The sequence below is a fragment of the Pseudomonas sp. F-14 TE3482 genome, from assembly GCF_053629455.1.
On the sequence record NZ_JBRJII010000001.1, the window covers coordinates 490,727 to 548,397 of the forward strand.

General features: G+C 59.5%; 38 protein-coding genes and 3 pseudogenes (2 of these 41 running past the window's edge). 26 read left to right on the forward strand and 15 right to left on the reverse strand.

Translation table 11 applies throughout. The annotated features are described in order from the left end of the window. Positions 1 to 206 carry the start of a hypothetical protein gene (locus AB7M26_RS02195; RefSeq protein ID WP_123500876.1) on the reverse strand. It extends 484 nt beyond the left edge of the window, so only the first 206 of its 690 coding nucleotides appear in the window; the start codon lies at positions 204 to 206; its stop codon lies beyond the left edge, outside the window. Between the two features lie 58 nt (positions 207 to 264). Continuing rightward, positions 265 to 1,050 carry a hypothetical protein gene (locus tag AB7M26_RS02200; RefSeq protein ID WP_123500874.1) on the reverse strand — a complete coding sequence of 262 codons (786 nt, stop codon included), beginning with the start codon at positions 1,048 to 1,050 and terminating at the stop codon, positions 265 to 267. A 233-nt stretch (positions 1,051 to 1,283) separates the two neighbouring features. On the opposite strand from AB7M26_RS02200, the gene AB7M26_RS02205 reads away from it, so the two are divergent. Continuing rightward, on the forward strand, positions 1,284 to 1,880 hold the full coding sequence (locus AB7M26_RS02205; RefSeq protein WP_123500872.1) for a MarC family protein: 597 nt from the start codon (positions 1,284 to 1,286) through the stop codon (positions 1,878 to 1,880). A gap of 74 nt (positions 1,881 to 1,954) precedes the next feature. Here AB7M26_RS02205 and AB7M26_RS02210 read toward each other — a convergent pair whose 3' ends face one another. The 7 genes and pseudogenes from AB7M26_RS02210 to AB7M26_RS02240 form a co-directional block, all read right to left on the reverse strand. Continuing rightward, the gene (locus AB7M26_RS02210) at positions 1,955 to 8,986 is read right to left on the reverse strand and encodes a TcdA/TcdB pore-forming domain-containing protein (protein ID WP_429387751.1); all 7,032 of its coding nucleotides are present in this window, start codon (positions 8,984 to 8,986) and stop codon (positions 1,955 to 1,957) included. A 131-nt stretch (positions 8,987 to 9,117) separates the two neighbouring features. Then, positions 9,118 to 16,181, reverse strand: a pseudogene (locus AB7M26_RS02215) (TcdA/TcdB pore-forming domain-containing protein). Positions 16,182 to 16,771: 590 nt separating this feature from the next. Further along, positions 16,772 to 18,484 carry a precorrin-3B C(17)-methyltransferase gene (gene cobJ, locus AB7M26_RS02220; RefSeq protein ID WP_123500866.1) on the reverse strand — a complete coding sequence of 571 codons (1,713 nt, stop codon included), beginning with the start codon at positions 18,482 to 18,484 and terminating at the stop codon, positions 16,772 to 16,774. Next, the gene (locus AB7M26_RS02225; protein WP_030128260.1) at positions 18,484 to 19,215 is read right to left on the reverse strand and encodes a precorrin-2 C(20)-methyltransferase; all 732 of its coding nucleotides are present in this window, start codon (positions 19,213 to 19,215) and stop codon (positions 18,484 to 18,486) included. Before AB7M26_RS02225 ends, cobJ begins: the two co-directional genes overlap by 1 nt. Beyond that, positions 19,215 to 19,841, reverse strand: coding sequence for a precorrin-8X methylmutase (locus tag AB7M26_RS02230; RefSeq protein WP_007907400.1), 627 nt, complete (start codon positions 19,839 to 19,841; stop codon positions 19,215 to 19,217). The genes AB7M26_RS02225 and AB7M26_RS02230 overlap by 1 nt, the downstream gene beginning before the upstream one ends. Beyond that, positions 19,834 to 21,135 (reverse strand): precorrin-3B synthase, encoded by a 1,302-nt coding sequence (gene cobG, locus AB7M26_RS02235; RefSeq protein WP_123500864.1) that lies wholly within the window; start codon positions 21,133 to 21,135, stop codon positions 19,834 to 19,836. The genes AB7M26_RS02230 and cobG overlap by 8 nt, the downstream gene beginning before the upstream one ends. Positions 21,136 to 21,280: 145 nt before the next feature. After that, positions 21,281 to 21,931, reverse strand: coding sequence for a hypothetical protein (locus AB7M26_RS02240; RefSeq protein WP_123500862.1), 651 nt, complete (start codon positions 21,929 to 21,931; stop codon positions 21,281 to 21,283). A gap of 235 nt (positions 21,932 to 22,166) precedes the next feature. Between AB7M26_RS02240 and cbiE the strand changes: the two genes are divergently transcribed. From cbiE to ureC, 23 genes and pseudogenes are all read left to right on the forward strand, one after another. Further along, complete coding sequence (cbiE, locus tag AB7M26_RS02245) at positions 22,167 to 23,378, forward strand: precorrin-6y C5,15-methyltransferase (decarboxylating) subunit CbiE (RefSeq protein WP_123499727.1); 1,212 nt, start codon at positions 22,167 to 22,169, stop codon at positions 23,376 to 23,378. Next, a complete protein-coding gene (locus AB7M26_RS02250; RefSeq protein ID WP_123499729.1) occupies positions 23,371 to 24,468 on the forward strand; it encodes a cobalt-precorrin-5B (C(1))-methyltransferase in 1,098 nt (365 codons plus the stop codon). The genes cbiE and AB7M26_RS02250 overlap by 8 nt, the downstream gene beginning before the upstream one ends. After that, the gene (locus AB7M26_RS02255) at positions 24,465 to 25,178 is read left to right on the forward strand and encodes a cobalt-precorrin-6A reductase (protein ID WP_123499731.1); all 714 of its coding nucleotides are present in this window, start codon (positions 24,465 to 24,467) and stop codon (positions 25,176 to 25,178) included. Before AB7M26_RS02250 ends, AB7M26_RS02255 begins: the two co-directional genes overlap by 4 nt. A gap of 292 nt (positions 25,179 to 25,470) precedes the next feature. After that, positions 25,471 to 25,869, forward strand: coding sequence for a DUF2946 domain-containing protein (locus AB7M26_RS02260; RefSeq protein ID WP_123499733.1), 399 nt, complete (start codon positions 25,471 to 25,473; stop codon positions 25,867 to 25,869). Positions 25,870 to 25,917: 48 nt separating this feature from the next. Then, entirely contained in the window at positions 25,918 to 26,397 is a 480-nt protein-coding gene (locus tag AB7M26_RS02265) for a copper chaperone PCu(A)C (RefSeq protein ID WP_123499735.1), read from the forward strand. A 22-nt stretch (positions 26,398 to 26,419) separates the two neighbouring features. Continuing rightward, positions 26,420 to 26,869: a DUF2946 domain-containing protein gene (locus tag AB7M26_RS02270; protein WP_123499737.1), complete on the forward strand. Its 450-nt coding sequence runs from the start codon at positions 26,420 to 26,422 to the stop codon at positions 26,867 to 26,869. A gap of 84 nt (positions 26,870 to 26,953) precedes the next feature. Next, positions 26,954 to 29,071 (forward strand): TonB-dependent copper receptor, encoded by a 2,118-nt coding sequence (locus AB7M26_RS02275; protein WP_123499740.1) that lies wholly within the window; start codon positions 26,954 to 26,956, stop codon positions 29,069 to 29,071. Positions 29,072 to 29,216: 145 nt separating this feature from the next. Continuing rightward, complete coding sequence (locus tag AB7M26_RS02280) at positions 29,217 to 30,593, forward strand: PepSY-associated TM helix domain-containing protein (protein WP_123499742.1); 1,377 nt, start codon at positions 29,217 to 29,219, stop codon at positions 30,591 to 30,593. 722 nt (positions 30,594 to 31,315) lie between these two features. Further along, on the forward strand, positions 31,316 to 32,104 hold the full coding sequence (locus AB7M26_RS02285; RefSeq protein WP_123499748.1) for an ABC transporter ATP-binding protein: 789 nt from the start codon (positions 31,316 to 31,318) through the stop codon (positions 32,102 to 32,104). After that, positions 32,101 to 33,049: pseudogene (locus AB7M26_RS02290) on the forward strand (ABC transporter substrate-binding protein). The gene AB7M26_RS02285 and the pseudogene AB7M26_RS02290 overlap by 4 nt, the downstream one beginning before the upstream one ends. After that, positions 33,046 to 34,056 (forward strand): FecCD family ABC transporter permease, encoded by a 1,011-nt coding sequence (locus AB7M26_RS02295; protein ID WP_123499752.1) that lies wholly within the window; start codon positions 33,046 to 33,048, stop codon positions 34,054 to 34,056. The pseudogene AB7M26_RS02290 and the gene AB7M26_RS02295 overlap by 4 nt, the downstream one beginning before the upstream one ends. 509 nt (positions 34,057 to 34,565) lie before the next feature. Beyond that, positions 34,566 to 34,814: pseudogene (locus AB7M26_RS02300) on the forward strand (DUF6124 family protein); the annotation flags it as partial. 402 nt (positions 34,815 to 35,216) lie between these two features. Next, positions 35,217 to 36,482, forward strand: coding sequence for an urea ABC transporter substrate-binding protein (gene urtA, locus AB7M26_RS02305; protein ID WP_007907378.1), 1,266 nt, complete (start codon positions 35,217 to 35,219; stop codon positions 36,480 to 36,482). A gap of 159 nt (positions 36,483 to 36,641) precedes the next feature. After that, on the forward strand, positions 36,642 to 38,144 hold the full coding sequence (urtB, locus tag AB7M26_RS02310; protein ID WP_123499756.1) for an urea ABC transporter permease subunit UrtB: 1,503 nt from the start codon (positions 36,642 to 36,644) through the stop codon (positions 38,142 to 38,144). Beyond that, positions 38,144 to 39,223, forward strand: a complete 1,080-nt coding sequence (gene urtC / locus AB7M26_RS02315) for an urea ABC transporter permease subunit UrtC (protein WP_123499758.1) — start codon at positions 38,144 to 38,146, stop codon at positions 39,221 to 39,223. Before urtB ends, urtC begins: the two co-directional genes overlap by 1 nt. Then, positions 39,220 to 40,089: an urea ABC transporter ATP-binding protein UrtD gene (gene urtD, locus AB7M26_RS02320; RefSeq protein ID WP_123499761.1), complete on the forward strand. Its 870-nt coding sequence runs from the start codon at positions 39,220 to 39,222 to the stop codon at positions 40,087 to 40,089. The genes urtC and urtD overlap by 4 nt, the downstream gene beginning before the upstream one ends. Before the next feature lie 139 nt (positions 40,090 to 40,228). Beyond that, on the forward strand, positions 40,229 to 40,927 hold the full coding sequence (urtE, locus tag AB7M26_RS02325) for an urea ABC transporter ATP-binding subunit UrtE (protein WP_123499763.1): 699 nt from the start codon (positions 40,229 to 40,231) through the stop codon (positions 40,925 to 40,927). A 30-nt stretch (positions 40,928 to 40,957) separates the two neighbouring features. Then, entirely contained in the window at positions 40,958 to 41,797 is an 840-nt protein-coding gene (locus AB7M26_RS02330) for an urease accessory protein UreD (RefSeq protein WP_123499765.1), read from the forward strand. A gap of 157 nt (positions 41,798 to 41,954) precedes the next feature. Next, positions 41,955 to 42,257, forward strand: coding sequence for an urease subunit gamma (ureA, locus tag AB7M26_RS02335; protein ID WP_007907366.1), 303 nt, complete (start codon positions 41,955 to 41,957; stop codon positions 42,255 to 42,257). Positions 42,258 to 42,266: 9 nt separating this feature from the next. Next, complete coding sequence (locus AB7M26_RS02340; RefSeq protein ID WP_123499767.1) at positions 42,267 to 42,800, forward strand: GNAT family N-acetyltransferase; 534 nt, start codon at positions 42,267 to 42,269, stop codon at positions 42,798 to 42,800. 5 nt (positions 42,801 to 42,805) lie between these two features. After that, the gene (locus AB7M26_RS02345; RefSeq protein ID WP_007907362.1) at positions 42,806 to 43,339 is read left to right on the forward strand and encodes a GNAT family N-acetyltransferase; all 534 of its coding nucleotides are present in this window, start codon (positions 42,806 to 42,808) and stop codon (positions 43,337 to 43,339) included. Further along, positions 43,339 to 43,647 (forward strand): urease subunit beta, encoded by a 309-nt coding sequence (locus AB7M26_RS02350; protein WP_008011171.1) that lies wholly within the window; start codon positions 43,339 to 43,341, stop codon positions 43,645 to 43,647. The genes AB7M26_RS02345 and AB7M26_RS02350 overlap by 1 nt, the downstream gene beginning before the upstream one ends. Before the next feature lie 164 nt (positions 43,648 to 43,811). Further along, positions 43,812 to 45,512 carry an urease subunit alpha gene (gene ureC, locus AB7M26_RS02355; RefSeq protein WP_123499769.1) on the forward strand — a complete coding sequence of 567 codons (1,701 nt, stop codon included), beginning with the start codon at positions 43,812 to 43,814 and terminating at the stop codon, positions 45,510 to 45,512. Between the two features lie 68 nt (positions 45,513 to 45,580). Here the strand turns inward: ureC and AB7M26_RS02360 are convergent, their stop codons facing one another. Continuing rightward, the gene (locus AB7M26_RS02360; protein WP_429387767.1) at positions 45,581 to 50,839 is read right to left on the reverse strand and encodes a dermonecrotic toxin domain-containing protein; all 5,259 of its coding nucleotides are present in this window, start codon (positions 50,837 to 50,839) and stop codon (positions 45,581 to 45,583) included. Positions 50,840 to 51,080: 241 nt separating this feature from the next. On the opposite strand from AB7M26_RS02360, the gene AB7M26_RS02365 reads away from it, so the two are divergent. Continuing rightward, positions 51,081 to 52,208: a sensor histidine kinase gene (locus tag AB7M26_RS02365; RefSeq protein ID WP_123499773.1), complete on the forward strand. Its 1,128-nt coding sequence runs from the start codon at positions 51,081 to 51,083 to the stop codon at positions 52,206 to 52,208. Between the two features lie 27 nt (positions 52,209 to 52,235). On the opposite strand, the gene AB7M26_RS02370 is transcribed toward AB7M26_RS02365, so the two are convergent. Both AB7M26_RS02370 and AB7M26_RS02375 read right to left on the reverse strand, forming a co-directional pair. After that, positions 52,236 to 52,541 (reverse strand): chaperone modulator CbpM, encoded by a 306-nt coding sequence (locus tag AB7M26_RS02370; RefSeq protein ID WP_123499775.1) that lies wholly within the window; start codon positions 52,539 to 52,541, stop codon positions 52,236 to 52,238. 24 nt (positions 52,542 to 52,565) lie between these two features. Further along, positions 52,566 to 53,513 carry a DnaJ C-terminal domain-containing protein gene (locus AB7M26_RS02375; protein ID WP_123499867.1) on the reverse strand — a complete coding sequence of 316 codons (948 nt, stop codon included), beginning with the start codon at positions 53,511 to 53,513 and terminating at the stop codon, positions 52,566 to 52,568. A gap of 297 nt (positions 53,514 to 53,810) precedes the next feature. On the opposite strand from AB7M26_RS02375, the gene AB7M26_RS02380 reads away from it, so the two are divergent. Further along, complete coding sequence (locus AB7M26_RS02380) at positions 53,811 to 55,085, forward strand: Hsp70 family protein (protein WP_123499778.1); 1,275 nt, start codon at positions 53,811 to 53,813, stop codon at positions 55,083 to 55,085. A gap of 160 nt (positions 55,086 to 55,245) precedes the next feature. Here AB7M26_RS02380 and AB7M26_RS02385 read toward each other — a convergent pair whose 3' ends face one another. From AB7M26_RS02385 to AB7M26_RS02395, 3 genes are all read right to left on the reverse strand, one after another. Beyond that, entirely contained in the window at positions 55,246 to 56,259 is a 1,014-nt protein-coding gene (locus tag AB7M26_RS02385; protein WP_063341719.1) for an AI-2E family transporter, read from the reverse strand. A gap of 238 nt (positions 56,260 to 56,497) precedes the next feature. Next, on the reverse strand, positions 56,498 to 56,803 hold the full coding sequence (locus AB7M26_RS02390; protein WP_123499780.1) for a PsiF family protein: 306 nt from the start codon (positions 56,801 to 56,803) through the stop codon (positions 56,498 to 56,500). Between the two features lie 193 nt (positions 56,804 to 56,996). Further along, positions 56,997 to 57,671, reverse strand: partial view of an esterase/lipase family protein gene (locus AB7M26_RS02395; RefSeq protein WP_123499782.1) — the 3' portion only. The gene runs 216 nt beyond the window's last position; the window shows 675 of its 891 coding nt (coding positions 217–891); its start codon lies beyond the right edge, outside the window; it ends in the stop codon at positions 56,997 to 56,999.

Below are 57,671 nucleotides of genomic sequence, written 5' to 3' on the forward strand. Positions count from 1 at the left end.
TTCAAGTTGCGGATCCAGAAGTCATCCAGCACCGCAACATAAGCGTCATACCAGCTTTCAACTTTCATGCTTTCGATTTTTTTGTTGGCAACCAATTGCGCCAGCAGACTTGAATTTACGACATCATCATAAGCCGATATCTTTTCAATATCCGACAAAGCAACAACGGCGTTACCCACCGTCAACAAGCTGTATAACTGAGCCATAGCAAACCCTCAATGAAAAAGGGCGGCCGAGAAGCGGCCGCCCTTTTAAAACATTCGATCAGATGTCGTAATCTTCGATCTTCGTTTGCGCATTCAAACCAAGTTTTGCACGAATCGTGTCGCGGGTTTGCTCGACGATATATGGCACTTTCCTGAAGACCGAGTCACCGCGATACAGTTTCACCTCGCGGGAGTCCCAATCCATGAACAGCACTTGCTTTGCGGTGTTCTTGCGGATGAAACGAACAGTACCCAATGCCATGGTGACTTCACCGTTGACTTCGGTGCAGGTGCCGGCCGCCATACCACCCACACCGTGCTCCAGCATATTGCGCTCATACAGGGTCAACGCGGTTTCACGTTTTTTCAATGCGGTGATTGCGTCGCCCGCCACCTTCAGCATCAGGACAGAGGCCGAGCCAGGCACGGCAAGCCCGGCAACCACACTGCCAAGGATTTCCAGCACCAATTGATCCATCCGTACGGTGTTACCGCTGATATTCATGTCGTTGTAGTACTTACTGGTCGGCAGCCAGCCTGCATGGGTCATGACTTCCAGGAACTGGTAATACCATTCCTTGCCCTGATACTCGTACGGGTACTTTTTGTTTGCGACCAGACTCGCGAATAGAAAAGCGTGTTGAACATCTTCCCGATTTTGCTCACTCAGGTTGCCGGTAAAGGACAAGATGCCCTCACCCACGATGGAACCTTTGCCGGGCTCATTGACAACCGGCACCGAAAAACTGCGAGAGCGCATAACTTCAGCGCCGTCCAGCTCATAACTTTCCAAACGATGAATACATTCAGCTACAGTGCAATCTTCGACTTCATGAACATTCATTACCAATTCCTTATTAATTAAAACAGGCTCCTCTTGAACCCGCAAAACAACAATAACCAAAGAAAGAAAAAACGACAAACAAGAACATGTAACTTGTTAATATCAACATTTCGCCAACTAACAAACTTCTACCTCAACAACTTACATTTACCCCGTTTCCTCACGCCATCCCCCCAAACATTAAACCGACTGATAGACTCCGCTCTGTCCATCTGCCGCTGCGAGCCGAAATCATGCTCCACGTGTTGTTCAGCGTTTACCTGAAGATGCTGGTGCTCTACAGCCCGTTCTTCGTGTTGTCCTGCTTCATCAGCCTGACCCGCGGTTATTCGCGCAAGGAGCAGCGACGCCTGGCCTGGAAAGTGGCGATTGCCACTCTAGTCTCCAGCGTGTTGCTGTACCTGTTCGGACGAGTGATTTTCGATGTATTCGGGATTACGGTGGATGCGTTTCGCATCGGCGCCGGCAGTGTGTTGTTCATCTCGGCACTGGGCATGGCCCAGGGCAAGTCGGCGGTGCAGACCGACAACGTGCAACAGGACGTGACCATCGTCCCACTGACCATTCCGCTGACGGTCGGTCCTGGCACCATCGGCGCCCTGCTGGTGATGGGCGTGAGCCAGCCGCACTGGGACGACAAGCTCACCGCCATCATGAGCATCGCTCTGGCCAGTTTCACCGTCGGCGTGGTGCTTTATCTGTCCAGCCGGATAGAACGGATTCTGGGCGATCAGGGTTTGCAGATTGTCAGCCGACTGATGGGATTGTTCGTCTGTGCGCTGGCGGCGCAGATCATTTTTACCGGGGTGAAGGGCTACCTGGTTCCCTGAGGCCGGAAAAAGGCTGCGGGGATCAAATCCCGCGGCCTCACTTGATACCGGAAGCAGATTGCCTGTTTCCGGGTCTACGCCTCGACTGCCGTCTTCAGCAGCTTCACCAGATCAAGACTGACACCCACCTCCAGGTCCAGTATCAGCTCCTCAAGGGTGACGAACAGCGGATCGCCGGAAACATTGATCAGCAGATTAAACGTGTCCCGCGATACCGCTCCGGCGGATTCGACGTTTCGAAAAATCAGGCTACGCCCATCATCGGGATCGGTCAGCAACAGATGCCCCTCGGCCAACATGATCTGCCAGTGATCCATAGGCGGCAGTTGCACGAGCAATTGGCGCTGTCGGGGCTCCGGCTGATGGAAGTCGATAATCAGGCAGTCGAGCCGTAGCCAGGCGGCTTCTGAGATCAGGCATGTCATCTGGCCTTTGAGTCCTAGCACCAGCGTGGTGACACCGTCCGGAATCAACATCAGCAAGTCCTCGATGTTGTCCCGGGTCCGGATCGTCATTACTTGGGCCGTTCGACTCATCGTGTCTGCATACATCCAGACATCATGGTCCGGCACCAGCCACGCACCGTTTCTGTTACTGAACACCCTGCGGGTGACGGTGTTGTGCAGTAACGCAATTTCGCCATCGCGCGCGCCCAGATAAGCAGGCCAATGCCCATTGGTCTGTACGGTCGAGTAGTACAGGCGATGGGTACCTGTGTCATACCAGGCAAAGAGATCATCGAATCTGCCTGCGGTCAAAACGGGCGCGCAAGAGCGGCCCGCAATCAATTGGAGCAGCTTGTTTTCCCGCGCCTGCCGAGTGCCAAGACCAAAGAAGAAATCGCTTTCTACACCGACAATACGAGGCGCGTCACCCTCAAACAGCTCGATCCACACATGCTCTCGAGTCAAGCCACGCAATCCCGCGCCTTCGGGTGCTATCCGGGTAAAAGCCCATTGCACAGCGACCCGCTGCATTGCCGGCAATCGATCCCGATGCAGCAAGCGTGTGCCATTGGCAAAGGCCGCCGCAAACGCTTCGGGCTCCATGAAGGGCTGACGATAGACCTGCCCCGAAGCCGAATCCCATAACCATGCAGCCTTTTTGTCTGGAGTCTGCGCCAATAGCTGTATGGATTGACTCTCACTTGTGTCGGCAATCAACATGCGTCGTTCCAGGCACCAGACACGCAGGAACGCATTGCCGGGGACATTCAGCACACCGGACACTTCAAAACCGTCGGTAGCCGTCTCTTCGGCAAGTGCCACAACGCTCGTGTGCCATTCAAAACCCTCACCGGCAGCCGATGCGGCCTGTGCCAGCCAATCCTTGTTCAGCGCAACCAGCTGCGACTCATCAGTCCTGCTCAGTTGATACAGCATCCCGTTCCGGGTGAGCGCAATGTGGCGCTGCTCCTGGAAAAACACCTCGACCACCTCGTGAGGCAGAATCTTTGCAGCAGGCGCGGATGGCTCGTCGTTCTGCGCCGTCACCCGCTGTCGGTAGAGACTGCGATGGAGCTGATCAAAGAACAGAAACGTATCGCCGTCGGCGTCCTGGGTGTTAAGTAAAATCAGATTGCCTGAGCCTGCTCCCACGTTCGGCCGGATCACGAGCCCGTCATCCCGTCGCAACCAGAGATTGACGGGATTGCGAGAATCGTCATGCCAATAGGTGATCGAAGTCAGCGGGGCGCATTGATAATCCACGACACTCACTGCCTCGAAAGGCGCGAGTTTCTCGTCGCGGACCATCAATTCGTAATCCCAGAAGAAATACGAAAGGGAGACGGTGCTCTTGCGTTGCAGTAATGCCTTCTGGCCCTCGGTCAGTGGGCCGATGACAGAAAACAGCGAGAGGTCATTTGCGCCGAGCAGGTAAGTCATCTTCATGTCACGACCGTTACGCAACACGACTTTCTGCACGATCCGCATCAACCCTCCCTCCAGTTCCTGGAAGGCCGAAATCCTTGAGCCCGGCACTGGATCCATCAACCGGTAAATCCGGTTGACCTGCCCGGTGGCCACATCCGTGCGCCAGATCAGAACTTCGTCAGGGACATAGTAATACGCGTACTTGTCGACAATGGCGCCCAGGCAAGCGGCTTTCTGATAGGCCGGACTCAGGCCACGGACAAACAGGAAACGGTCTTCGTTGCGGTCGTATTGGGCCGTGGTGTAAACCGGTTCGAGGGGATCGCTGTAGGGGACAGGAAAATTCCGGACAGTCGTGTAGCGACTGGCCAGACGCATGGAACGCGCATGCTCGCGGAGGGACGCCTGTGCAGAGGAAGCATTATCGCCCGAGCCGATCGAGATATCAGAGATGAGCAGCTCCCCCTGCTCCCAGTCCACCTGATACGACTGCTTGTCCAGTTGCACAAGCAAAGGCGACTTGTCAGGGACATGGACCTGGATCGCGCCCAACTGCACACAAGCCCCTTCAATTTTCACATCGCTCTCAGCCAGCCAGGTTGCACTCAATGCCCAGGACATCGACGGCGCATCATCGTACTTTATCAGCGTGATCGCCCGCACACCTTCGGCCAGCATCACCGAGCATTGCCCTCCCCGTCCCAGAATTTCGTAGGACAGGTAATTGTGCAGCTCTCTTGGCAATTTCGGCACGTGGAGCAAGCGGTTGCTGCGATCCACCACCACGTTGATCAATGTCTGCGAGTAGTTGGGTATCAGTTGATGCAGCACGTATTCAGTCGGGAACCTGTAGAAGCTGAACCAGAACTGGCGCTCACCGTCACTGTCGTACTCGAGTTTCAGCGCCGTTTCAAAATGCTCCCTGCGGGTGGTCGAAAACGGCAATGCCTTATAGTCGAATCCGAAGTAGCAATCCGGCATGCACGGGAGCACGACGACATCAAAATCTGCGGCATCGGGAATCGCACTTTCGTATGCATAGCCGAGTGATTCACGGATGCTGACAGACAATGACCGATCCGGATTGCCCTGCGGCGGATGCAATGCATGGGGAATGGCCGCGTAAATATTCAGTTTGCCGCCGTAATGCAGTAGCCGTGCGTCGAGGTCCAAATGTGTGACGACGACATAGGGGCTGATACACAGCGCCCCGTCAATCCGCGAAAACCCGCCGCTGCGATAACCCTGCTCAATCAGATTCAAATACTTGCCGACTTGATGAGCCCGCTCCAGTATTCCGCTGAAACCTTCGACCAGCGCGCCGATACCGACCGCAAGCCCCCCCAGGATGACACTCGCCCCACCCAGAAACGCAGCCGCGGTGCCGGCCCCGACCACGGATGCGCCAAGCCCGCCAAGCCCCGCCACCAGGCCTGCGGAATCGAACGCCAGTTGGGTTGCGAACTGGGCAATCTGAGTTTCATTCTCGGCATTGGCCAGCAGATAAATATCGAAGCCGACCGCAGCCAGTTGAAGAATATTGCCCACCCCCTCATTGGCCACATGACCCAGGGAATTGAGCACCACCGACGAGGTGGTTCTGGCGACCGATAGACTGTCGGTGAACGCGATACGCACCAGATTGATCAGTTCCACGCCATCCACCACGAGGCCATGGGTCAGTTGTGCATAGGACAAATAGCCATGCAGGCGCACCGCAGACGTCAATGCCGTCGTCCCACCTTCGGAGGACTCCCGATCCTTCAGAGCGAACAACAGGGCTTGAACGGCAAATCCGGCGTTGAGCGTATGAACGGCTCCCGCATCGGTCGGATCAACCACACCGGGGCGGGGCGCTTTAACCGACAGCGACTGATAAATGTCTGTCAGGTGAGATTTGATGGTGTCCAAAAGCAGGTCATCGGTCACGACTCTGCGGGTCTGAGCGGCATCCTTGGCATTGACCAGGGTAATTTCACGCTGGCCTGTCGCATCGGTCTTCAATGACTCAAAGACCGGCACAAAGTCACGACTCAACTGATGCTCTGCCTGCAAGCGAAGGGTCGCGCTTTCGATCTGCCGCGCCCAACCCTGGGCGTCCAGCCGAGCCAGGCTATCACCCAGCCGGGCATTTTCCGACAATGAACGGGCACGTAGTGCTGCGTGATGCTGCCAAGGCTCGATTGGCCGTCCGCCGGCCATCTGCTCGCGCCTCAATAAATCGCCGACGGTCACCCGCGAAGGCAAAGACTTCTCGGCAATACTCGAACCCTTGAGATCGATCACATCGAAAGCCGAGTTCGACATCTCACCGAGACCATAGAGCCTGGCAATCACTTCATCCTGCAAAAAGTTGTTGATGCCTTGCTGCAAATCTTCTGCCCGCCTGAAGGCATACAGGCCGAAATTGGGGTCGTAAAATCGATAGGATGTCTCACCCCGCTCCATGACCTTGCTTACCAGCATCGAGTGGTTGTCAGTGTTGAGCATCAAGCTGCCGGTGGAGGTTTTCGCTTCCAGTGCCCGCATGGCCGCGCTCAAATTTACAGCCACCGCTTTTTCGCCGAACTGCGACATGGGAATGCCACGCAACTCATCCAGAACATGAAGCAATGCATGGGTTTCAGCGGCGTCAGGCGAGAGGTTGGCAATCGCCAGTTTACCGATCAAGGCCCGCTCTGCCGTGTTGCCACTTTCAAGCGCAGCGGCCATGACCAGCGCCAGGGGATAACAACGCCGGCCCGGATCACCACTCCCGCGTACCAGCAGCTCCTGAGGCAACTGTTTGCCAGCGTCGGCCCCGGCCTGGAAAAACCGTTCACGGACTAAATGCCCTCTCTGCAGAATCGATGCCCGGTATTCGTTCCTGGTCGCGGTTTCGATCCTGTGGACGTGCTCTCCCCACTGCCGCACGCTCATCGGTTCGGCAAGGGCCTGGGCCTTCAGTACCCGCGAGTTTTCTGGCTCCTGCCCGGACAGGGATGACGCATGGCGCCCGGCTTCGAACATCGCCGGTCGCCGATTGAATAAGGTCTGCTCGATCAATTCGTAACGTGCGAAAAACCCGCGATCCTGAGTGCTTTCGGCGAGGGTGACCGTCTCCTTCCATGCAGGTGCGAACCCCTCCTGATCCAGAGTAAGTGCACCGAACAGGCCACCAAACACAACACGGTGCAGCGGGCTCAACTGCTGCGCAGGCAACTTGCCGCCAGCGATACGCGCCAATGCCTCGTTCATATTGCCAAGCGACTCGGCGCCTATTGATTCAGGAAGTTTGCTGGTAGGTTGCGCCAGGATTTGCTGTCGCGTCTCAAAGTCGAGGGCAATGCGATCGTTGAACGTGATGTCGCCACTCAACTTTTCATTCATCGCGCGCATGAAGGGTTCGCCCAGATCATCAAGCAGCTGTTGCAACACCGATGTCAGCAACACCGGTTTGCCTTCGATTACCGGCCAGCCTTGTTTGAAGGTCAGGGTCTGGCTGTGCAACAACTCATTAAGGTTGCCGGTGTAGCGGGCCTTGTATTTACCGTCACGCCAGTTTTGCTGTTCTTTCTCCAGCCACTGTTCAGGCTGTTTAACATTTTCCACCCAGCCACTGATCAATTCTTCTTCAGTCGCCCGGTTGTACCCGGTGTCCACTAATTGCAGGCGCTCCCTTACCTCGGCGATCTCGTCTGGAATGCAGTGGGCATTCACAAAGTCCTCCACGCCCCAAATAGCAGCGCCGGGACCGGACAAACTGATGGTGCCTTGCGCTTGTGGATCAATGCCGTCGCGATGGTAACCCGCTATAGCCGTTGCAAGACGGGAGACATATCCCACGTAATCTGTCGAGGCGTTTTGAGCGCGCTCATTATTTTTTTGAACAATGTCGCCAGCCACTTCTGTCGCGAAACTTACTTGCCATGGTTTCCCGGACTTTACCAATGCCTGTTCGACCTTGAGCAGCAAATCATAGTTATTCCGAATTCGCCGCATGATCGAATTGACCATTCCTGATTCCGGATGGGCCATGATGAAAGCGTTCATCTCCTGCTTGGGACCAGGAGCGCCCAGACGAATGCCCTGTTCGGGTACGGTTAGTCCCTTCGCGGCAGAAAAAACGTCCGACACCTTGAGCCCGGTCTCGGCAAACCTGGTCAACGCCTGTAGTTGCTCCGCGGGAATATCCTTAACGTAGTTCCTGTACCGACTTTTCTCACGACTCGGCATCAACGTCGGATTTTTATCCAGCAATAACTGCAACACACCCAACTTTTGTTCGAAGCTGAATGCCTTGATGTTTACTTCACCCATCTGTTCGACGAGTGGCGGCAGATAATCAAGATCGCTGTAAGTCCCGCCCTCCAGACTTGTCGCCTGAAGTCGCACCACATCGGAAGCAGCGGCCAGGTTCCCGCGAAAAGACACTTCACGCTCGTATACGTCCCATAGAAAATGCGAACCAAATGCCGCACGTGCATCGCGCACTCGAACCTGTTCGCCCGCTATCGCCAAGTGGCTCTCAAGGTATCGGGCTTTCGCCACGTCAAGCGCCGTCCGATCTTGCCCATAAGCTTTCACCAGCAAATCGATACGGGCATCGTCAGCCTTGATGCCTTGTTTTTGCGCTGCCTTGATGTGCTCGAACATCTGTTGGCGCAGCACCACCACACGCTTCTCGATCAAATCGACCAGTTTGGCTGCGCTGCTCAGCTCTGTCCCGCCCGACTCCATGGCATGCACCTTGGCGGCCTGAGTAATAATCCGGTTGGTATCAAAAGCCATCAGCGCGTCAGGGTCATACCAAAGATTCAAGGTATGTCCGTCTTTGCTCAGCACTTGTTTCCAGATATTGAAGTAGTCGCGCTGGTTATCCCCGAACAAAGCGCCGCCCACCCAGACGAAATGCATGTTTTTCGGTACTGGAGGATGGACTTCAGCAAGTATGGCCACCGTTTTTTCGATCCTGGCCACATAAGCTTTAGTGTCGGCATTGGCTTTTCGAAGCGTGTCGCTCATCGGCCCCGCTTTTTTCCGGATCAGTAAGGCAAGTGCGTCCTCGAACAACTTCGCCGGCGCCAATTGATCAGACAGCCGATCACTTTCACTCGCCGCCTTGTAATACCGGCTGAATGCGGCGTGTTCTTTACTGCCTGCAAACTCACTGAGGTCACTGGAGAATCCGGATAACCCTACAGCCGTGACAAAACCTTGACCGGTATCGGGCAACTGCATCAATTCACTCATAACGTCCCTGTTCATAACATCCTATTGGGTTAACTCTTGAAACTCAGGCGCAAGCGAACCCCTCAAGTAACTTCAGTTCCTTGAGGGGCGTATCGCCCAATCGCTTTTCAAATCCAGACAACAGCCTGTGATCAATCCACCAGGCTGTTTTCAAACTCAACAGTCGATACAGTTAGAAGTTCACCCAGTGTTGCACTGTCATGCGTACCCTGCCGAGCAACCAGTCTCTGCACCAATGTTGAAACGGTATAAGGTCGATGCCCTTCGAACCCGAGCAAGACTTCGCCTCGCAAGTTGATATCCGTCGCATACACCTCACGAAAGATCACATTGTGCCCGCTGTCCGGATCAATGATCACCAAGTGTTCCTGGACGATGCTCAGCAACAACTTTTCAGGGGCATCCAGCTCCCAGATCAACTTGCCGGGAATCGGCGCCGCGCTGCCCAGCGAATGCCGGCAGTCAAGGATGACCGATTCGAGCCTCAGCCAGGCCGCCTTTGACAGTCGGTAACTCACCGCTCCTTGCCCCATGCGCAGGATCAGGGTCGTGACATCGTCCGGTATCAGCGGCAGGACATCACCGATCTTCATCTGGCCTTCAATGACCAATACCTCGGCATCGCGCTGGACATAACTGAGTGGTCCCGCATGCCCCATGCCCGGGTAGGTCAGCAGTAATCCGTCCTTGTCTTCATGAAGCAACACGTTGGTTTGTTGTTGCGTTCCCATCAGCTCAAAGGACTCCGGAATCGCAGCCTTTGCCACCCGAATCACACGCTCGGTCCCGGCGACGAACCACATCAGGCTACCGGGTTCCTCCACCGACAGCAGCGCAGTATGAGGCTGGCTGTCCACCAGTTGTTTGAGGCCCTCGTGCATTCGGCCATCCTGAGCAATGACCCACTCACGAGTGACACCGGTAATCCATGCCGGTTCTTGATCACGCAGCTCGACCATCACGCCGTCGAACGTTGCGCCTCGCAGTCCCGCCACTTCTACCGTCAGCTCGACAAACTGCCAGGGCGCCCACTCACGCTGCGCGGCGGGTAACGCGTCCGCCAAGAGCAATCGCGTCCCCTGACCGAATGCAGGCTCCAGTTTCTGCGGATCGATAAATGCCTGACGATAGACCTCGCCGCTCGAGACATCGAACAACCAGGCCGCCTCGCTATCCGGGGTTACGCTCAGTAAGCGCACCTCCTTGCCATGTCCGAGATCAGCCAGCAGCAACCGATTACCGACGTACCAGGCGCACAAACTCGCGTCGCCACTGAAGTTGGTCAAGCCGACAAGGGCAAAACGCTCGGCTGCGTGTTGCCGGGCAAGCGGTTCCAATGCGGACCACCAATGCACACGATCCTTGAGCCACGGTTCACTCAAGCCTCCCAACTCAAGGTCTCCCTGGCCAGTCACGTTGAAGAACAGACCATCTGACGTCAGCGCCACGTACCCACCTTCAACAGCCACGACATTCTCCAGCTTCTCGGGCTGCATCCACGTGTGGGACCACTGTCCTTTGCCCCCCACCACGGTGCGCGACTTGCGGCATAGAAGCTGTTCCTGCCTGTCGTAGATGACAAATACATCGCCCTCGCCCATCGGTGTGAGCAGCGTCAGATCAGTCATGTTGCTGATCGAGTCGGCCCATCCGCGGCCATGATGAAGTCTTGGGGAGGGACGGATGATCAAGTGGTCACTGTCACGAACCCAGGCCATGTCCCGTGTGTTCGCTTCGAACTTCCAGCAAACCGAAACAAAGGGGGCCGGCTGCCAGTCGACGGTGACAAAGGTGCTTTCGCGAGTGACTGGTCTGAAGGGGTAATAGCTGCCCAGTACCTGCGACCAGTCAGTCAGTGTGTCGCTGGCACTGAAGACCGATTCCAGCGTCCGATCCATGTCGCGGGTGATCGAGCTCAGCAACAATTGCCCGTCATGGATCATGTAGGCCAGTACATCGCTGGCCTGATCCTCGCGAGCGACTTCCTGTATGACATGAATCACCCCCCGGGCATCTGCCTCGATGCGCTTGATGGTGGCTTCCGTATTTTTAAGCAGCAACCGATAACGATGAGTGAGCAGCCCGGTGACCGCCTCGACTTGCCAGATCTCGTAACTCTGCGGTTCGTAGAAATAGGCGTAGCCACCAGCCACCACTCCCAGCAGTGCTTCATCAGCGGCCGGTACCTCCTCGTTACGGATGTACAGGAAGCGCTCCTCCTTCGCGTCATACCAAGCGGTGGTATATCGGGGTTCATCCGGCTTCTCGAAGGGAATCAGATAGTGATGAACCGGCGTATACGGCATCACCAGACGATGCTCTTGAGCCAATACTTTGAAATGCTCCTGCAGCGTCTGTCGATCCATGCCTGGTGGCACATCCTGCTCGACAAGGGTGAGGGTCTGTTTGCCACGCTCAACCTGGAACACTTGGTTGTCCGTGATCCGGACCCGGATTTCGTGACGACCTTTTCCTGCGAATTCCACCTGAACGTCACCGATAAACAATGCCCCGAAACGCTCCAGCCGAATATCGCTCTCACTGGCCCAAGAGGCCTCCAGCACCCAACTCGATAGCTGCAGGCTCGGCGACTCGAGTGTCAGATTCACTCCAGGATTGAGCACCAATGCACAGTGCTTGCCGGCGCCTTGAATCTGATAGGTGACTTTCCCGTGCCAGATCGGGGGAAGAACAGGCACTACCAGCGAGCGCTCGACGGCATCGAGCAGCACATTGATCACTGTTGGCCGATAGACCGGGAACAGCCGATAAAGGATGTAGTGACTGGGAAATGAATAGAAGGAAAACAGAAACAGCCACCCGCCATCTGCTTTCTTTTTCTCCAGACGTCGAGCCGTGTCGAACCCGGTGTCATGGCGCAGCGTAGCGAAAGGCAGCGCCTTGTACTCGTAGCCATAACAGGTTTGCGGTGTGCAAGGCAACACGATGGCCTGCCCGACGGGCGGAGTGAAGGTTATGCGACCGGGCAGGCCCAGTTCTTGACGAATATCGATCGCCCGCTCGTAATCGCCATCAAAGGTCGGCACCCCGAAATGATCGCGTAACGGGTAAAGCCTGGGGCTGTCGAGCAACAATTTTCCAGCGTTCAGATCCAGCGTCTGAACAATCAACGACGAGCGCGGTATCCATGCGGCCAAAGCGCTGTCGAATCGATAGGCTTGGCGATAAGCCTGTTCAACTTCATCGAAAAACAGCCCGACCTGTTTGGCTTCTTCGGCGATGGCGGCAAAACCCTGAGCCAGTGCCGTCAACCCCACTGCCAACCCGGCCAGCATCACAGCGGCCCCACCCAGAAACGCCCCGGCAGTTGTGACGCCGGCGGCATAAGCGCCTGCCGACAACGCCAGACTGGCCGAGTCGAAAGCCAGTTGCGTCCCAAACTGCGCCCGCTCGACATCGTTTTGCGCGGTCGTCAACTGGTAGATGTCGAACCCGACATTCGCCAGCTGCAGCAATCCTCCGCTCGCTTCGCCCACACTCGGCCCCACAGCGGCTTTGACCACCGGAGCGACAGTACGGGCAATCAGTTTCTCTTCCACCAGTGCCTGTCGAACCAGGCCTACCAGACCCGCCACATCGACCACATTGCCATGCACCAACTGCGCGTAATTGACATAGGCGTGCAACCGGACAGCCAGGGTCAGGGACCGATCGGGTCCTTCCTGTTCCCTCAACGCGTTCATCAGCGCTTGTATGGCGAAGCCGGCGTTCAGGGTATGGACACTACCAACGTCGGTAGGATCGACAGGATCGCCCGGAACGGATGATTGATTGGCCAAGGCTGCAAAACGTTCCGAGAGATAGTTTTTTATGCGCAAGAGTCTCGGGTCATCAGTGAAGACTCGTACCACGTGCTCAGGGTTTGCAGGGTCGACCAAGCTCATCCGGTACATCCCGTCGGGCATGATCTCCAGGGTTTCGAACAACGGTACAAGGTGGGGTGCCAGCTGATTCTGCTGCTGAAGGCGGGTCGTCACTTGCGCAATCTGTTGCCCCCATCCGTGACTGTCCAGCGCCAATAGACAACTGCCCAGGCGAGCGTTACTCATCAATGATTGACCGCGAGCACTGGCCAGACGCTGCCTGACAGGGCGTTGCGACTGTCCCGCCAACGTGCCGGGTTGCAGCAGTTCCGAGACTGGAGTTGAGCCAGGCAATGCCACTCTCGACACCCGCGCGCCTTCCAGTTCGATCAGATCGAAGGTCGGACGCGCCGCATCGCCATAGGCCGCGTAATGCCTGGCCATCTCCTGCCGGAGGAAGAACTGTTCCAACGCCTGTCTGAACTGGGTCGGATGTTCAAACTCGAATACGCCAAAATTCGGATCATAGAAGTGATAAGTGCTGCGTTCGCCCTCAATGGTTTTGGCCACCAGCATGGCGTGATTATCGGAGTTGAGCATCAGCGTACTGGTGGCTGTTCTGGCTTGCAGAATGTCCACAACCTGACTCAGATCCGAACGCCCCAGCGCGCTGCCCACCTCGCTGATCGGCACATCCCGCAACGCCTCCAGGCTGTGCAGAAAAAGCGCTGAATCACTCCCTTGTGGCTCGATTACCCCCAGGTAGAATCGCTCGCGCAGAATGTTGGCCGCGGCCTTCCCCTCCGACAAGGCTGCCGCCATCACCAGGGCCAGTGGATAACAACGCCCACCCACCCTGTCACCGGCGCCCTGAAGCAGTAAATCCTGCGGGACAAGCTTGACAGTGCCCGCTTCAAAACCGTCCAGAACAACACCGAGCCGCTCGACAATCTGGTCACGGTATTCGAGTTTCGCCACCTGCTGGATTCGGGCGACCTGCTTGCCCCACTGGCGCAGCGTCAAAGGTTGTTCAAGCGCGTTTTTCTTCAGCCCCAGGGCGGTTTCGGAAAGCGCTGGCGGATGATCGAGAGGGCTGACAAGCCCGGCCAGAAACCCGGGAGCCTGGCGTTGATACAGCGCGTGTTCGATCGTCGCGTAGCGGCCCGCCGCGCCTAGTTCGCTGAAGCTGTTGGCCAGGTTATCCAGCTGCGGACGAACCGTGTCGAAGCTGCGATTATCCAATGCCTGCGCTCCGCTCAAGGCGCCGATCAGCAGACGCTGCAAGGGGCTCAACTGAGCGACTTCGAGGCTACCCTTGGCGAGTCGGCTCAAGAGTTCATCGATAGGCAACTGTTGTGTCTGCGGATCGCTCAATGATGCAGGCGGCAGCGCATCGGGGCTTTGAGCGAGGATCGATTGGCGGTCATCGAAGCTCAGGGGTACAGCCTTGTCGAAGGTCACCGCACCGTTATGGCTACGATTCATCGTCCGCATGAACGGCTCGCCCAGCTCATCGGCCAGATGCTGCAATAGATCGGTGGACAGCACATGGCGGCCCTCGATTACCGGCCAGCCTTCCTCAAAGTCGATGGTCCGGTATTTGAGCAACTGGGCCAGATCGCCCGCGTAACGGGCTTTGAACTGTCCCTCTTGCCAGCGTTTTTTCTCGCTGTTCAGCCATTGTTCGGTGTCCTTTGCGTTCTCTTTCCAGGAATGATCGAGTTCTTCCTCGGTTGCGCGGTTGACGGTGTCGACAGAGATGGCAGCATCTGCCTGCCAGACTTCAGCTGTCCGGGGGGTGAAGTTCTCCCTTTCGTACTCCGACATGGCTGCGCGCATGGCCGCTGGCCCGGTCAGATGGATCGTCCCCTCACTCCGGGGGCGGATGCCATCGCTGTAGTAGCTGGCGGCAGCCCGAACCAGTAAAGACAGCTCTTGTGGAGCACCGAAAACTTCCGTCGCGACCTGCTGCGCAATACCGAACATGGCTTCGGCGATCAGGGCAACATTTTGCTCATCAGCCAGGCGCGTGGTGGTATCCACGATTTCATAATTGAGCCTGATACGCTCGAGCACGGCTTTGAGCATCGCTGACCCAGGGTGCGCCATCAGGAAAGCATTGCTTAAGCTACGTTCTTCGGCAACGGCTCGCAGGCCGTCCGGCTGAGCCAGACGTTCCACCGGAGGGTGAAAAACACGACCCAGCTTGGGTTGGCTGTCGGCGAAACGCCCGAGCGCCTCACGATGCTCCAGAGGGATCTGTTCGAAGTGGTTGGTGTATCGGCTGCGCAGCGCCTGGCGGCCGGGCATCCAATCCGGATTGTGGTCGAGCAACAACTGCAGTACACCCAAGCGTGCGCCAGGACTAAAGGCACCGATGTCCACCTCGCCCAGTTTTTCCAACAACGGCGGCAGGTTATCGACATCAGCGTAGCTACCGCCGTCGGCGAACAAAGCTTCAAAGCGCACAACATCGGAAGCCGCCGCAAAATTGCCACGCAGGCTGATCTCGCGCTCGTAGATATCCTGCAAATGCAGCGGTGCCTCACCGATGGCAAGATCGCGCAGTGCCAGACCTCCCTCGGTCAATGCCGAGAGACTAAGCTGGTTATCGCTCCTAAGGGCGCTCAGGCGCGCCTCATCCTGGCCATAGGCTCGAACCAGTAAGTCGACTCTGGCGTCATCGGCGCTGCCACCATTCTCCATCGCTTGCATAATGTGCGCGTACATCTGCTGCTTCAGAACAATGGCGCGTTCTTCATAGCGATCGCCCAGCTCAAACTCATCGCTACTGGTTTGCCCGCCATTGAGCATGGCATCGGCCTTGGCGGCTTCGACAATGATCCGGTTGGTTTCATAGGCCAGCAGCGCGTCGCTGTCATACCAGAGATAAAGGTGATAGCCCTCTGCAGCCATCACCCGCTTCCAAATGTTGATGTAGTCGCGCTGAATCGCCCCGACGCCCCCCCCCCAAGCCAGACGAAATGCAGATTCTTCGGCACTTCGGTGGCAGGTGTCTTCAGTTGCTCAAGGCTGTTGTGCAGACGCGTTTCAAACCCCTCTACTTTGTTGTAGATATCCGCCAAATCAGCAGCCCCAGCGGCATCAGAACTCATAGACGATTGCGACTCTGCCGCGCGGCGGTGCCGGCTACCGTGCTCCAATGCCCCCAACGCTTGCTTGAGCAGACCTAACGGCTCCAACAGTTGTGGAGAATCCAGCAAACCGATACAACCGAAATAATATCGGAACACCGCATCATATTGATCGGTGCCCTTGTGCGATGCTAACGCCTGTTCAAGGTCCACCACTTTTAACAAATCCACAAAATTGACGTAGCCATCCGCCAACGAGAACTTAGACTCACTCATAAACAACACTTCCATTTATCGTATATAAATAGCCGAGACCGACTCTAGACAATGATGATTCCACAGGGGCACTCAGGCACCCGGGGCATTTAACCTGTTATAAATAAAGCGAAGAAAGCGCCGTCGCTCCAAGACGGGCATCGAGCATCAATACATTTAGAGGCATATTGCCGAAGCGTTACACAACTTCTTTAAAATCGACCAACACCAATACAACACACATTAAAACTACCCCGACACTCAATACTGCTCAACCAACAAGGAATTCAATTAATTACAAAACAAACATTACATCCAACGTTACAGACTTATGCACTTTTATTCGTTTAGTCATGACTCACAAGCCAAAATAGTGGAAAGCCCTTTATAGGCCGGACCTCAGAACAGGCGCCTGAAATAATGATTCGTCACCCCCTTAAAAATCCTGGCATCAAAGTAGAATTTCCTACAAAGCAGAATAAAAATTCTTCGTGGCAAGTAAAAAAATCCCACTCAAACAACCGAACAGGCTTACACGCACAAATGCCGAAACAATCGAGAGAAGTAACCGGACAGAGGTGATGACGGCGGCCCGGGCGGGCCGCCAGATTTCAGCAGAGGGGTTTGTTGCCATACCAGCGCGGCGTGTACACCCAGTCACCGCCTTCGGCGCGGGGGAACACGCAAGTGGTGGACGAGCCGATCAGCACCATGGTGCGCATGTCCACTTGCTCCGGCGTGAGCGCGCCGAGTGTGGTGGTCCGCAGCGTCTGACCGGGCCGACCGATATCGCGCCCCAGCACCACCGGGGTTTCAGGGGTACGGTGCTGCGCGACGATCTCCAGCGCACGGCCCAGCTGCCATGGCCGCGAGCGGGAGATCGGATTGTAGAAGGCCAGCGCCAGATCGGCTTCGGCGGCCAGGTCAAGACGCTTTTCGATGATCGACCACGGCTTGAGGTTGTCCGACAGTGACATCACGCAGAAGTCATGCCCCAACGGCGCACCGGCCTGAGCGGCCGTCGCCAGCGAAGCGGAAACCCCCGGCAGAATCTCCAGATCGACGCTGTGCCAGGCCGGGTCAGTCGACTCGTGCAAGGCTTCCAGCACCGCGGCGGCCATGGCGAACACACCGGGATCACCGGACGAGACCACGATCACCGACCGCCCCTGGGCCGCCAGTTCGAAGGCGTGACGGGCACGCTGCATCTCTTCGCGGTTGTCGGTGCAGTGCAGCACTTGATCAGGGCGAAACGGCCCGGCCATGCGCACATAGGTTTCATAACCGAGCACGTCAGTGGCTCTGGCCAGTTCAGCCTTCACCGCAGGCACCATCAATTCGGCAGCGCCCGGGCCGAGGCCGATCACGGCCAGCCGACCGCGTGACTGGCCGATCTGCGCAACGTTCAGCGGCTGTTCGGCGATTGCCAGCGCCAGGTTCGCGTCGATCGGGATAATCGTCGCGCCGGGAATAGCCTCGCGAGCCAGCTCGCTGGCATCGCTGGCATCGCTGGCAGCCGACGCAAAACGCAGCGGCACACCCAACTCAAGCGCCGCTTCGCGCAACGTCGGGTTGGCCATCTCCGTGACCGGCGCCAACAAACACGCCAGCGATTGAACGGCGACTCGCGCCTGACGCAGCGCCACGCGAATCGCCTGGGGCAAATCCGCCACGCTGGCGCTGACCGCCAACAACACACTGCGCGGGTAGATCAACAGCTCATTGGCGGCCGGCGTCCGTTCGGCGCTGCCGACATGGATCGACAAATGAGCCTCGGGATCCTGCGGTAACTGTGCTTGCGCCAACCAGGGCGCAGCGCCTTCGATGCGCACGTGTTCGCCAGCCAGCAAGTCCGAGACAAAGCGCTTGCCCAGCTCCAGATCGCCCAAGGCATAGCCGCTGGGGGGATTGAGTAGGCACGTGCCGAAACGCAGCTCACCGCTGGTGGTAATCGCCGCCGCGACGTCGAGGCAAGCGGCAATCTCGCGCGCCATGACATTCACCCCGCCGAGGCCACCGAGCAGCGGCACCACGGCGCTGCCGTCTTCGGCCACGGCCAGCACCGGCGGCTCGGCGCCCTTCTCCAGCAGCAACGGCGCCAGGGTGCGGATCACAATCCCGGCGGCGCACAGCGCAATGATCGGCGTGTTCTGTTGATACAGTTCGCGCAGGGTCGCGCCGAACTCTTGATAAACACGGTCCGCGCCTTCGACCCGTTCGGCCAATCCATGGATCAGTGCATCCGGATACACCTGCTGAATCTTGCGCGCGGTGGCGAGGCTGCCATTGCCGAGAATGACAATCGCCGGAGCGGAATGGGCCATCAGCCTTGCCACCTTTCACCGGGAACGATGATCAGCGAGAAATACGGCGAGGACATCGGCTCGACCTGATCCAGCGGCACGATTTTCTGATTGGCCATGGTCGCGCGCTCCACGTACAGCGCACGCTCGGCCAGACCGAGTTCTTCGAGCACCTGACGAACTTTTGGAAAGTTGCGCCCCAGTTTCATGATCACCGCGGCATCGGCATCGGCCAGTCGCCGCTTGAGGTCTTCGTGGGGCAACACTCCCGACAACACCGACAGGCTCTGATTGCGATACACCAGCGGCGCACCGAGTACCGACGCACCGCCGAGCATCGAGCAGACGCCCGGCACCACTTCGGCTTCATAGCGTTCGGCCAGACGGTCGTGCAGGTACATGTAAGAGCCGTAGAAGAACGGATCGCCTTCGCAAATCACCGCCACGTCACGGCCAGCGTCCAGATGCGCGGCGAGTTGTTCGCCAGCCGCATCGTAGAAATCGCTGATCACTTGTTCATACGACAACGGCGCCGGCAGCGCTTCGGTGGTCACCGGGTAAACCAGCGGCAGCAGGGTTTGCGCGTCCTGCAGGTGCGCTTCGATGATGCCGAAGGCGTTGCCCTTTTTGCCCTTGGCGACGAAGTACGCCACCACCGGCGATTCGCGCAGCAGGCGCAAGGCTTTGACGGTAATCAGTTCCGGATCACCGGGGCCGACGCCCAGGCCAATCAAACGTCCAGGTTGCTGCATCATTCGATCTCCGTGGCGAGGGCGTTGACGGCGGCGGCGGCCATGGCACTACCGCCCAGCCGGCCTTGCATGATGACGAAAGGCACGCCACGGCTGTCCGCCGCGAGCATCGCCTTGGATTCGGCGGCGCCGACGAAACCCACCGGGAAGCCGAGGATCAGCGCCGGTTTCGGCGCGCCGGCGTCGAGCATTTCCAGCAGATAAAACAGCGCGGTCGGCGCATTGCCGATCACCACCACGCTGCCTTCCAGATGCGGGCGCCACAGTTCCAGCGCGGCGGCGGAACGGGTGTTGCCCAACTCACGGGCAAGCTCCGGAACGCTGTCGTCGCGCAGGGTGCAAATCACCGGGTTGTTGGCGGGCAAACGCGCGCGGGTCACGCCTTCGCTGACCATCCGCGCGTCGCACAGAATCGGCGCGCCAGCTGCCAGCGCATCACGCCCGGCCTTGCCCGCACCTTCGGAAAATTGCAGCCCGTCGATGGCCTCGACCATGCCGCAGGCGTGGATCACCCGCACCGCGAGTTTCTCCAGATCGGCCGGGATGCGCTCGAGGTTGGCCTCGGCGCGAATAATCGCGAAGGAGTTGCGATAGATCTCCTGACCGTCGCGGATGTAATCAAGCATCAAGGGAACTCCGTGGGCGGGCGTCGAGCAAGGCGCCGACCGCTTCAATAGTAAGATTGCGTGCGTGCAGGGCGCCGAAACCCGGCTGCCCCGCATCGCGAAAATAGAGGTCGTAGCGACCGGGTGCGACGGCCAGTAACGTGACCGGCACCCCATGGGCGGCGGCGCAGGAACGCTGGCAACCGGACACATGCAGCGTTTGATCGTGGCGTTGCAACAGCGCAGCCAATTGCAAGGCGTCGCTCTTGGTCTCGGCCAGGCCTTTGCCGCAGCCAGCGGAACCGGTGCAGGCGATCAACCGTGACAAGGGCTGATCGGGTTCACACAGCAGGCCCAGTTGCTCCAGGCGCCGAATGACCTCGGGCGCCTGTTCTTTTCGAACAGTGGGTAGCAATAGACTTTGCCATGGGGTGAAACGCAGGCTCGCGTCGCCGAACTCGCGCGCCAGTTGCGCCGCGCCTCTGAGCATGACGGGATCGAGCCGCCCCAAGGGCGGCACGGCACCGATATAGACATATTCGGTTCCAGCCTGCAGATGAACGCCGATGTGCAGAGCGTACGGGCTCAATGAACGCTGCCAATCGGTGATCGGGTTCAAGGGCACACGCTCGGCCAGGCGAGCGAGAAAATCCGCGGCCGGGATTTCGGCCAGCACATGACGCATCCGTGTTTGATCGGGCCGCGCCAAATCGAGAAACAACTCCAGCACTGCAACGACCAACGCGTGTCCTTGCTCAAGTGACACTGAACCTGCGGGCGTGTCCGTGGGGCAACCCGCCAGACCGAATGCCAGCAACCGTTCGCCGTCTCGCTCAGCAGCAGACAACCACAGATCATGGGGATGTTCGAGCATCGCCAACGCCTCGCCGCCGTCGAGTTGCACGGCAAACTTGGCGCTGAGTTCGTGAAAGCGTTCGTGGCTTTGCAGGGTGGCGAGAATCTGTTCCGCCAGCGGGCGCGTGTCGAACAGCCTATGCCGATCAATCCCGGCGGCCGGGCTGAGCATCAGGTTGCGCACATCGTCGCCAGCGGCGGTACGCGGGCCCAATCCGGCGGCGAGCAGGCTGTCGATCAGTGCCGTCTGCTCGCTGCCGATCCCGCGAATCTGCAGATTGGCGCGGTTGGTCGCCTCGATCACGCCCCCGGCAAACCGTTCGGCCGCGCTGGCCACCGCTTCAGCCTGGGCAGCGCTGATCGAGCCGCCGTTCAATTTGATCCGACAGATGCCGCCATCCAGTGCCTGGACGATACGCAGCAACCCCGGACAGGCCGAGGGGCGTAAAGCGGTGGACATCGGGCGTTCGTTCAAAGGGGTGACCGGCTGGCTGGCAGCGCTGTGGTGGGCGAAAGGTCGCCATTATGCCTGCTTTGCCCGAGCGCATGAAAATGCCTGCCGGTCGGAAACCGCCAAGGCTACACATTACGCAGCCTGGCGCTGTTCAGAGTTCGTACTCTTCGAGCTTGAAAGGGATCTCGCGAAGGGCCTGCTCAACGCTCGCTCGATGGGCCTCCATCGCCCGGCGCTTGATCACCAGTTTTCTGGCGCGAATATCCAGTTGCGACATCGGCTGATGGATCTGCCAAAACAGATAGGTGGTATTGAGGACCATCTTGATAAACCGGATGTGACTGAGTACCACGACCAACTCGCCGCTGGCGTTATAACTGATCGGCAAAATATGCGAGTTGAAAGTCTTGCCACTCAGGGCGGTAAACTTTTTCAGGATCGCCGCATCGTTTTCCAGCGCTGCAAGTCCTGCTTCAACTTGTGCCAATTGGGAACGAGTGAGCAACGGCGCCGCCAACTTCCGCCATGCCTCCTGCACGCTTCCGGAAAATTCGCGCTGGACCCGAACGACGGGCTGTTCCTCAAGGCTCCAGCCAAATGACCAGAGAATGCCGGCAAAGTGATCAAACCATTCAGCAGGCTGGGTACTGCTGTTGTAAAGTTCGTCCGCCTTGATCTGCGCGAGTAGAACGCAATTCTTTACAAAATGGTTGTCGGCTGCAGTCTGGCCCCCGATGCCTGTGAACAACATATTATTCACGGCGATTGCATTACTGCGAATGTTATCTGAATTGATATCCATATCTCTTCCAACTTGGCAATTATTAAAAAAAACTCTTCGTCGTTAAATCAGAACTTCCATTGAACCGATTTAAGCCGAACCCAAACTAGCAAAAACACGCATTAAGCAAACCGCTTTTGCACAACATTAAGTTTCCGCTATCGGTTAAACATTCTCCGACAACCGACCCGCGTCAGATACCGGCAGCCGCGTTATCATGCCGCCCTTGAAGATCAACCCTGGATTAAGGAACGGCATGACACCCTGGCTAACGGTTGTGGGAATCGGTGAAGACGGCTTCAAGGGCCTGGGCAAGAACGCCCGGCGCGCCCTGATGGCCGCCTCGCGGATCATCGGCGGCCAGCGCCAACTGGACTTGCTGCCGGTGTGCATTCGCGGCGAACGCCAGTTGTGGCCCAGTCCGTTTACCCTTGAGCCGTTACTGGCGCTGCGTGGCGAGCCGGTTTGTGTACTGGCCAGCGGCGACCCGATGTTCTTTGGCGTCGGCGCCAGCCTGGCGCGGCAACTGCCCAGCGCGGAAATGACGATCCTGCCCGCTCCGTCTTCCGTGTCACTGGCGGCCGCTCGCCTGGGCTGGCCGTTGCAGGATGTGGTGACACTGTCGGTGGTCGCCCGCCCCGTCGCCGCACTCAACGCCCATGTGTTCAGCGGTATGCGCTTGCTGGTGTTGAGCAACGACGGCCAGACTCCGGCGGCCATCGCGGCATTGCTGCGCGAGCGCGGTTTCGGGCCCAGTCGCCTCACCGTGCTGGAACATCTGGGCGGCGAAGCCGAACGACGCATCGAGGGTGTTGCCAACGACTGGAACGACCCGCTGATTGCCGATCTGAACCTGATCGCCATCGAATGCATCGCCGAACCGAATACGCCACGCCTGTCCCGACTCGCCGGGTTGCCAGACTCTGCCTTCAAGCATGACGGCCAACTGACCAAACGCGATGTGCGCGCCATTACCCTCGCGCGCCTGGCCCCGGTTCCCGGCGAACTGCTGTGGGACGTCGGCGCCGGCAGCGGTTCGATCGGCATCGAATGGATGCGCGCTCATCCGAGCTGCCGGGCGCTGGCCGTCGAAGCGGATGAAGGGCGGCAGTTGTTGATCGAACACAACCGCGATGCCTTGGGCGTCCCCGGCCTGCAATTGATTCGCGGCAGCGCGCCCCAAGCCCTGGATGGGCTGGAACGCCCGGACGCCATTTTCATCGGTGGCGGCGTCACCCGCGAAGGCGTACTCGATACTTGCTGGGCGCAACTCAAACCCGGCGGTCGACTGGTGGCCAACGCCGTCACCCTGCAAAGCGAAGTGACCCTGATGGCCTGGCGCGAACGGCATGGCGGTGAACTGACCCGCATTCATGTCGCTCAGGCGCAACCGTTGGGTGAGTTCGACACCTGGCGTCAGGCGCTACCGATTACCTTGCTAGACGTGACGAAACCCCTCGATGCGTGACGAAACCGCCGAACAACCCGCCCCGCTGCGCAGCGGCCTGACCACCGGCAGCTGCGCCACCGCCACCAGCCTCGCGGCGGCACGCCTGCTGCTCAGTGGCGTGGAAGCGGACGCCGTCGAGATCATTCTGCCCAAAGGCAAACAGGTGCAAATGCGCCTGGAATTCTGTCGGCTGACAGACGACGGCGCCGAAGCCGGAACGATCAAGGACGCCGGCGACGATCCGGACGTGACCCACGGCGCCCTGCTCTTTTCCCAGGTGCGCTTGCACAGTGAGCCGGGCATTCGCTTCAGCGCCGGTCGAGGGGTGGGCACCGTCACACGGCCCGGGCTGGTGCTGAACGTCGGCGAACCGGCGATCAACCCGGTGCCGCGCAAGATGATCACCGACCATCTGACGCTGCTGGCCGAGGAGCTTGATTACCCAGGCGGTTTCGACGTCACGGTGAACGTCGAGGACGGTGAAGCGCTGGCGCTGAAAACCATGAACCCACGCCTGGGGATTCTCGGCGGCCTGTCGATCCTCGGCACCAGCGGCATCGTCCGGCCCTTCTCTTGCGCGGCCTACATCGCCTCGATCCACCAAGGCATCGACGTCGCCAAAACCAATGGCTACCTGCATATCGCCGCGTGCACAGGCAACGCCAGCGAAGACACCATGCGCCGGGTCTACGACTTGCCGGAAATCGCCCTGATCGAAATGGGCGACTTCGTCGGTGCGGTACTCAAGCACTTGCGCAAAGTACCTGTGGATAAACTCAGCCTGTGCGGCGGGTTCGGCAAGATCAGCAAACTGGCGGCCGGTCACATGGATCTGCACAGTCGGCATTCAAGCATCGACCTGCCGCAACTGGCCGAATGGGCCGCGGCGGTCGGCGCGGATAAGGCGTTGCAACAAGCGATCCGCGAAGCCAATACCAGTCAGCAGGCGTTGGCCATGGCCAGTGCTGCCGGGATCGCCCTCGGAGACGCGGTGTGCCAGCACGCCTTGGACTTTGCCCGCAGCGTGGTGCCAGCGCAGGTTCAGGTCGAAGTATTCGCCATCGATCGCCAGGGCGGGATTGTCGGCCATGCAGGAGTTTTTCAATGAAGCGCGTGTTGTTGCTCGGCGGCGTCACTGAGGCTCTGGCCATCGCCCGAACCCTGGGACCGGGAGACATCTATAGCCTGGCCGGTGTCGGTCGTGTGCCGAAGGATCTGAACTGCCAGATTCGGGTTGGCGGCTATGGCGGCGCTGAAGGTCTGGCGCAGTTCATTCGCGATGAAGGCATCGACCTGCTGCTGGATGCGACCCATCCCTACGCAGCGCAAATCAGCCAGAACGCCGCCACCGCCGCGAAGTTGAGCGGCATTGCGTGCTGGGCTTTGCGGCGTCCGGCCTGGCAACCACAAGCCGGAGATGACTGGCGCGAAGTCAGCGACTGGGCCGAATTGATCGAAGCGCTTAAACCCTTCCGCCGACCGCTGTTCACCCTCGGCCGCGAACCGCTGCAACACCTGCACGAAATCCCGCCGGAGCAATTCTGGACGTTGCGTGCGTTGGACGTTTATCCGGGCAACGAACGCTGCGAAGTGATTGGCGCGCGTGGGCCGTTTCTGATTGAGGATGAACGGGAACTATTCGAGCGTCGGCAGATTGATGTGCTGATCAGCAAGAACAGCGGCAGCACCGCCACCGAACCAAAACTGGAAGTGGCGCGGGAACGTGGAGTGCCGGTGCTGGTGTTGAAGCGGCCGGTGTTGCCGGGGGTTGAGCGGGAGTTTTGTTCGGTCGTACAGGTATTGGAAGCGCTGAAGTAATTAACCTTTACTGGCCCCAAAAGATCGCAGCCTTCGGCAGCTCCTACAGGAGTACGCATTCCAACTGTAGGAGCTGCCGAAGGCTGCGATCTTGGCGGTTGCGGCCTCACTGAACGTGATCCCGGCAAGAATGCTGTCACTGCGCAGCACCGGTAATCTGGAATTCGCGACTATCATGAAGGCCGTGAACGTCTTTCACTGCGACACCACACCGCACGCGGTCTTTTTACTTATCGCCCCTGATCAGGCTAAATAGCCGCGCCTGATTGCCCACTCAACCGGATCTGTCCTCATGTCCCGACAACGGCTCGCATTTGCCTGGATTGCCTGCTTTGCAGTGCTGTTCAACATGCTCGCCATGCCGATGTCTGGAGCGATGGCGCAGACGGCGAAATCGCCGGCCGAACAGTTGCTGTGGGGCAGTTTCTGCTCTTCCAATGGCACCAGGCTGGTGGCGATTTCCCTGGGCGATATCGAGCAGAAAGCTCCGCAGGGCGACGATCATTCCAACATGCAGCATTGCTGGTGCTGTTCGGGCTCTGCGCCATTGGTGGCGCTGCCGGGGCATGCGCCGCAGCTGTATTTTGCGCGTTTCGAGGCTAATCGAAGCCTGCCACCTGCCACGCTCGACACCCCTACACCGCGCCAGCAATGGCCGAGTCTCAACCCCCGCGCGTCCCCTCTGGTGTGATTCCTTCTCGCAATTGACCTGCGTTTTGAATCGTTCTGGAGAACTGCCATGTTGAACAAACTCATCGTTCTGGCTGTATTGCTGCTGCCTGCCTGTTTTGCCAATGCTCACGAATACAAGGCTGGCGAGCTTGAGATCGCCCATCCGTGGTCGCAAGAGTTGCCGCCCAACGCGCCCACCGTCGCGGCGTATTTCGTGATTCACAACAAGGGCAAAACCGCCGATCGACTGCTGAGCGTTGACTCGCCAATTTCGGGAAAGGCCGAATTGCACGAGCACGTGAAGCAAAACGACCTGATGAAAATGCAGCAAGTGCCAAGCGTCGAAATTCCGGCTGGCGGCGAAGTCACCTTCGCACCGATGGCCTATCACGTGATGCTGCTGGAACTGAAAGACCGCAGCCTGTTGAGCGACGGCAAGCGCTTCGCGCTGACGATGCACTTCGAAAAATCCGGCGATGTGACGGTCGAGGTCGCGGTGCAGAAAAAGGCGCCTGACGGCATGCAAGAGCATATGCACGCTCAGTAAATCGCCCACGTTGAAAACGCCCATGCGCCCGCTTGGCACCCGGTCATCCGTGCACCGCCGTCAGCCAATGAGCCTGACGCGCGGTAGCTGGATCAGCCTGTTCGCCATGCTGATGATCTTTATCGGCCCGCTGATTTCTCAGTCGATGCCGATGGATCAACGCGCCTCGGCTTTGATGAAAGTATCCATGAGCATGTCGATGGACATGCCCATGGACATGTCGGCCATGGAACATGGCGCGCAACCCGCCGCCGAGCACTGCCCACCCAAAGCCGACCATCACGCACTCTGGGAAAAATGCGGCTATTGCAGCCTGCTGTTCAATTGCCCGGCGCTCACTGGCGGTCAGTCCTTCGTCGCCTTCGACAGTCCACAGACAACCACTTTCAGCACTCCCGCTACCCGCCTGGGCCACGCCCGGCAAACCTTCTTCCCCGGCGCCCGCACCCGTGCGCCGCCCATCGTCGCGTAAACACCCACTTCCAATTTCACACGGTTTAGAAGACAGCCGCAGGCTGCCGGCCGTGTCGTTTACGACTGTTCGATGGAAATTGTCATGTCCAGGTTTTCTGCTGACACACGTTTGGGCGCTGCCCAGGCTTCTTTTGCCCTGAACGAATCTCGCATTCGCTTCAGGCACGCCACCGCCGTTCTTTGCGGCTTGCTGCTGACACCGATGGTGCAGGCCGATGAACACACCGGCCACACCGAAGAACTTAGCCCGACGGTGATCACCGCCATCGCGCCAAGTTCGCCACTGACCATCGTCACCAACCCCAAGGACCCGCGCCAACCGGTGCCGGCCAGCGACGGTGGCGATTACCTGAAAACCATCCCCGGCTTCGCGCTGGTGCGCAACGGCGGCACCAATGGCGATCCGGTGCTGCGCGGCATGTTCGGCTCGCGACTGAATATCCTCACCAACGGCAGCATGATGCTCGGCGCCTGCCCCGGCCGCATGGATGCGCCAACCTCATACATCTCGCCGGAAACCTACGACAAACTCACCGTCATCAAAGGCCCGCAAACTGTGCTCTGGGGCCCCGGCGCATCCGCCGGCACTGTCCTGTTCGACCGTGAGCCGGAGAGCTTCGGCGAACTCGGCACCCGGGTGAACGCCAGCGTGCTGGCCGGTTCCAACGGTCGTTTCGACAAAGTGGTGGACGCCGCCGCCGGTGGGCCGTTGGGTTACGTGCGCGTGATCGGCAACACCGCGCATTCCGACGACTACAAGGACGGCAACAATGACACCGTGCCCTCGCGCTATGACAAGTGGAACGGCGACGTCGCTGTCGGCTGGACTCCGAGCACCGACACGCTGCTGGAACTGACCGCCGGCAAGGGCGATGGCGAAGCCCGTTACGCCGGGCGTGGCATGGACGGTTCGCAGTTCTTGCGCGAAAGCCTCGGCCTGCGCTTCGAGCAGTCAAACATCGGTGAAGTGCTGGATAAGGTCGAGGCGCAGGTCTACTACAACTACGCCGACCACGTGATGGACAACTACACCCTGCGCACGCCGTCCGGCACCGGGATGATGGCCGGCCCCATGGCCTCCAATGTCGACCGTCGAACCCTCGGCGCGCGGATCAAAGCCACCTGGCGCTGGGCCGATGTGCAGCTGATCAGTGGCCTGGATGCGCAGACCAACGAACATCGCCAACGCAGCGCGATGGGCGTCGACGCCTACAAGGATGTGCCGCGCAACAAGGACGCCGACTTCCACAACTACGGCGTGTTCAGCGAACTGACCTGGTACGCCGCCGACCGTGATCGGTTGATCACCGGTGCACGCTTGGATCACGCGTCGGCCAAGGATTATCGGCAGACCATCGGCTCCGGGATGATGGCCCGGCCGAACCCGACGGCCGACGACACCCGCGCCGATACACTGCCGAGCGGTTTCGTCCGTTACGAGCATGACTTGGCCGACAGCCCGACCACGCTGTACGCGGGCCTCGGTCACGCCCAGCGTTTCCCGGATTACTGGGAGCTGTTTTCGCCCAAGTCCGGCCCCGCCGGTTCGGTGAATGCATTCGATTCGATCAAGCCGGAAAAAACCACTCAGCTCGACTTCGGCCTGCAATACAAGACCGAAGACCTCGAAGCCTGGGCCTCGGGTTACGTCGGGCAAGTGCGCGATTACATCCTGTTCAACTACACGCCGGGGATGATGGGCATGACCTCGCAAGCCGAGAACATCGACGCGCGCATCATGGGCGGCGAACTCGGCGCGGCCTACAAGCTAACGGCCAACTGGAAAGCCGACGCGACCCTGGCCTACGCCTGGGGCAAGAACAGCAGCGATGGCAGCGCCCTGCCGCAGATGCCACCGCTCGATGCCCGTTTCGGCCTGACCTACAGCGAAGACAACTGGAGCGCCGGCGCCTTGTGGCGGGTGGTGGCGGCGCAGAACCGCATCGACCGGAACAAGGGCAACGTGGTTGGCAAAGACTTCGACACGAGCTCCGGGTTCGGCGTGTTCTCGCTCAACGGTGCGTACCGGATCAACAAGAACTGGAAGGTCAGCAGCGGCGTCGACAACCTCTTTAACAAGGCTTACGCCGAACACTTGAACCTGGCCGGCAACGCCGGTTTCGGCTTCCCGGCCAATGATCCGCAAGCCATCAACGAACCGGGGCGCACGCTCTGGACCAAGGTTGATATGAGCTTCTAACAAGAAAAGTCAAAAGATCGCAGCCTTCGGCAGCTCCTACATGGGCCAAGGATGTCGCCGGAATTGCGGTGTACGCACATCCCGTAGGAGCTGCCGGAGGCTGCGATCTTTTCAAGACAAATGAATCGCCAAGCGGAGCACACAAATGAAACAGCCCAAACCGAATTTCTACAACCTGGCCTGGCGCTGGCATTTCTATGCCGGCCTGTTCGTCGCGCCATTCATGGTGATGCTGGCCCTGACCGGCATCATTTACCTGTTCAAACCGCAACTCGATCCGTTGATGTACGGCAGCCTGCTGAACGTCCCCGCCGCTCATCACACAGTCGCCGCAGACGACCTGCTCAAACGGGTGAAAGAGGCGTATCCACAGGGCCAGATCAAACAGTACCTGCCGCCGGCCAACGCCGAACGCAGTGCGCAATTTGTGGTGATCAATGAAGGTCATGAACTGAACGTGTTCATCGATCCATACCACGGCGACATCCTTGGCGAGCAAGACGCGAAGAAGAATCTGCAAGCAGTCGCGCGCTCGATTCACGGCGAATTGATGATCGGCACCGTCGGTGATCGGCTGGTGGAATTGGCCGCCGGTTGGGGCGTCGTGCTGGTGGTCTCCGGGGTATTTTTGTGGTGGCCGCGCGGCCAGTCCGCCGGGATTCTCTGGCCTCGCTTGAACAGTCGCGGCCGAGTGCTCTGGCGTGACCTGCACGCAGTGACCGGGTTCTGGGGCGCATCATTGTTGCTGGTGATGCTGCTCAGCGGCATGACCTGGACCGGGTTCTGGGGCAAGCAATATGCCGACCTCTGGAACCGCTTCCCGGTAGCCATGTGGAATGACGTGCCCAAATCCGACGTCGAGGCCCGCAGCCTCAACAGCGCCACGCGTCAGACCGTGCCGTGGGCCATGGAAAACACGCCGATGCCGATGTCCGGCGACCACGCTGAACATATGGCTCACACCGGCACGCAAGCCGGCCAGGCAGCGCCGACCATCAGCCTGCAAGACGTGCAAGACATCGCCGTGCAACGCAAAGTCGAACCCGGCTACAGCATCACCTTCCCCACCACGGCCACCGGCGTATTCACCATCGCCGTGTTCGCCGATGACCCACGCAATGACGCCACCCTGCATGTCGACCAGTACACCGGCGACGTCCTCGCCGACGTGCGCTGGCAGCATTACAGCAACGTCGCCCGGGCCACCGAAGTCGGCGTGATGCTGCACGAAGGCAAGATGTTCGGCCCGCTCAATCAGATCATCGTGCTGCTGATCTGCCTGATGATTTTACTCAGCGCGGTCAGCGGTGTGGTGATCTGGTGGAAACGCCGGCCACAGGGCAAATTCGGTGTGCCGCCGTTGCGTCACGACCTGCCGAAATGGAAAACCGCGATGGTCATCATGTTCGGGCTGGCGGTGATGTTTCCGTTGGTGGGGGCTTCGTTAATTGTGGTCTGGGTGTTGGATCGGGTGCTGCTTTCTCGCCTGAATGGCCTGGCTGAAACCGGCCCGGCGGCTTGACTCAGAATGTGCGGGGGCTGGCCTGGGTCAGCCCCTCATCATTGGCAGCCATCGGTCTTCAGCTCGCCATTGCAGTTATGCAGGCGCTGGACGCTGAGAGGATCAAGGTTGGGATAATCGACCGGTGAACCACCTCCGAATTGGTTCCGGCAGATGACCCTGATCCGGCATCCTTGCGGTTCGGATACGGCCATTGGCGGTGTCTCTGGCAACGACGCCGTCTTTAGAGGCTTGCAACTGGCACGGGCAGCGCTTTGCTCCCAGGCAGAGGAGCAGGATTGCTCCTCTGCCTGGGAGCGAGCGCATTGCACACTGGCAATAATTGCCATCGAAACCATCAGCGACATAAACCTGAGCATAGGGGCAGTCCTTGGCATCTGGATGTGTCACGGTAATGTTGTTCAGTGAGGCTGCCTACTCTCATAACTGATAGTTCCCCGATGCGCTTTTGCGGTTAAAAGGCATCCAAAGAAACAAACTGAATCCATCTCACCTTCATCATGAAACAGGCGAGATACGCGTACGCGTAAAGCCAATACAATGCGGGCCGGCAGTGGATTCTCGGCGAACCGCGATCGTTTTTCGTCACCGCTGACTGCACCTTTTGATCCAAGGGCCTCATCGCGGGCAAGCCCGCTCCCACAGGAATCGCGCAATCTTTGTGGGAGCGGGCTTGCCCGCGATGGGCCATCAGCTACACCGAAAATGCCAAGGGAACACGCATGACCTCGCTGAACCTCACGAACCTCGCCTGGACACCCCTGGGCCACGGCCATTGCCATCACCAGTTCCAGCTGCGTGATGCATCGTTGCACGTAGCCGCGGGCGAGTTCGTCGGGTTGATCGGCCCCAACGGCAGCGGCAAGACCAGCCTGTTGCGTTGCGCCTATCGCTTCAGCAAACCGGAACGCGGTGAGGTAAAACTCGACCATCACAACGTCTGGAAGCAATCCTCACGCTGGTGCGCGCAACGCATCGCGGTGGTGTTACAAGAGTTCCCCGACGCCTTCGGCCTGACCGTGGATGAAGTGGTCGCCATGGGCCGCACGCCGCACAAAGGCCTGTTTGATGGCGACACCCTCGAGGACCGAAATTTCGCGAGCCAGGCCCTGGAATCGGTCGGCCTCAAAGGCTTCGAAGACCACGCCTTCGCCACCCTTTCCGGTGGTGAAAAACAGCGGGTAATCCTCGCCCGCGCCCTGGCCCAGCAACCGCAACTGCTGATCCTCGACGAACCGACCAATCACCTCGACCCGCGCTATCAGCTGGAGTTGTTGCAACTGGTCAAGCGCCTGCAGATCGGCACGCTGGCGAGCATTCACGACCTCAATCTGGCGGCAGCCTTCTGCGATAGGCTGTACGTGATCAATCACGGACGCATCGTTGCCAGCGGCACACCCAAAGAAGTCCTGACCGCACAACTTTTGCACAACGTGTTCGGCGTCGACGCCCTGATCGACGACCATCCCTTGCACGGCTACCCACGAATCACCTGGATAACCCAACCATGACTTTGCGTTCCCTGCTTTGCGTCGCTCTGTTGCTGGGCAGTGCCCAAGCCTTCGCCGAGGCCACGAAATACCCGCTGACCGTCCAGAGCTGCAACCGCGAAGTGACGTTCAAGCAAGCGCCAAAACACGCGGTCAGCCATGACATCAACATGACCCAGATGATGCTCGCCCTCGGTCTCAAACCGCAGATGGCCGGCTACAGCGGCGTGACCGGCTGGAAGTCGGTGACGCCCCAGATGCAGACCATCCTTGATGGCCTGCCGGAACTGGCGGCCAAGTACCCGTCGGTGGAAACCCTGCTCAATGCCAACGTCGATTTCTTCTTCGCCGGTTGGGATTACGGCATGCGCGTGGGCGGTGATCTCACGCCGCAAACCCTGCAACCGCTGGGCATCAACGTCTACGAACTTACCGAGTCCTGCGCCTTCGTTATGAAGCGCCCACCGGCCAGCCTGGAAGACACCTACAACGACCTGCGCAACCTCGGGAAAATCTTCGACGTGCAGGATCGCGCCAATGCCGTGATTGCCCAGATGCAGGCGCAAGTCGCCGAGGTGCGCAAGGATCTGCCGACAGACAAGCCTCGGGTATTTCTCTACGACAGCGGTGAAGACCGGGCCATGACGTCCGGGCGACTCGGCATGCCTCAGGCGCTGATCGATGCAGCGGGCGGGGCGCAACATTCTCGACGACATCGAGGCGAGCTGGACGCGGGTCAATTGGGAGAACGTGGTCGAGCGCAATCCGCAGGTGATCGTGATCGTCGACTACGGCGAAGTTACCGCGGAGCAGAAGGAGCAATTCCTGCTGAACAATAAGGCACTGCAATCGGTGGACGCGATCAAGAGTCAGCGCTTCATCGTCATTCCTTACGTGCAAGCCACGCCCGGGATCGACAACGTGCTGGCGGTCGAAACCCTGGCCAAGGGTTTCCACGGCGAATGATTGATCGTCGCTATGCCTTGTTGCTGACCGCCCTCGGCGCGCTGTTGCTGGTGTCGTGCGTGGTGTCGCTGGGTTTCGGCCCGGCGCGGGTGCCGGTGGAGGTGGTGTGGCGGATTCTGCTGCACAAGACGTTCGGTATCGGCGAGCAGAACTGGAGCGCCGGCCAGGAACACATCGTCTGGCTGATCCGCGTGCCGCGCATGTTGCTCGGTGCGCTGGTGGGTGCTGGTCTGGCGTTGATCGGTGCGGTGCTGCAAGCGGTGACGCGCAATCCATTGGCTGATCCGCACTTGCTCGGGGTCACCTCCGGCGCCACCCTCGGTGCAGTGATCGTGGTGTTGCATGTTGGTGAGATCGCAGGCCTGCTGACCTTGCCGATTGCGGCGTTTATCGGCGCGTTGTTGAGCATGTTGATCGTGCTGATGATCGCCAACCGTCATGGGCGGCTGGACAGTGATCGGCTGCTGTTGTGCGGCGTGGCGGTGTCGTTCGTGATGATGGCGATCGCCAATTTGCTGCTGTTTCTGGGCGACCATCGCGCCAGTTCGGCGGTGATGTTCTGGATGCTCGGCGGCCTCGGGTTGGCGCGTTGGGAATTGCTCGCGGTGCCGGCGGCCAGCGTGTTGCTGGGGCTGGTGTTGTTGCTGGGGCTGGCCCGGCCGTTGAATGCGTTGATGGCCGGTGAACAGACGGCTGTGACCCTCGGGCTGAATGCTCGCACCGTACGTTTGCGGGTGTTTTTGATTGCGTCGTTGATGACGGGGGTGTTGGTGTCGATCAGTGGGTCTATCGGGTTTGTCGGGCTGATGGTGCCGCACATTGCCCGGCGTTTGGTCGGGGCCGAGCATCGGCGGTTGCTGCCGGTGTGCGTGTTGCTTGGCAGTCTGTTCCTCGTCTGGGTCGATGTCGCCGCCCGCACCCTGATCGCCCCGGAAGACTTGCCCATCGGCGTCGCCACCGCGGCCATCGGCGGGTTGTTCTTCATCGGCTTGATGCGCCGCCGCTGATCTCCAAAAAAACCACTGCACCTGTGGGAGCTGGCTTGCCTGCGATGACGGCGGCACATTCAACATCCTCGTGACTGACCCACCGCTATCGCGGGCAAGCCCGCTCCCACAGGGATTTGCGATCCTGTGCCTGCCGCCAGGGACGCTCCGCGTTGCGCTTTTGAATGTTTAACGGATGTGTCAAAACAGGGAACTTTCCCACGCCTTTTTCAGGTTGTTCGTCGGACGTGGGCCCTCTAGTCTTGGGCTGTCGCTGAACACTCAGCGATCGGGTGTGAGAACCCGGCAACAGAGATGTATGAATCTACCGTCAGTATCACCATAATTGCCGCCAGCTATTCGCTGCCTGCAATGCTCTATGGCGGCTGTGTGCGGGCGGACTTCGGTCCGGCCGGTTCTCTGTTCCCGGTTTTCTCACCCTGCACATAGCTGCCACCACTTTCCGTGTGAGAAACGGCAAGTGGTGGCCCCAGCACGGACAGAGAATTTAAATGAAGAAATTAGTCCCCGATCCACCAAATCAATACACCGAAAAACCTCGCCGCCCTAGCACCCTGTTCCTGGTTGCCCCGGATGCCGGCACCGAAAGCCTGCTGGCCCACGCCTGTGAATCGTTGGCCTCGGCGAGTGTCCTGGCCAGCGATTTCGCCAACAACCTGATCGGCCCGCAGCGCCATACAGCGATGGCGATTCAGCAGGTCATCATGCTCGCGGAACTGGCGGTGAACCGGGCGCTGGACAACGTCGACCCGGCGTAGACCGCGTTATCGTTCATCGCGGGCAAGCCCGCTCCCACAGGATTTGTGTCGTTCACAAATTTTGTTAATGACCGCTCCCCCTGTGGGAGCGGGCTTGCCCGCGATGACGGCGGCACATTCAACATTCCCGCCCATGACACACCGCTATCGCGGGCAAGCCCGTTCCCACAGAATTTGTGTCGTGCATAGATTCAGCGCACGACACCTACGCCCCAATGTGGCGCACCTCGTTGCACCCATGCGCCAAACGCGGTCCTTCATGGTGCGCCGCCAAACCCGCGCAACCGCTCTAATACGACATTTCCTTGCCCTTCCCCGACCGGGCACAGCCCTTGCTAAAGACCCTTCAGTCGTCCGCATCTGCCAACCATAAAAAACTTTAACGTTCATGGAGATCGCACAATGAAGCGTCGCAGTTTGATCAAGGCTTTCACACTATCGGCAAGCATTGCCGCGATGGGCATGGCCTGGACGGTCCAGGCCGCCGAGACCATCAAGGTCGGTATTCTGCATTCGTTGTCCGGGACCATGGCGATCTCCGAAACATCCCTCAAAGACATGGCGTTGATGACCATCGACGAAATCAACGCCAAGGGCGGCGTCAACGGCAAGATGCTTGAACCGGTGGTGGTTGACCCCGCATCGAACTGGCCGTTGTTCGCCGAGAAGGGCCGGCAGTTACTGACGCAGGACAAGGTCGCCGTGGTGTTCGGTTGCTGGACCTCTGTGTCGCGTAAGTCGGTATTGCCGGTGTTCGAAGAGCTCAACGGTCTGCTGTTCTATCCGGTGCAGTACGAAGGCGAAGAGATGTCGCCGAACGTGTTCTACACCGGCGCCGCGCCTAACCAGCAGGCGATTCCGGCGGTGGAATACCTGATGAGTGAAGAAGGCGGCAGCGCCAAGCGTTACTTCCTGCTCGGCACCGACTACGTCTACCCGCGCACCACCAACAAGATTCTGCGCTCGTTCCTGCACTCCAAAGGTGTGGCGGACAAGGACATCGAAGAGGTCTACACCCCGTTCGGTCATAGCGACTATCAAACCATCGTCGCCAACATCAAAAAATTCTCTGCCGGTGGCAAGACCGCCGTCATCTCCACCGTCAATGGCGACTCCAACGTGCCGTTCTATAAAGAGCTGGCCAACCAGGGCCTGAAAGCCACCGACGTTCCTGTCGTGGCGTTCTCCGTGGGCGAAGAAGAACTGCGTGGCATCGACACCAAACCGCTGGTGGGCAACCTCGCGGCGTGGAACTACTTCGAGTCGGTCGAGAACCCGCAGAACAAGAAATTCGTCGCCGACTGGAAAGCCTACGCCAAGAAACACAACCTGCCGGGCGCTGACAAAGCAGTGACCAACGACCCGATGGAAGCCACCTATGTCGGTATCCATATGTGGGCGCAAGCGGCGGAGAAAGCCAAGTCCACCGACGTCAACAAAGTCCGCGAAGCCCTGGCCGGCCAGACCTTTGCCGCGCCGTCCGGTTACACCCTGACCATGGACAAGACCAATCACCACCTGCACAAGCCAGTGATGATCGGCGAGATTCAGGCCGACGGTCAGTTCAACGTGGTATGGCAGACCGAAGGGCCGATCCGCGCCCAGCCGTGGAGCCCGTTCATTCAGGGTAACGACAAGAAGCCGGACTATGCGGTGAAGAGCAACTAAGCCACTGGGTGTCGGGCCGAGCACGGAGCTCGGGCCCGACACAAATCCCTGTGGGAGCTGGCTTGCCTGCGATGGCATCACCTCGGTGCATCAGACACACCGAGTCGTCTGCATCGCAGGCAAGCCAGCTCCCACAATGTCCGCGCAAGGCGACTTTCTATGCCCACCGCCCTTTACCGCTTCATTCTCGCCCTCGCACTGTTATTGCCGATGGCCACCCACGCCGGCGACGCCGAAGACTTCGTCGCGGCCAATCCCGTGCAACAAGCAAAACTTCTCGAAACCTGGGCCGCGCAGCCCGATCCGGCCCGTATCGAATTGATCAACGCCCTGCAACAAGGCGAATTGACGGTCGATGGCCAACCAAAAACCCTGCGCCTGAACAATCGCCTGCGCGGTCTGATCGATACCGCGTTGGCCAGCCACCAATTGCTCGCCGCCGACGCCAAAATCCGCTTGGCCGCCGCGCAGCAATTGCAGAAAAGCGCCAAACCGGCGCAGTTGAAATTCCTCGACCAGCAACTGGCTGGCGAAAAAGACGAAACCGTTCACGCCGCCCTGAGCCTGGCGCTGGCCAACCTGCAACTGGTCGATACCGATCCGGCCGTGCGCCTCGCCGCTGTGCGTCTGCTCGGTGAAACCGGCGACCCGCTGGCCCGCACCCGCCTCGAAGGGTTGCTTGAACCCGGCGTCGAAGCCGATGCCAATGTGCGCACCGCCGCCGAAACCAGCCTGGCCCAGGTCAAACGCAAACTGCTGATCGGCGAGATGCTCGGCCAGGCGTTCAGTGGTATGTCCCTAGGTTCGATCCTGCTACTCGCGGCGTTGGGACTGGCGATCACCTTCGGCCTGCTCGGCGTGATCAACATGGCCCACGGCGAGATGCTGATGCTCGGCGCCTACTCGACTTACGTGGTGCAGCTGATGTTCCAGCGCTTCGCCCCGCAAGCCATTGAGTTCTACCCGCTGATTGCTTTGCCGGTAGCGTTTTTTGTCACCGCCGGGATCGGCATGGCGCTGGAGCGCACGGTGATTCGTCACCTCTATGGCCGCCCATTGGAAACCCTGCTGGCGACGTGGGGCATCAGCCTGATGCTGATTCAGTTGGTGCGCCTGGTGTTCGGCGCGCAGAACGTTGAAGTGGCCAACCCGGCGTGGTTGTCGGGCGGGATTCAGGTGCTGCCGAATCTGGTGCTGCCGTACAACCGCATCGTGATCATCGCGTTCGCCTTGTTTGTGGTGGTGCTGACCTGGCTGCTGCTGAACAAGACGCGACTGGGTCTCAACGTGCGCGCCGTCACCCAGAACCGCAACATGGCCGCCTGCTGCGGCGTACCGACCGGACGCGTCGACATGCTCGCTTTCGGCCTCGGCTCGGGCATCGCCGGCCTCGGCGGTGTGGCGCTGAGCCAGATCGGCAACGTCGGCCCGGACCTCGGTCAGAGTTACATCATCGACTCATTCCTGGTGGTGGTGCTCGGCGGTGTCGGTCAACTGGCCGGTAGCGTATTGGCCGCATTCGGCTTAGGGATAGCCAACAAAATTCTCGAACCGCAGATCGGTGCGGTGCTCGGCAAGATCCTGATCCTCGCGCTGATCATTCTGTTCATCCAGAAACGTCCGCAAGGCCTCTTCGCACTGAAAGGACGGGTGATCGACTGATGAATCAGCCTCTGCTGCTCACGGCCACACAAAAGGCCGGCCCCAAGGTCACGATTGCTGTCAGTGCGGTAATCCTCGCTCTGCTGCTGGCGTTGCCATTGCTGTCGTTGTTACCGGAGGACAGCACCTTTCATGTCTCGGCTTATACGCTAACTCTGGTGGGCAAAATCCTGTGCTACGCCATCGTTGCCCTGGCGCTCGATCTGGTCTGGGGTTACGCCGGCCTCTTGTCGCTGGGTCACGGTCTGTTCTTCGCCCTCGGCGGTTACGCCATGGGCATGTACCTGATGCGTCAGGCCTCGGGCGATGGCTTGCCGGCGTTCATGACGTTCCTGTCGTGGACCGAATTGCCGTGGTACTGGACCGGCACCAGCAGCTTCCTCTGGGCCATGTGTCTGGTGGTGTTGGCGCCGGGACTACTGGCGCTGGTGTTCGGTTTCTTCGCCTTCCGTTCGCGGATCAAAGGCGTGTATTTCTCGATCATGACCCAGGCTCTGACCTTCGCCGGGATGTTGCTGTTTTTCCGCAACGAAACCGGGTTTGGCGGCAACAATGGTTTTACCAACTTCCGCACCATTCTCGGGTTTGGCATCACCGAACCGGGGACGCGTGCGGTATTGTTTTTCGCCACGGTGTTGCTGCTGGTGGCGAGCCTGTTCATTGGTTGGCGGCTGGCGCAAAGCAAGTTCGGCCGGGTGTTGACCGCGTTGCGCGATGCGGAAAACCGCTTGATGTTCTGCGGTTACGATCCACGCGGTTTCAAGTTGTTTGTCTGGGTGTTGAGCGCGGTGCTGTGCGGCTTGGCGGGCGCGCTGTATGTGCCGCAAGTCGGGATTATCAACCCGAGTGAAATGTCGCCGACCAACTCCATCGAGGCCGCCGTTTGGGTGGCGCTGGGTGGTCGCGGCACGCTGATCGGTCCGCTGCTCGGCGCTGGTGTGGTCAACGGGATGAAGAGCTGGTTCACCGTGGCCTTTCCGGAGTACTGGCTGTTTTTCCTCGGCGCACTGTTCATCGTCGTGACGTTGTATCTGCCTAAGGGTGTGATCGGTCTGCTGAAGAAAAGGGGTGAATCATGAGAATTACACCGACGGCTGAATTCATGCTCGAACCGGTCTTTTTCCCGCCGGAGCCCAACAGGGACGCCGGCAGCAGCCGCGATGCCATCGGCCTCGGCCAACGCGTCGGTCCCGGCCTGAATACCCGCCACGGCACCATCCTGACCCTGGAAGACATCAGCGTCAGCTTCGATGGTTTCAAGGCGCTCAACAATCTGAACCTGTATATCGGCGTCGGCGAGTTGCGCTGCATCATCGGCCCCAATGGCGCGGGCAAGACCACGTTGATGGACGTGATTACCGGCAAGACCCGGCCCACTCACGGCAATGCCTGGTTCGGTGAAACCCTCGATCTGACGCAGATGAGTGAAGTGCAGATTGCTCAGGCTGGTATCGGTCGCAAATTCCAGAAGCCGACGGTGTTCGAGGCCTTGAGCGTGTTCGAAAACCTGGAACTGGCGCAGAAAACCGACAAGTCGGTGTGGGCCAGCCTGCGGGCTCGCCTCAGTGGCGAGCAGAAAGATCGCATCAGCGAAGTGCTGGAAACCATCCGCCTGACTGCCTCGGTCAATCGCCCGGCGGGTTTGTTGTCCCACGGTCAGAAACAGTTTCTGGAAATCGGCATGCTGCTGATGCAAGACCCGCAACTGCTGCTGCTCGACGAACCGGTGGCGGGCATGACCGACGCCGAAACCGAATTCACCGCCGAGCTGTTCAAGAGCCTGGCGGGCAAGCATTCGCTGATGGTGGTGGAACACGACATGGGCTTCGTCGGCTCGATTGCCGACCACGTCACCGTGTTGCATCAAGGCAGCATGCTGGCCGAAGGGTCGCTGGAGCAGGTGCAGGCCGATGAGCGGGTGATCGAGGTGTATCTCGGCCGCTAGACCTGCAAATACAAAACCTGTGGGAGCGGGCTTGCCCGCGATGACGATTGCACATCCGACATCAATGTCGACAGACATACCGCTATCGCAGGCAAGCCAGCTCCCACAGGGTTCCGGGTGGAACAGAAGGATTCTAAAAATGCTGCAAGTCGACAAGCTGCACCAGTACTACGGCGGTAGCCACATCCTGCGGGGCCTGACGTTTGAGGTGAAGGTCGGCGAAGTCACCTGCCTGCTCGGGCGCAATGGCGTGGGCAAGACTACCCTGCTCAAATGCCTGATGGGGTTGCTGCCGGCCAAAGAAGGCGCGGTGAACTGGGAAGGCAAACCGATCACCACGTTCAAGCCGCACCAACGGGTGCATGCCGGCATCGCTTACGTGCCTCAGGGCCGGGAAATCTTTGGCCGACTGACCGTGGAAGAAAACCTGCTGATGGGCCTCTCACGGTTTCCCGGCGCTGAAGCCAAGGAAGTCCCGGCGTTCATCTATGAGCTGTTCCCGGTGCTGCTGCAAATGAAACAGCGGCGTGGCGGTGACTTGTCCGGTGGTCAGCAACAGCAACTGGCGATCGGCAGAGCACTGGCCAGTCGTCCACGGCTGCTGATCCTCGACGAACCCACCGAAGGCATCCAGCCGTCGGTGATCAAGGAAATCGGCGCGGTGATCAAGCAGCTCGCGGCTCGCGGTGACATGGCGATTCTGCTGGTGGAGCAGTTCTACGATTTCGCCGCCGAACTGGCCGATCAGTACCTGGTCATGTCCCGAGGCGAGATCGTGCAGCAAGGTCGCGGCGAAAACATGGAAGTCGAGGGTGTCCGTGGACTGGTTACGATCTAACCTGCAGCTTCCTGGCGATTGATTGAAATTATGAATTTACCTGCCCCTATCACGCTGTTCACCCCCAGCTGGCATGCCGAGCTGGAATTGGGCTACGCCCGTTTCGGCGACAGCACGCGCCCGGTGCAGCGTCGCCATAAAGGTCCGTTGCGGGTGCAGAAGCATCTGTACGCCGAAGGCCCCGAGGTGTGTCAGCACATCATCGTCCACCCGCCAGGCGGGATTGCCGGTGGTGATCGGCTGGACATTTCGGCCAGCGTCGGCACGCATGCCTGGGCGCAAATCACCAGCCCCGGCGCCGCCAAGTGGTATCGCGCGGCAGGGCCGGCTTATCAGAAACTCGACCTGCGCGTGGCCGCCGGTGCTACGTTGGAGTGGCTGCCGCAAGAGACGATTATCTTCAGCGATGCTCAGGCGGAACTCAGCACCCGCATCGACCTTGAGGGCGATGCGCGGTTGTTCTACTGGGACGTGGTGGCGCTGGGTCGCCCGGCCAGCGGTGAGCGTTTCGATCTCGGACATTTTCAGGCGCATCTGGATATACGCCGCGATGGCCAGTTGCTCTGGCATGAACGCCAGCGCATTGTCGGCAATGATGGTTTGCTGGATTCGCCGATAGGGCTGGACGGCCAACCGGTGTTTGCGACGTTGCTGGTGACGGGTGAAGTCGATAGCGAATTACTGGAGAAGTGCCGCTCGCTGCCCAATGACGTACGCGGAGATCTGACGCAGTTGCCGGGGCTTTTGGTCGCCCGATGCCTGGCCAGTGAAGCGTTGTTGGCACGTGGTTGGCTGATCGATTTGTGGCGGTTGTTGCGCCCGGCGTTGCTGGGGCGAGAAGCCGTCCCACCCAGAATATGGAGCACCTGATGTGTGCTTTTTGTGGGAGCGGGCTTGCCCGCGATAGCGGTCTTACAGACCACATCTCTATTGGATGTGATGACCCAATCGCGGGCAAGCCCGCTCCCACAGGGGATCTGTGTAAGCAGATCCAACTCTTTTTAATCTGCCTTGATGGATCTCAACGATGGACCTGACCCCACGCGAAAAAGACAAGCTGCTGATCTTCACCGCCGGCCTCGTGGCCGAGCGGCGTTTGGCTCGCGGCGTGAAGCTCAATTACCCGGAGGCCATGGCCTATATTTCCGCGGCGCTGCTCGAAGGCGCGCGTGACGGCCAGACCGTGGCCGAGCTGATGCATTTCGGCACCACCCTGCTCAGCCGCGAACAAGTGATGGAAGGCATCCCGGAAATGATCCCGGAGATCCAGGTCGAAGCGACGTTTCCCGACGGCACCAAACTGGTCACCGTTCACCAACCGATCGCCTGAGGTCGTGCCATGACTTACCACATCCGCGATGCGCTGCTCGCCGACCTGCCAGCGATCCGCGACATCTACAACGACGCCGTACTCAATACCACGGCGATCTGGAATGAACAGGCCGTGGACCTGGGCAACCGCCAGGCCTGGTTCAGCGCCCGGCAAGACCAGGGCTATCCGGTGCTGGTGATCGTCGACGGCGACAACAGCGTACTCGGCTACGCTTCATTCGGTGACTGGCGCCCGTTCGATGGGTTCCGCCACACGGTCGAGCACTCGGTGTACGTGCGCAACGATCAGCGGGGCAATGGCCTCGGGCCGCAACTGATGGAAGTGCTGATCGAACGCGCCAAAGGCTGCAACAAACACGTGATGGTCGCCGCCATCGAAAGCGGTAACGGCGCCTCGATCCGGCTGCACGACCGGGCCGGTTTCGTCGTCACCGGCCAAATGCCGCAGGTGGGCACCAAGTTCGGCCGCTGGCTGGACCTGACCTTCATGCAACTGATCCTCGACCCGGGCGCAATGCCACCCGGTCCCCACAAGGAGTGATACCCATGAACGCCGCCCAACTGCGCCGCGTCAATGTTGAAAGCTTTGCGCACTATCGTCAGGGTTTGATTGATTTGCTGCTCGACGCCGTCGGCTATGGCGCCAGTGTCGGGTTCATGGCGGATCTGGATGCGACCCAGGCCCGAGCCTATTTCGATGAAGTCCAGGAGAACCTGAACAAAGGCAACGTGCTGCTCTGGGTGGTGGTCAAGGACGAACAGGTGCAGGCAAGCGTGCAGTTGACGTTGTGCCAGAAAGCCAATGGGCTGAACCGCGCCGAAGTGCAGAAACTGCTGGTGCGTGAACATGCCCGTCGTCGCGGCCTGGGCCAACAGATGATGCATGCCGTTGAGCTCGCGGCCCGCCAGCACAAGCGCGGCATGCTCTACCTCGACACCGAAGCCGGCTCCCCTGCCGAAGACTTCTACAAGGCTTTGGGTTACACCCGCGCGGGCGAAATCCCCGACTACGCCTGCGACCCGAATGGCCGCTACAAACCGACCGCCCTCTATTACAAGATTCTCCAAGGAGCCCATTGATGATTCCCGGTGAATACCAGATCCAGCCCGGCGACATCGAACTCAACGTCGGCCGCCGCACCCTCAGCCTGAAGGTGGCCAACAGCGGTGACCGGCCGATCCAGGTCGGCTCGCATTATCACTTCTTCGAAACCAACGACGCCCTGACCTTCGACCGCGCCGCCAGCCGCGGCATGCGCCTGAATATCCCCGCCGGCACCGCCGTGCGCTTCGAGCCGGGGCAGAGCCGCGAGGTCGAGCTGGTAGACCTGGCCGGGCATCGCCGGGTGTTCGGGTTTGCCGGCAGGATCATGGGTGATCTCGACTAACACCGTCCCTGTGGCGAGGGGGCTTGCCCCCGTTCGGCCGCGCAGCGGTCGTAAAACCTGCCACCTTGGTTTATCAGGTAGAACGCATCAACCGATTTGCGAGGGCTTCGCCCTCGAACGGGGGCAAGCCCCCTCGCCACAATAAATTTGTGCAAGGAATACCAATGAAGATTTCCCGTCAGGCCTACGCCGACATGTTCGGCCCCACCGTCGGTGACAAGGTCCGTCTGGCCGACACCGAGCTGTGGATCGAAGTGGAACAGGACTTCACCACCTACGGCGAAGAAGTGAAATTCGGCGGCGGCAAAGTCATTCGCGACGGCCAGGGCCAGAGCCAATTGCTGGCGGCAGAAGTTGTCGACACCCTGATCACCAACGCCCTGATCATCGACCACTGGGGCATCGTCAAGGCGGACGTCGGCCTCAAGGATGGGCGCATCGCCGCCATCGGCAAGGCCGGCAACCCGGACATCCAGCCGAACGTCACCATTGCCGTCGGCGCCAGCACCGAAGTGATTGCCGGTGAAGGCATGATCCTCACCGCCGGCGGCATCGACACGCATATCCACTTCATCTGCCCGCAGCAGATCGAAGAAGCATTGATGAGCGGCGTCACCACCATGATCGGCGGCGGCACTGGCCCGGCCACCGGCACCAATGCCACCACTTGCACCTCCGGGCCGTGGCATCTGGCGCGCATGCTTCAGGCCGCCGATGCATTCCCGATGAACATCGGCTTCACCGGCAAGGGCAACGCCAGCCTACCGGAACCGCTGATCGAACAGGTCAAGGCCGGCGCCATCGGCCTCAAGCTGCACGAAGACTGGGGCACCACCCCGGCGAGCATCGACAACTGCCTGAACGTCGCCGACCAGTACGACGTTCAAGTGGCGATCCACACCGACACCCTCAACGAGTCGGGCTTCGTCGAAACCACCCTCGCCGCCTTCAAGGGTCGCACCATCCACACCTACCACACCGAAGGTGCCGGCGGCGGCCATGCCCCGGACATCATCAAGGCCTGCGGTTTTGCCAATGTATTGCCGAGCTCGACCAACCCGACCCGGCCGTTCACCCGCAACACCATCGACGAACACCTCGACATGCTGATGGTCTGCCACCACCTGGACCCGAGCATTGCCGAAGACGTGGCCTTCGCCGAAAGCCGCATCCGCCGCGAAACCATCGCCGCCGAAGACATCCTCCACGACCTCGGCGCCTTCTCGATGATCAGCTCCGACAGCCAGGCCATGGGCCGGGTCGGTGAAGTCATCACGCGCACCTGGCAGACCGCCGACAAGATGAAAAAACAGCGCGGCCCGCTGCCCGGTGATGGCGAAGGCAACGACAACTTCCGCGCCAAACGCTACATCGCCAAATACACCATCAACCCGGCGATCACCCACGGCATCAGCCATGAAGTGGGCTCGGTGGAAGTGGGTAAATGGGCGGATCTGGTGCTCTGGCGTCCGGCGTTTTTCGGGGTCAAACCGACGCTGATCCTCAAGGGCGGAGCCATTGCGGCCAGCCTGATGGGTGACGCCAACGCTTCGATCCCGACGCCGCAACCGGTGCACTACCGCCCGATGTTCGCCAGCTACGGCGGCTCGCTGCACGCCACCAGCCTGACGTTTATCAGCCAGGCGGCGCAGGAGGCCGGTTTGCCCGAAACGTTGGGCCTGAAAAAGAAAATCGCGGTGGTCAAAGGTTGCCGTGACGTGCAGAAAACCGATCTGATTCACAACGATTACCTGCCAAACATCGATGTCGATCCGCAGACCTATCAGGTCAAGGCCGACGGTGTGTTGCTGTGGTGTGAACCGGCAGAAACCCTGCCGATGGCTCAGCGCTACTTCCTGTTTTGAGTCGCTGGATACGTCACAAGCAAAGGCCTCGAACATCTGTGTCGAGGCCGTTGGTTTTGCCCGCATTGCTAACGGTGTGTAACCCCAAGCAGCGCTAAGCGGGCCCGATCCATCGCTTGCCGGGTCAGTATTCTCAGCCGTTGCCTGATTTGCTGATCGATGTCCTCCAGCGCCTGGGTGTAGTCATCGTCACTCATGAGCTGACCCTCGGCGAAGTCGTTTTCGTCGTTGCCCAACTCGCGACACAACTGGTTGACCTGCACATCCAGGGCAGACTTCGCCTTCGGGGCAACCGCCTCGGCCCGACGTAGCAACGCCTCCTGTAACTCGGTGATGGCGTCAATCCGTCGTTTCAAGCCATTCAGTTCATCAGGGTACGAAGTCTCCAGCCAGGTTTTCCAGACAGGTTGCTCAAGCAACCGATCCGGCAGCAGATCACCTTCCTCCAGCGCCACGATCCGCTCGAACGCCGCGTCGATCATCTGCCGGGTCACCCCGGCGATCTTGCGGAACTGCATGCCCCGAGCCTGCCATGGCAGAGACAGACGCTCGGCCAGGTCAGTCATGTAGGCCAAGTGGACTTCCACTTCATCGATCGTGCCGCTGACATTGCCGTGTTCGTCAACCCGTCGGAACTGCTCGCCTGCCGCCACCCGCGCGGCGACCCGTTGACGGGCGATGGCGCCGATCTCATCGAGGCGAGACTTGCCCAGCGCCAGTTCCAGCAATTGTGGTTCGATCAGGTCCAGACGCCCCAGGGCATAGGCCTCATGGATCAACACCTGCACCCCCATGGCGTTGAACAGTTGCGTCCCACCGTCCACGCATTCGGTGGGCGCGGTGGCTTCGGCGAACAACCTGACCCGCAGTTCGCTGTTCTGTGCCATGGCCTCGAGCATCCGCCAGACCTTGGCGGTCAAGTCCACCCGATAGGGGCCGCCGGCCGTGAAGTCGGCGGACTGGGTGAGCCTGCGGATTTCATTGAAGAACGGCAGCGAGTCGAATTCATCCTCAACGTCGTACCAGACTTTCTGCCCGGCCAGCCATTGCGACTCCGTCAGCCCCTGGGACCACTCCAAACTGTCCAGCGTGCCTCGGGGCGGATACAGACGCTCGGGGTCCAGGCCGACCGACTCGATGTATAACCTGAGGGTGTTCAGATTGTCCGGCGAGATCCAGCGCGGCTCTTGACTGATCAATGTGCGCGCCAACAATTCGGCGCGAAATGAGCCGGGAGCGACATCCGGTACCCGAGTGATCGGGTTATAGCGCAAATCCAGATGAATATTGTGGGGACGCGGCTGGGAAAACAGACCCACAGGCCAACTGTCCAGACCCGTCTCGCTTAGCAACAGTGTCTGCAGGCCTGGCATCCGACTGACGTCAGGGGTGAGCTTCAACGGGTTGCCGCTCAAGTCTAAAGACCTCAGGCGGGTCAACCTCTTCAGACGTGCGACCGCCAGCACATCCAGTTCGATGCGGTTGTCACTGAGGTACAGATCGGTGAGATGGCTCATGTCACTGACCGCCTGTGGAAGGGTGGTCAGCCGATTGCCTTGCAGGTTGAGCTGCCTGACCCGATGGAACGCCTCCAAAAAAGGCTCAGCCTGCGCAGTGAGCTCGCCATTGCTCAGGCTCAGCATGGTGACATGGTCAAAGTTGGCTTCCAGCTTCGGCAGGGTCGCCAGGTGGCGACCCATCATTGGAATATCGTCCAGCAGCAATGCCTGGGGCAGAACCACACCCGCTGCCTCGGGTCCCGGTGGCCCGGCCCGGCGCCAGCATTGCCTGATCGCTTTATAGAACAGGTTTCGCGACCGCCCCTCAGCCAGACCCGCCGAGCTGAATCGAAACGAGGCGGTGGGCGATTTCAGCCAGCGTTGCAGCGCCCGGTTCAACTGATTGAACTCAGCCTCCAGCGCTGTAAGACGCTCATGCGCCGAGCCGCCATTCTGAGTGAACCCCGCCAGCAAGGTCTCGACCTGCTCTTGTGTGAACCCCGGATATAGCGAACAGGCTCGACGACGCAAGCCCAAACCGTGCGGTGCCTGCTGCGCGTAACGTTGCATACCGCCACGAAGACGCATGATGGCCGGATCATAAAAAGGCTTGAGAACAGGGTTTTCCAGCAATACAGGCTCAAATCGGTCGCGCGCCAACGGATGTGTCTGGACCCTGTTTTCCAGCCGTTGCGCCTCATGGATATCAAAGCCCATGCTCGTGCGCTGGGTATCGGGTAACGCGTGCAGCACCGCGGCATACAGTGTGTCGTCACCATGCAGGTGCTGATCGAGCGCATCCCGAGCCTGGTACTGGCCGTCTTCCCCGAGAATCAACAGTTTGCGCATCGGTGCGTCCACCGGGCCGATACTGTCGAACAACCGGCCTTGAGCCGAGTATTCGCGAATTTCCAGCCGCAGATCACTCGGCCAGCCTGGCAGGGTCTCAAGCGAGTGCAAGGCCAGCCGGGTCGTGTCGGTGCTGTACAGTTCTTTGAGGTAGAGCCCTTCATAAGCGCGAGCCAAGCGTATTCGCTGCTCCGCGTGTCGGGCCTGTTGCGCCAGGTTCAGGGGCGTGCGTTGTTTCTCGCTCAAATGTTGCAAGTCCGCGGGATCGGCATGACGCAACAGATCCTCGGCCATGCTGATCGACAGATCCGGATAGTCGCTTTTGAGCCGTCGCACCAACAGATTGTCCGAGCGTTCGCGACGCGAATACAGGTAATCGAAAAGTCGTCTTTGCGATTGTCGTGCCTGCCCGCCAAGCAGCTCTCGGGTGGCCTTGATACGCGCCTGACGGTCACCGCCCAGCCATTGGCCAAGGAGTTCACGAAGCTCCTGCTCATCAAGGAACTCGACAACCCGCTCAGGTAGCATTCCGGCGACAAGCTCCTGTCGGCTCATGCGCAATGTATGCGCCGGTAACGCACTGGCAAAACCCTCCTTGATCGACGAGCCTGACAGATTCGCTGCATCGAAAATCTCGATGGCCTTGCCCTCGGGCCAGCCCCGCACCTCAGTCATGAACCGCGGTACAAGCTCAGCCCATTCGTCATCGATCCGATTGCCGAGAATTCGTCCTGCGCAATCCTCGGCATCGGCATACGCGTTAAAGCGCTTAAGCGTGTCGCGTAATGAGGCGGGCGGCGTTTCGTGCTCCACGTGGAGCCAGCGCAGCCTATCCTCATGCACGCCACTGACGACCGATATGTGTTCCAGGGTTTCATCGGAGAACCTATCCACTGAAGCCCCCAGACGCCGGAGCAACCGGCTCTTGTCCCATTCAAGCGGTTGATCGAGTTCGGTCTTCCAGCTGCCGGCGCCGTTGTGCTCCAGCAGCGGCTGATAAGCTTCGGGCCGGCTCGGATGCTGGAGGCGATGCTGCCCGGTCTCCGGATCCTGCATCAGCGCATAGCATTTGTCGTCGAGCCGCAGCAGGTCCTGTTCTTGATACCGCAACAGGCCCTCTTCGCTGACCGGTGCATCCACCGGCAAAACCATCGCTTGTTCATAGGGTTTCAGGTCCGGGTTCCACAACCGCTCCTTGCCGGCCACCTCCACCGGTTTGAGATCTTCGACAAATGGCGAGATGTTGATCGGGGCCAGCCTGCCACTGGGCAACACGTGCCCGGCGCCCATGAGCGCCAACTGCGCAAAGTTGATCAACACGCCGTTGATGTACGCCGAGGCCTGCGCCTTATCACCCTTACTCCAGTCTTCGATGCCCTCGGCCAGTTCCGCGAGCATCTGCGCGACCATGATTCCCAGCATGGCTTCGCCAAGACCGGGCACCAGCATCGCGGTGAAATTGAAGAGGTTCCAGCCAACCGACAGATAGCTGGTCAAGCGTTTGAAGCGGGCGGTGGCGTCTTCGTCGTCGGTCGGCACGGCGATGCATCGCGCATCGGCAATGGCCTTGTCGCGGCGTTCGAGAAACAGTGTCTGCCACAACTCACCGGTAATGAGATTGGTGAACGGTTCTGCGTTGGGGTTCTCGACCGCCGTTTCGCGCCACCACGGGCCCATGTCGAGAGGTTCGCGCTGCTGCCAGGTGAAGGTCGTGAGGCGTTCGTTGACCCGGGCAAAAAAGTGCCCTTTATCTCTGTGTGCCACAAATCGGCTGAAAAAGGTCTGGTACCCGGTACTTCGCAACTGACCGAGCAGGGTTGTCATGAACGCGGCCAGCGATGGGTATTCCTTCAACGGCTGTTGCGGATCCTCTGGCACATAAGCGATCAGCGGACCGGATAAACGGCTCTGCCGGTAAATATCTTCTCTGCGCAACAGTTCATCGTCCACACCCTGCGCGCCATTGGCAAAAAACGCCTGCAACAGTTTGTATTGCTCGTATTCTCGCCCTGGCAACACGGGAATGCGCTGCGACCAGTCCAGCCAGAACTTCAAGGTGACGGGGGTCAGGGCATCGATGGCGCGTTTGATCTGCGACGGTTCGCTGACCGCGCTGAACAACACGATGCCGGTCAACCTGAAACCCATCAGCGATAAACGATGAGCGTGCAACGGGCGGTCGTACAAGGTGACACCCGCACGGCTTTCACAGACATCGCACAGTTTGGCGTAGGCATGATCGCTGATATCGCCCTTCAACCGGGCAACCAGCGCCGCCACCTGAAAGGCTGCCTTCTCGCTGGCGACGCAATCTTGCTGCAGGGTTCGCTGCGCCATGGGTGTTGCGGGCAACAGGATGGATTTGATGTGTTGCTGGTATTGCTCACCAATATTCAGACTTCGGCATAACGACGCAAACCTTGGCAACGTGATCTGCGGGACCCGCGCAAGAACGCCACGGGCATCCTTGCGATAGATACCCGAGCTGCTGCGCCATGCATCTTGCTCGGTTTCAGACGTTTCGAAATTATGTAAGGCCGCCTCCAACAAGGTAGATGAGCGGACGCGACTGGCGCCGGTATCGATGCCGAAGATGATCTTGCTCGGCACTTCAAGTTGCACGACCCAATCATCAACGTTTTCGACCACATTAAAGTTTTCTTTTAATAACGAACCGAGCAGAGGCTCGGCGAATGTCTTTATCTCCTGTTGCAAATTAGCCATCGTCTTGTCCAGCACGGCCTGCAAGCGCCAGTGCCGTTCAATCAGTGCTTTAAGCTGTTGGCGGTCAATGGCTCGCGCCTCGCCATACCAATCGGGAGTCTGTGGATCCAGTTCCGTCAGGGCTTTCAACCTCGGCGCCGATGCACGCTTGATCGAGTCCGGGATAACACCGAGTACGCGACTGTAATGCCTGCCGTTGTTTTCGATTTGAGATGCTTCAGATTCCAGCGAATTGCTTCCATGCAAATCAGCCACTGTTCAATCACCTTGCTGTCAGGTCGGGAATCAACAGCTTTATTCACCCTTGGCCAAAACAAAAGACCAAATATCGGGTAAGCCCCCCGTGAAAAGGCACTGGAACCTTCGAAAATCATGTGGCCGAAAATACACAGATACCACCACGCAGCCGCGGGCCTATGCCAACCGGTGAGCGGTCTTCTTTTCGCAGTCAAAAGCGCTACTATGCGACTCGCTGTCTCGCACTCAGGTAACCGCCATGCGCCTTTCCGAATTCATCGTGTTACACGTTGACCGCATCGTCGATGAATGGGAGCAATTCGCCAAAACCATCACCCCTGCCGCCGAATCCATGGACCGCACCGCACTGCGCGATCATTCAAGGTCGATCCTGCTGGCGGCTGCGCGGGACATGACCAAGCCCCAGAGCGCCAGCGAACAGCTGGCCAAAGCCCGTGGCGAAGGCCCGGAAAAGACCCCGAGCCTGGACGAAGCCGGCGCCAGCCATGGCGAGCTGCGGCATACCGTGGGGTTTGACCTGGTACAGATGACCAGCGAGTTCCGTCATCTGCGCGCCTGCGTGATCCGCTTGTGGGTCAACAGCCTGGACTCCCCCGACATCGCCTATTTCCAGGACATGATCCGTTTCAACGAAGCCATCGACGAAGCCCTGGCCGAATCTACGGCGGCCTATGCCGAGCAGGTCAATCATTCCCGGGACATTTTTCTGGCAATTCTTGGCCATGACCTGCGCGCACCGCTGCAAGCGGTGAGCATGTCCACCGAAATACTGATGCGTAAAACCAACCTTGAGGGCGACGCATTGACCTGCGCGCTCCACATCAAGCGTGGCACCCGCCACATGGCGGTGATGATTGGCGATTTGCTGGAGCTGGTCCGCAGTCGCCTGGGCAAGAGCCTGCCGATCGAACCGGCGCCCATGGATCTGGCCGATACGGCGCGTGAAGCGATTGCCCAGGCCTGCGCTGCTCATCCGCAATGCGATCCGACATTGAGCGTCGAAGGCGATACCCAAGGTGTGTGGGATGGCCGAAAGCTCAATCAGATGCTGCAGAACCTGATCGGCAATGCCTTGCAACACGGCTCGAGCAACAACGCGGTCAAGCTGACCCTCAGGGGCGAAGCGGACAGCGTTCGGCTCACCGTGCACAACGACGGTGCGCCGATTCCACCCGAGGCGCTCCCCACTATTTTCGATCCGCTGGTACGCAGTGCCAACGAAGCGCTCAACGGGCCGACCACCAGCCTTGGTCTGGGACTGTTCATCGTCAAGGAAGTGGTCAAGGCCCATCAAGGGACGATCGAGGTCAGCTCCAATGAGGCCGATGGCACGTTGTTTACCGTGGTGTTGCCCAGGAAGATCTGAGCCCCCTCGCCACAGTTGCGTTTATAGCTATTCGACCACCAAGCGCCCCAACCGCTGCTTGAGCATGCGGTTCTCGGCCCGCAGTTGCTGGACTTCTTCCAGCAGGTTCAGCGCCAGGGCGACGCCTTCCCATTCCAGCTCCAGGTCGCGCCGCAGCTTGGCAGCGCGCTTGGCCAGCACCAGCTCATAATCGGTGAAACGCCAATCCTTGGGCTGTGCTCCCTGAGGTTCGAGGATGCCGTGTTCGACGATCTCGATCACATGCACGTCCGACAGTTCGGTCGCCTCGCAGAATTCTGCCAGGTCCAATAGAACGATCACGGGGTCGCTCATGATTGGCTACTCCTTATCTCAAAATCAAAAGTTCTCTCGCGGATCGAAAGCGGCTTTTTTCGCCAGCTCCTCCCACAATTCTTTGACGTCATGGTCGAGTTTTTTCGGCATCACTGCCTTGAGCTGCACGAACAGGTAGCCACGGTGACCGGCCTTGTGCAGCAGGCCGTGGCCCTTGGCGCGCATGCGCTGGCCATTCTGGCTACCGGCCGGAACCTTGAGGTTGATCTTGCCGGTCAGGGTCGGCACCGCGACTTCGGTCCCCAGCGCCAGCTCCCACGGAGCCAGCGGCAAGGTGATGATCAGGTTCTCGCCTTCGACGTCGAATTTGGGGTGCGGCGCAAAACGGATGGTCAGGTACAAGTCGCCATTGGCTCCGCCACCGATGCCCGGAGCGCCCTGGCCCTTGAGGCGGATGCGCTCACCGTCGGTCACGCCAGCGGGGATCTTCACGTTCAGGCTTTTGCTGGTGTTGCTGACATGTTGGCCGGCAGCGTTGTAATGCGGCACCTGGAAGCTGACTTTCTTCGATTCGGTCGAGAGGGTTTCTTCCAGAAAAACCGGTAATTCCATTTCCACGTCTTGCCCTCGACGTCCGGCGCTATGGCCCGACCGTCCACCACCACCGAAACCCGGACCACGGTTGCCGAAGATCGAACTGAAAAAGTCCGAGAAATCGCCCGTGTCCTGACCACCACCCCCGAAACCACCGCGGCTCTGCCAACCCGGTGGGCCCTGAAAGGGCTGACCGTGGTGGCCGTATTTGCGCAAGTCGTCGTATTCGGCGCGCTTGTCGGCGCTTTTCAGCGCTTCATAGGCTTCCGAAGCGTCCTTGAATTTGGCCTCGGCGTCCTTTTCCTTGCTGACGTCGGGGTGGTATTTGCGCGCCAGCTTTCGATAGGCGGCCTTGATCGCCTTATCGTCCGCGGTCGGCTCCACACCGAGAATCTTGTAATAGTCTTTGAAGTCCATCGAGGGAATCACCATCCATTATCGAAATCGCGCAGCCAGGCACAGCATGCTCTTGTTTGCAGCGTTTGGATTGACCGATCTCAAGGTTGTGACCGGGCAGCGCATCAGAAGTTTATCGGCAGCAGGGCGCGGTTCTTGCAGTCGCCCCAGGGGTTGCCAAGTCTATGCAGGGAAGTTTGGGGGTGATTGGGCATCTTTCAAGCGCTGAGCGCTGCGATTTAACGGATAGTCGGCCTACGAATCTTCGCCGCACTGACATACACTGCGCGGCCGTTTTTTAACCGGAACTTGAAAGACATGAAAAACGCATCTCCAGCCCGTGCCTGTGGTATCGACTTCGGCACATCCAACTCCACCGTCGGCTGGCTGCGCCCCGGCATGGAAACGCTGATCGCGCTGGAGGACGACAAGATCACCCTACCCTCGGTGGTCTTCTTCAATATGGAAGAACGCCGCCCGGTGTACGGCCGGCTGGCGCTGCACGAGTACCTGGAAGGCTATGAAGGCCGGCTGATGCGCTCGCTCAAGAGCCTGCTGGGCTCCAAACTGATCAAGCACGACACTAGCGTCCTCGGCACGGCGATGCCGTTCAAGGACCTGCTCGGCCTGTTCATCGGCCAGTTGAAGAAGCGTGCCGAAGCCGCTGCCGGTCGGGAATTCGAGGAAGTGGTGCTGGGCCGGCCAGTGTTTTTCGTCGATGACGATGAAATGGCCGACCAGGAAGCAGAAAACACCCTGGTGGATGTAGCCCGCGCCATCGGCTTCAAGGATGTCTCGTTCCAGTACGAACCGATTGCGGCGGCGTTCGACTATGAGTCGACCATCGAAAAAGAAGAGCTTGTCGTGATTGTGGACATCGGCGGCGGTACCTCGGACTTCTCACTGGTGCGCCTGTCGCCTGAGCGCCGCAACCACGACAACCGTCACGACGACATTCTCGCCACCGGTGGCGTGCACATCGGCGGGACTGATTTCGACAAGCAACTGAGCCTGCAAGGCCTGATGCCGCTGTTTGGCTACGGCAGCCGGATGAAGAGCGGCGCCTATATGCCGACCAGCCACCACATGAACCTGGCGACCTGGCACACCATCAACTCGGTGTACTCGCAGAAGTCGACCCTGGCCCTGGGCAGCATGCGTTACGACATCGAAGACACTGGCGGCATCGATCGCCTGTTCAAGCTGATCGACCAGCGCGCCGGCCACTGGCTAGCCATGGAAGTGGAAGAAACCAAGATCCAGCTGACCCACGCCGATAGCCGCCATGTACCACTGGATCGGATCGAGCCGGGTTTGAGCGTGGAATTGAGCCGGGCACTGTTCGAATCGGCCATCGACAATCTGCTGGAGCGGGTGCGCAACAGCGTGACCCAATTGCTGGCAGACGCCAATGTGCGGGTCGATCAGGTGGATACCGTGTTCTTCACCGGCGGTTCGAGCGGAATCCCGGCGCTGCGCAACAGCGTCTCGGCGATGTTGCCGAATGCGCGGCATGTGGAAGGGAACATCTTCGGCAGCATCGGCAGCGGGTTGGCGATCGAGGCGGCCAAGCGTTACGGCCCGATGGATTGACCTGAAACCCTGTGGCGAGGGAGCTTGCTCCCGTTGGGCTGCGCAGCAGCCCTGAAACCATTCAAACCATTTCGTCAGGTGCACCGCATACGCTGGTTTTGCGGCTGCTGCGCCCCCGAACGGGAGCAAGCTCCCTCGCCACAATTAGATCAACACTGGATCAAACCATCCCCACCTGCTTCAACTCACTCTTCAGATACGCGTAATAAATCGGCCCCGCCACCACCCCCGGCAGGCCGAACGCGGCTTCGAACACCAGCATTGCCAGCAGCAACTCCCACGACTTGGCACTGATCTGCCCGCCGACGATGCGCGCGTTGAGGAAGTATTCGAGCTTGTGGATAACAATCAGGTAACCCAGCGCCGCCACCGCCACCCAGATCGATAGCGACAAGCCGACGATGGTGATCAAGGTGTTGGAGATCAGGTTGCCGATCACCGGCAACAGGCCGAGCAGGAAAGTCAGCACGATCAGGGTTTTGGTCAACGGCAGCTTGATCCCGAACATCGGCAGGACCACCGCGAGAAAAATCCCGGTGAAGAAGGTATTGAGCAGGGAAATCTTGATCTGGGCGAAAACGATGTTGCGAAACGCCTGGACCAACAGGTGCAAACGGTCGAACAGCGCCGCGGCCAACGGTTTGCGCTTGGTCACATCCGGCGCTCGCTGCAAGGCGATGATCGCCCCCAGCACCATGCCGATCAGCAGCGTCACGAACATGTGTGCCGCATCCTTGCCCACCAGTTGCAAGTCGCTGAGGTGCTTGCTCATCCACTGACCGATGGCCACGCGAAACTCGGCGGCACTGGCCGGTAGATAAGCGTCGATGAACGGCGGCAACTGTCCGCGCGCGCGGTCGACCACGACCATGAATTTGTCGAGAGAAGCACCAGGGTTTTCTGCCTCGTGCAGCAGAAAACTGATCGCACCGGCAAAGATCAGCGCCAGCACGCTGACCACCAATGTCCCCAGCAACGCCACCGCCAGCCAGCGCGCACGGCGGCCTTCGATCAGCCGCTGCAATTGCGGCGTGAGCATGTTGACCAGTTCAAACACCAACAACCCGGCCAGCAGGCTGGGCAGTAATCGCAGAGGGAGCACCAGCAGCAAACCACCAAAAATGATGACCCAGCTGATAAGCAACAAGACCTGACGCTGAGAAAACGCTGACATACAGCCTCAAAACGAACGACGTAAAAGGATTGGCAGTCTGCCAGCGTTCCGGGGCGAGCACTAGGGATTGTGTAGGTCGACCTTGGTGGGACTTTCAGGCCTCATCGCGGGCAAGCCCGCTCCCACACGGTATGTGCGCTGAACAAAAAATGTGCAGGCATCCGAGATCCCTGTGGGAGCGGGCTTGCCCGCGATGAGGTCAGAACGATCACCGCAAGATTACGCCCCTACGGATGACTTATTTTTTCTTCAGGCAATCGCTCATGAAGGTTTTGCGCGCATCACCCGTGAGGGCCTGGGCGGTCGCCGTGGCGTTGCAGGTTTTCATCTTTTCTTGTTGAGGGGTCATGGGCTTGGCGGCATCGGCGGCCGGCGCAGCTTTGAGACAGGTGCTCATGAAGGCTTTGCGCTCGTCGCCCTTGAGGCTTTTGGCGGTAGCCTCGGCATTGCAGGTGGTCATTTTGTTCTGTTGGGCAGTGGCGGCGAAACCCTGGGAGCAGAGCAGCAAACCGACCATCAACAACGGGGCACGCAACATCTTCATGGAGTGTTCTCCTTGTTACCGCACCGATGGATGCGGCCTCGTTTCGGAGTGTAGACAAAGCCTGTTACACGTTCACCTACTATCGAGATGGCTGCGTTGATATAGCTCAGGCGTGCTCATTTCCGGCGTCCGACACAAAACCTGTGGGAGCGTGGCTTGCCCGCGAAGAACGATAACGCGGTCTCACCGCCGTTCACACACCGGCCGCCTTCAACCGCGCCGCATGCTCGACAAACAACCGCACCGGCTCTGCACCCTTGCCCACCAACCCCAGCGATTGGTTGACGATATCGAAGTGATCCATCGGGTATTCATCACCGATCACCGTCCCCAAATGCGAGCTGTAACGCCCGACCATCCCGTCGCAATGCCCCGCCTCACGCACGAAGGTCCTGGCAAACAACCGGCAACTGCGATTGGTCCCGTCGAACAGGTTGCACCCGCGATCGGTCTTGCCCGCTTGTAAAGTCCCGGACCAGGAGTAATAACGCACGCCATTGACCACTTCCGGGCCGTGCCCGCCCCAGGTTTCAGGCAGGCCCTGTGGATAACGCTGATTGAACAGCGCCACGCCCGCGGTGGTCAGGGATTGATGCGATGCCGGGATATCCACCGGCAGTCTCGGCCCGCGATAGCCGGTTTCCAGCAGGCACATCAGCGCGCTGATCAACCACAGTAAAAAGCTCAGGAGCCGGCCCTTGGCGCTGTCAGCCGGATAATGGGTGTGCAGATGGTCCGCCAGTTCCGAGCCGTGATTCGGCCCGGCCACCGAAGTCACCGAAGCCACCTGGTCCGGGCGTTTTGCCGCGGCGTAACGGGCGGTCAGCGAGCCCTGGCTGTGGCCGATCAGGTTGACTTTCTCGGCCCC

Bases quoted from the DNA above. Each gene is read 5' to 3' on its own strand.
- AB7M26_RS02275 (WP_123499740.1), top strand. From the start codon at position 26,954: ATGTCCAGGTTTTCTGCTGACACACGTTTGGGCGCTGCCCAGGCTTCT.
- cbiE (WP_123499727.1), top strand. From the start codon at position 22,167: ATGACACCCTGGCTAACGGTTGTGGGAATCGGTGAAGACGGCTTCAAG.
- cobG (WP_123500864.1), bottom strand. From the start codon at position 21,135: ATGTCCACCGCTTTACGCCCCTCGGCCTGTCCGGGGTTGCTGCGTATC.
- AB7M26_RS02340 (WP_123499767.1), top strand. From the start codon at position 42,267: ATGACTTACCACATCCGCGATGCGCTGCTCGCCGACCTGCCAGCGATC.
- AB7M26_RS02370 (WP_123499775.1), bottom strand. From the start codon at position 52,541: ATGAGCGACCCCGTGATCGTTCTATTGGACCTGGCAGAATTCTGCGAG.
- AB7M26_RS02225 (WP_030128260.1), bottom strand. From the start codon at position 19,215: ATGCAGCAACCTGGACGTTTGATTGGCCTGGGCGTCGGCCCCGGTGAT.
- AB7M26_RS02295 (WP_123499752.1), top strand. From the start codon at position 33,046: ATGATTGATCGTCGCTATGCCTTGTTGCTGACCGCCCTCGGCGCGCTG.
- urtA (WP_007907378.1), top strand. From the start codon at position 35,217: ATGAAGCGTCGCAGTTTGATCAAGGCTTTCACACTATCGGCAAGCATT.
- AB7M26_RS02270 (WP_123499737.1), top strand. From the start codon at position 26,420: ATGCGCCCGCTTGGCACCCGGTCATCCGTGCACCGCCGTCAGCCAATG.
- AB7M26_RS02240 (WP_123500862.1), bottom strand. From the start codon at position 21,931: ATGGATATCAATTCAGATAACATTCGCAGTAATGCAATCGCCGTGAAT.
- AB7M26_RS02255 (WP_123499731.1), top strand. From the start codon at position 24,465: ATGAAGCGCGTGTTGTTGCTCGGCGGCGTCACTGAGGCTCTGGCCATC.
- AB7M26_RS02230 (WP_007907400.1), bottom strand. From the start codon at position 19,841: ATGCTTGATTACATCCGCGACGGTCAGGAGATCTATCGCAACTCCTTC.
- urtB (WP_123499756.1), top strand. From the start codon at position 36,642: ATGCCCACCGCCCTTTACCGCTTCATTCTCGCCCTCGCACTGTTATTG.
- AB7M26_RS02385 (WP_063341719.1), bottom strand. From the start codon at position 56,259: ATGTCAGCGTTTTCTCAGCGTCAGGTCTTGTTGCTTATCAGCTGGGTC.
- cobJ (WP_123500866.1), bottom strand. From the start codon at position 18,484: ATGGCCCATTCCGCTCCGGCGATTGTCATTCTCGGCAATGGCAGCCTC.
- AB7M26_RS02260 (WP_123499733.1), top strand. From the start codon at position 25,471: ATGTCCCGACAACGGCTCGCATTTGCCTGGATTGCCTGCTTTGCAGTG.
- AB7M26_RS02200 (WP_123500874.1), bottom strand. From the start codon at position 1,050: ATGAATGTTCATGAAGTCGAAGATTGCACTGTAGCTGAATGTATTCAT.
- AB7M26_RS02380 (WP_123499778.1), top strand. From the start codon at position 53,811: ATGAAAAACGCATCTCCAGCCCGTGCCTGTGGTATCGACTTCGGCACA.
- AB7M26_RS02250 (WP_123499729.1), top strand. From the start codon at position 23,371: ATGCGTGACGAAACCGCCGAACAACCCGCCCCGCTGCGCAGCGGCCTG.
- ureA (WP_007907366.1), top strand. From the start codon at position 41,955: ATGGACCTGACCCCACGCGAAAAAGACAAGCTGCTGATCTTCACCGCC.
- AB7M26_RS02350 (WP_008011171.1), top strand. From the start codon at position 43,339: ATGATTCCCGGTGAATACCAGATCCAGCCCGGCGACATCGAACTCAAC.
- urtD (WP_123499761.1), top strand. From the start codon at position 39,220: ATGAGAATTACACCGACGGCTGAATTCATGCTCGAACCGGTCTTTTTC.
- AB7M26_RS02330 (WP_123499765.1), top strand. From the start codon at position 40,958: ATGAATTTACCTGCCCCTATCACGCTGTTCACCCCCAGCTGGCATGCC.
- AB7M26_RS02345 (WP_007907362.1), top strand. From the start codon at position 42,806: ATGAACGCCGCCCAACTGCGCCGCGTCAATGTTGAAAGCTTTGCGCAC.
- AB7M26_RS02210 (WP_429387751.1), bottom strand. From the start codon at position 8,986: ATGAGTGAATTGATGCAGTTGCCCGATACCGGTCAAGGTTTTGTCACG.
- urtE (WP_123499763.1), top strand. From the start codon at position 40,229: ATGCTGCAAGTCGACAAGCTGCACCAGTACTACGGCGGTAGCCACATC.
- AB7M26_RS02280 (WP_123499742.1), top strand. From the start codon at position 29,217: ATGAAACAGCCCAAACCGAATTTCTACAACCTGGCCTGGCGCTGGCAT.
- AB7M26_RS02365 (WP_123499773.1), top strand. From the start codon at position 51,081: ATGCGCCTTTCCGAATTCATCGTGTTACACGTTGACCGCATCGTCGAT.
- AB7M26_RS02265 (WP_123499735.1), top strand. From the start codon at position 25,918: ATGTTGAACAAACTCATCGTTCTGGCTGTATTGCTGCTGCCTGCCTGT.
- urtC (WP_123499758.1), top strand. From the start codon at position 38,144: ATGAATCAGCCTCTGCTGCTCACGGCCACACAAAAGGCCGGCCCCAAG.
- AB7M26_RS02205 (WP_123500872.1), top strand. From the start codon at position 1,284: ATGCTCCACGTGTTGTTCAGCGTTTACCTGAAGATGCTGGTGCTCTAC.
- AB7M26_RS02390 (WP_123499780.1), bottom strand. From the start codon at position 56,803: ATGAAGATGTTGCGTGCCCCGTTGTTGATGGTCGGTTTGCTGCTCTGC.
- AB7M26_RS02285 (WP_123499748.1), top strand. From the start codon at position 31,316: ATGACCTCGCTGAACCTCACGAACCTCGCCTGGACACCCCTGGGCCAC.
- ureC (WP_123499769.1), top strand. From the start codon at position 43,812: ATGAAGATTTCCCGTCAGGCCTACGCCGACATGTTCGGCCCCACCGTC.
- AB7M26_RS02375 (WP_123499867.1), bottom strand. From the start codon at position 53,513: ATGGACTTCAAAGACTATTACAAGATTCTCGGTGTGGAGCCGACCGCG.